Source organism: Rhizobium sp. CB3090 (assembly GCF_029714285.1).
Classification (GTDB): domain Bacteria; phylum Pseudomonadota; class Alphaproteobacteria; order Rhizobiales; family Rhizobiaceae; genus Rhizobium.
Map to the genome: position 1 here is coordinate 3,477,730 of NZ_CP121662.1, position 54,771 is coordinate 3,532,500.

Annotated in this window: 49 protein-coding genes and 1 pseudogene (2 of these 50 cut by a window edge); 25 read left to right on the forward strand and 25 right to left on the reverse strand. The window is 61.0% G+C overall.

The annotated features are described in order from the left end of the window. A protein-coding gene (gene gyrB, locus QA646_RS16690) for a DNA topoisomerase (ATP-hydrolyzing) subunit B (protein ID WP_283056518.1) crosses the window boundary here: on the forward strand, nt 1-68 show its final stretch. It extends 2,368 nt beyond the left edge of the window; 68 of the gene's 2,436 nt are visible here — the last part of the coding sequence; the start codon falls outside the window, past its left edge; the stop codon is at nt 66-68. Between the two features lie 68 nt (nt 69-136). On the opposite strand, the gene QA646_RS16695 is transcribed toward gyrB, so the two are convergent. Next, a complete protein-coding gene (locus QA646_RS16695) occupies nt 137-736 on the reverse strand; it encodes a nitroreductase family protein (RefSeq protein WP_283056519.1) in 600 nt (199 codons plus the stop codon). 84 nt (nt 737-820) lie between these two features. After that, entirely contained in the window at nt 821-1,120 is a 300-nt protein-coding gene (locus tag QA646_RS16700) for a DUF2218 domain-containing protein (RefSeq protein WP_283056520.1), read from the reverse strand. Between the two features lie 155 nt (nt 1,121-1,275). Here QA646_RS16700 and QA646_RS16705 point away from each other — a divergent pair, with 155 nt between their 5' ends. The 11 genes and pseudogenes from QA646_RS16705 to QA646_RS16755 all read left to right on the forward strand — a co-directional run bounded on the left by QA646_RS16705 (nt 1,276) and on the right by QA646_RS16755 (nt 11,802). Beyond that, on the forward strand, nt 1,276-2,229 hold the full coding sequence (locus QA646_RS16705; protein ID WP_283058895.1) for a glutathione S-transferase family protein: 954 nt from the start codon (nt 1,276-1,278) through the stop codon (nt 2,227-2,229). Nucleotides 2,230-2,289: 60 nt separating this feature from the next. Continuing rightward, a pseudogene (locus tag QA646_RS16710) lies at nt 2,290-2,475 on the forward strand (aspartate aminotransferase family protein); the annotation flags it as partial. Between the two features lie 109 nt (nt 2,476-2,584). Beyond that, nucleotides 2,585-3,427: a fumarylacetoacetate hydrolase family protein gene (locus QA646_RS16715; protein ID WP_283056521.1), complete on the forward strand. Its 843-nt coding sequence runs from the start codon at nt 2,585-2,587 to the stop codon at nt 3,425-3,427. Between the two features lie 210 nt (nt 3,428-3,637). Next, nucleotides 3,638-4,912 carry a polyhydroxyalkanoate depolymerase gene (phaZ, locus tag QA646_RS16720; RefSeq protein ID WP_283056522.1) on the forward strand — a complete coding sequence of 425 codons (1,275 nt, stop codon included), beginning with the start codon at nt 3,638-3,640 and terminating at the stop codon, nt 4,910-4,912. Between the two features lie 158 nt (nt 4,913-5,070). After that, entirely contained in the window at nt 5,071-5,511 is a 441-nt protein-coding gene (locus QA646_RS16725) for a DUF2852 domain-containing protein (protein ID WP_283056523.1), read from the forward strand. Between the two features lie 90 nt (nt 5,512-5,601). Beyond that, entirely contained in the window at nt 5,602-6,363 is a 762-nt protein-coding gene (locus QA646_RS16730; RefSeq protein WP_283056524.1) for a SprT family zinc-dependent metalloprotease, read from the forward strand. 90 nt (nt 6,364-6,453) lie between these two features. Then, the gene (locus QA646_RS16735; RefSeq protein ID WP_283056525.1) at nt 6,454-7,128 is read left to right on the forward strand and encodes a phosphoribosylanthranilate isomerase; all 675 of its coding nucleotides are present in this window, start codon (nt 6,454-6,456) and stop codon (nt 7,126-7,128) included. Then, nucleotides 7,125-8,339 (forward strand): tryptophan synthase subunit beta, encoded by a 1,215-nt coding sequence (trpB, locus tag QA646_RS16740; RefSeq protein ID WP_283056526.1) that lies wholly within the window; start codon nt 7,125-7,127, stop codon nt 8,337-8,339. Before QA646_RS16735 ends, trpB begins: the two co-directional genes overlap by 4 nt. A 10-nt stretch (nt 8,340-8,349) precedes the next feature. Then, a complete protein-coding gene (gene trpA, locus QA646_RS16745) occupies nt 8,350-9,189 on the forward strand; it encodes a tryptophan synthase subunit alpha (protein WP_283056527.1) in 840 nt (279 codons plus the stop codon). Nucleotides 9,190-9,400: 211 nt separating this feature from the next. Next, entirely contained in the window at nt 9,401-10,312 is a 912-nt protein-coding gene (gene accD / locus QA646_RS16750; RefSeq protein WP_283056528.1) for an acetyl-CoA carboxylase, carboxyltransferase subunit beta, read from the forward strand. A gap of 161 nt (nt 10,313-10,473) precedes the next feature. After that, the gene (locus tag QA646_RS16755; RefSeq protein ID WP_283058896.1) at nt 10,474-11,802 is read left to right on the forward strand and encodes a folylpolyglutamate synthase/dihydrofolate synthase family protein; all 1,329 of its coding nucleotides are present in this window, start codon (nt 10,474-10,476) and stop codon (nt 11,800-11,802) included. Nucleotides 11,803-12,052: 250 nt separating this feature from the next. On the opposite strand, the gene trxA is transcribed toward QA646_RS16755, so the two are convergent. From trxA to ahcY, 7 genes are all read right to left on the reverse strand, one after another. Next, a complete protein-coding gene (gene trxA / locus QA646_RS16760; protein ID WP_028753820.1) occupies nt 12,053-12,373 on the reverse strand; it encodes a thioredoxin in 321 nt (106 codons plus the stop codon). 75 nt (nt 12,374-12,448) lie between these two features. Continuing rightward, nucleotides 12,449-16,015 (reverse strand): double-strand break repair helicase AddA, encoded by a 3,567-nt coding sequence (gene addA / locus QA646_RS16765; RefSeq protein ID WP_283056529.1) that lies wholly within the window; start codon nt 16,013-16,015, stop codon nt 12,449-12,451. Beyond that, on the reverse strand, nt 16,008-19,196 hold the full coding sequence (addB, locus tag QA646_RS16770; RefSeq protein ID WP_283056530.1) for a double-strand break repair protein AddB: 3,189 nt from the start codon (nt 19,194-19,196) through the stop codon (nt 16,008-16,010). The genes addA and addB overlap by 8 nt, the downstream gene beginning before the upstream one ends. A gap of 3 nt (nt 19,197-19,199) precedes the next feature. Next, on the reverse strand, nt 19,200-19,931 hold the full coding sequence (locus tag QA646_RS16775) for a nucleotidyltransferase family protein (protein WP_283056531.1): 732 nt from the start codon (nt 19,929-19,931) through the stop codon (nt 19,200-19,202). A gap of 76 nt (nt 19,932-20,007) precedes the next feature. After that, nucleotides 20,008-21,519, reverse strand: coding sequence for a tRNA (adenosine(37)-N6)-threonylcarbamoyltransferase complex ATPase subunit type 1 TsaE (gene tsaE / locus QA646_RS16780; protein WP_283056532.1), 1,512 nt, complete (start codon nt 21,517-21,519; stop codon nt 20,008-20,010). Next, nucleotides 21,516-24,104, reverse strand: a complete 2,589-nt coding sequence (locus QA646_RS16785) for a PAS domain-containing sensor histidine kinase (RefSeq protein ID WP_283056533.1) — start codon at nt 24,102-24,104, stop codon at nt 21,516-21,518. The genes tsaE and QA646_RS16785 overlap by 4 nt, the downstream gene beginning before the upstream one ends. Nucleotides 24,105-24,421: 317 nt before the next feature. Beyond that, a complete protein-coding gene (gene ahcY / locus QA646_RS16790; protein ID WP_283056534.1) occupies nt 24,422-25,822 on the reverse strand; it encodes an adenosylhomocysteinase in 1,401 nt (466 codons plus the stop codon). A 290-nt stretch (nt 25,823-26,112) separates the two neighbouring features. On the opposite strand from ahcY, the gene QA646_RS16795 reads away from it, so the two are divergent. Next, nucleotides 26,113-26,742: a glutathione S-transferase family protein gene (locus QA646_RS16795; RefSeq protein ID WP_283056535.1), complete on the forward strand. Its 630-nt coding sequence runs from the start codon at nt 26,113-26,115 to the stop codon at nt 26,740-26,742. A 26-nt stretch (nt 26,743-26,768) separates the two neighbouring features. Here QA646_RS16795 and QA646_RS16800 read toward each other — a convergent pair whose 3' ends face one another. The 5 genes from QA646_RS16800 to QA646_RS16820 all read right to left on the reverse strand — a co-directional run bounded on the left by QA646_RS16800 (nt 26,769) and on the right by QA646_RS16820 (nt 30,726). Continuing rightward, nucleotides 26,769-27,044: an HPr family phosphocarrier protein gene (locus tag QA646_RS16800; RefSeq protein ID WP_104821464.1), complete on the reverse strand. Its 276-nt coding sequence runs from the start codon at nt 27,042-27,044 to the stop codon at nt 26,769-26,771. Between the two features lie 19 nt (nt 27,045-27,063). After that, nucleotides 27,064-27,465, reverse strand: a complete 402-nt coding sequence (locus tag QA646_RS16805) for a PTS sugar transporter subunit IIA (RefSeq protein ID WP_104821465.1) — start codon at nt 27,463-27,465, stop codon at nt 27,064-27,066. A 152-nt stretch (nt 27,466-27,617) separates the two neighbouring features. Next, the gene (locus QA646_RS16810; protein ID WP_283056536.1) at nt 27,618-28,070 is read right to left on the reverse strand and encodes an HPr kinase/phosphorylase; all 453 of its coding nucleotides are present in this window, start codon (nt 28,068-28,070) and stop codon (nt 27,618-27,620) included. After that, the gene (locus QA646_RS16815; protein ID WP_283058897.1) at nt 28,067-29,860 is read right to left on the reverse strand and encodes a sensor histidine kinase; all 1,794 of its coding nucleotides are present in this window, start codon (nt 29,858-29,860) and stop codon (nt 28,067-28,069) included. The genes QA646_RS16810 and QA646_RS16815 overlap by 4 nt, the downstream gene beginning before the upstream one ends. A gap of 134 nt (nt 29,861-29,994) precedes the next feature. Beyond that, complete coding sequence (locus QA646_RS16820) at nt 29,995-30,726, reverse strand: response regulator transcription factor (RefSeq protein WP_283058898.1); 732 nt, start codon at nt 30,724-30,726, stop codon at nt 29,995-29,997. 353 nt (nt 30,727-31,079) lie between these two features. Here QA646_RS16820 and QA646_RS16825 point away from each other — a divergent pair, with 353 nt between their 5' ends. The 5 genes from QA646_RS16825 to QA646_RS16845 all read left to right on the forward strand — a co-directional run bounded on the left by QA646_RS16825 (nt 31,080) and on the right by QA646_RS16845 (nt 35,223). Continuing rightward, entirely contained in the window at nt 31,080-32,690 is a 1,611-nt protein-coding gene (locus QA646_RS16825; protein ID WP_283056537.1) for a phosphoenolpyruvate carboxykinase, read from the forward strand. Nucleotides 32,691-32,800: 110 nt separating this feature from the next. Continuing rightward, nucleotides 32,801-33,235, forward strand: coding sequence for an alternative ribosome rescue aminoacyl-tRNA hydrolase ArfB (gene arfB / locus QA646_RS16830; RefSeq protein ID WP_283056538.1), 435 nt, complete (start codon nt 32,801-32,803; stop codon nt 33,233-33,235). Nucleotides 33,236-33,314: 79 nt separating this feature from the next. Next, nucleotides 33,315-33,923 (forward strand): alpha-ketoglutarate-dependent dioxygenase AlkB, encoded by a 609-nt coding sequence (locus tag QA646_RS16835; RefSeq protein ID WP_283056539.1) that lies wholly within the window; start codon nt 33,315-33,317, stop codon nt 33,921-33,923. 35 nt (nt 33,924-33,958) lie between these two features. Next, on the forward strand, nt 33,959-34,408 hold the full coding sequence (locus QA646_RS16840; protein WP_283056540.1) for a hypothetical protein: 450 nt from the start codon (nt 33,959-33,961) through the stop codon (nt 34,406-34,408). Then, nucleotides 34,360-35,223, forward strand: coding sequence for a glycosyltransferase family 87 protein (locus tag QA646_RS16845; RefSeq protein ID WP_283056541.1), 864 nt, complete (start codon nt 34,360-34,362; stop codon nt 35,221-35,223). Before QA646_RS16840 ends, QA646_RS16845 begins: the two co-directional genes overlap by 49 nt. Here the strand turns inward: QA646_RS16845 and coaA are convergent. The 7 genes from coaA to hisB are packed head-to-tail and all read right to left on the reverse strand — an operon-like array spanning nt 35,165 to nt 39,821. Beyond that, the gene (gene coaA / locus QA646_RS16850; RefSeq protein ID WP_283056542.1) at nt 35,165-36,160 is read right to left on the reverse strand and encodes a type I pantothenate kinase; all 996 of its coding nucleotides are present in this window, start codon (nt 36,158-36,160) and stop codon (nt 35,165-35,167) included. The genes QA646_RS16845 and coaA overlap by 59 nt on opposite strands. A 6-nt stretch (nt 36,161-36,166) precedes the next feature. Beyond that, nucleotides 36,167-36,481 (reverse strand): phosphoribosyl-ATP diphosphatase, encoded by a 315-nt coding sequence (locus tag QA646_RS16855; RefSeq protein WP_283056543.1) that lies wholly within the window; start codon nt 36,479-36,481, stop codon nt 36,167-36,169. A gap of 15 nt (nt 36,482-36,496) precedes the next feature. Further along, complete coding sequence (hisF, locus tag QA646_RS16860; protein WP_028753837.1) at nt 36,497-37,285, reverse strand: imidazole glycerol phosphate synthase subunit HisF; 789 nt, start codon at nt 37,283-37,285, stop codon at nt 36,497-36,499. Continuing rightward, nucleotides 37,282-38,025 carry a 1-(5-phosphoribosyl)-5-[(5-phosphoribosylamino)methylideneamino]imidazole-4-carboxamide isomerase gene (gene hisA / locus QA646_RS16865; RefSeq protein WP_283056544.1) on the reverse strand — a complete coding sequence of 248 codons (744 nt, stop codon included), beginning with the start codon at nt 38,023-38,025 and terminating at the stop codon, nt 37,282-37,284. The genes hisF and hisA overlap by 4 nt, the downstream gene beginning before the upstream one ends. A 23-nt stretch (nt 38,026-38,048) precedes the next feature. After that, complete coding sequence (gene hisH, locus QA646_RS16870; RefSeq protein WP_107106414.1) at nt 38,049-38,699, reverse strand: imidazole glycerol phosphate synthase subunit HisH; 651 nt, start codon at nt 38,697-38,699, stop codon at nt 38,049-38,051. 2 nt (nt 38,700-38,701) lie between these two features. Continuing rightward, entirely contained in the window at nt 38,702-39,187 is a 486-nt protein-coding gene (locus QA646_RS16875) for a DUF2628 domain-containing protein (protein ID WP_283056545.1), read from the reverse strand. A 25-nt stretch (nt 39,188-39,212) separates the two neighbouring features. After that, the gene (gene hisB, locus QA646_RS16880; RefSeq protein WP_283056546.1) at nt 39,213-39,821 is read right to left on the reverse strand and encodes an imidazoleglycerol-phosphate dehydratase HisB; all 609 of its coding nucleotides are present in this window, start codon (nt 39,819-39,821) and stop codon (nt 39,213-39,215) included. 215 nt (nt 39,822-40,036) lie between these two features. Here hisB and hslV point away from each other — a divergent pair, with 215 nt between their 5' ends. The 6 genes from hslV to QA646_RS16910 all read left to right on the forward strand — a co-directional run bounded on the left by hslV (nt 40,037) and on the right by QA646_RS16910 (nt 48,842). Beyond that, nucleotides 40,037-40,564 (forward strand): ATP-dependent protease subunit HslV, encoded by a 528-nt coding sequence (gene hslV / locus QA646_RS16885; protein ID WP_283056547.1) that lies wholly within the window; start codon nt 40,037-40,039, stop codon nt 40,562-40,564. Between the two features lie 43 nt (nt 40,565-40,607). Beyond that, complete coding sequence (gene hslU / locus QA646_RS16890; RefSeq protein WP_283056548.1) at nt 40,608-41,915, forward strand: ATP-dependent protease ATPase subunit HslU; 1,308 nt, start codon at nt 40,608-40,610, stop codon at nt 41,913-41,915. Between the two features lie 154 nt (nt 41,916-42,069). Next, nucleotides 42,070-43,023, forward strand: coding sequence for a DUF1402 family protein (locus QA646_RS16895; protein WP_283056549.1), 954 nt, complete (start codon nt 42,070-42,072; stop codon nt 43,021-43,023). Nucleotides 43,024-43,071: 48 nt separating this feature from the next. Further along, a complete protein-coding gene (locus QA646_RS16900) occupies nt 43,072-44,463 on the forward strand; it encodes a cytochrome P450 (RefSeq protein ID WP_283056550.1) in 1,392 nt (463 codons plus the stop codon). A gap of 88 nt (nt 44,464-44,551) precedes the next feature. Beyond that, nucleotides 44,552-46,555 (forward strand): hydantoinase/oxoprolinase family protein, encoded by a 2,004-nt coding sequence (locus QA646_RS16905; protein ID WP_283056551.1) that lies wholly within the window; start codon nt 44,552-44,554, stop codon nt 46,553-46,555. Nucleotides 46,556-46,673: 118 nt separating this feature from the next. Further along, the gene (locus QA646_RS16910) at nt 46,674-48,842 is read left to right on the forward strand and encodes a malate synthase G (RefSeq protein ID WP_283056552.1); all 2,169 of its coding nucleotides are present in this window, start codon (nt 46,674-46,676) and stop codon (nt 48,840-48,842) included. Between the two features lie 266 nt (nt 48,843-49,108). Here the strand turns inward: QA646_RS16910 and QA646_RS16915 are convergent, their stop codons facing one another. After that, nucleotides 49,109-49,783 (reverse strand): L,D-transpeptidase, encoded by a 675-nt coding sequence (locus QA646_RS16915; RefSeq protein ID WP_283056553.1) that lies wholly within the window; start codon nt 49,781-49,783, stop codon nt 49,109-49,111. 181 nt (nt 49,784-49,964) lie between these two features. On the opposite strand from QA646_RS16915, the gene QA646_RS16920 reads away from it, so the two are divergent. Beyond that, nucleotides 49,965-50,453 carry an MmcB family DNA repair protein gene (locus QA646_RS16920; RefSeq protein WP_283058899.1) on the forward strand — a complete coding sequence of 163 codons (489 nt, stop codon included), beginning with the start codon at nt 49,965-49,967 and terminating at the stop codon, nt 50,451-50,453. Nucleotides 50,454-50,456: 3 nt separating this feature from the next. Here the strand turns inward: QA646_RS16920 and QA646_RS16925 are convergent, their stop codons facing one another. The 3 genes from QA646_RS16925 to hrpB form a co-directional block, all read right to left on the reverse strand. Beyond that, entirely contained in the window at nt 50,457-51,044 is a 588-nt protein-coding gene (locus tag QA646_RS16925; RefSeq protein WP_283056554.1) for an ActR/PrrA/RegA family redox response regulator transcription factor, read from the reverse strand. A gap of 72 nt (nt 51,045-51,116) precedes the next feature. Continuing rightward, on the reverse strand, nt 51,117-52,454 hold the full coding sequence (locus QA646_RS16930) for an ActS/PrrB/RegB family redox-sensitive histidine kinase (RefSeq protein ID WP_283056555.1): 1,338 nt from the start codon (nt 52,452-52,454) through the stop codon (nt 51,117-51,119). A 2-nt stretch (nt 52,455-52,456) separates the two neighbouring features. Further along, nucleotides 52,457-54,771: the 3' portion of an ATP-dependent helicase HrpB gene (hrpB, locus tag QA646_RS16935; protein WP_283056556.1), read on the reverse strand. Its footprint extends 154 nt past the window's final position; 2,315 of the gene's 2,469 nt are visible here — the last part of the coding sequence; the start codon falls outside the window, past its right edge; it ends in the stop codon at nt 52,457-52,459.

Here is a 54,771-nt window from a genome sequence, read left to right on the forward strand (position 1 = left end):
ACGAGGTCGAGCCCCGGCGCGAGTTCATCCAGGACAACGCACTCAGCGTCGCCAATCTCGATATCTGATCGCCAATTTCCGAAACAAAAAAGGCCCGCCCGATGCCTCAGGCGGGCCTTTCCATTTTAAGGATCAATTACTTGGCGACAAAGGTGCCGTTAAAGGCGACCTCGGAAAGCGGCTTGCGATGGTTCGGCACTTCACGTTCCCTGAGCTTCTCCGGAAGCTGGTCCTTGTCGCCAATCTTACCGATCGCAACGGCGGCCTCGACGCGGAAGCCTTGGGGAATGCCGAGAACCTCGTAGGATTTCTCGACATGGAAGCCGCCCATGCCGTGAGCTGCATAGCCGGCTAGGTGCGCCTGCAGCGCCAGGAAGCCCCAGGCCGTACCAGCGTCGAAGGAGTGGCTGTAGCTGGGCTTCTGCTCAGCGGAGCCGAGTTCGCCATTGTGGGTGCGCGAAATGACGAAAAGCAGCGCGGCAGCGGACTTCGCCCAGCCCTGGTTGAACTCGATCAGCAGATCGAGAAATTTCTCCCAGTTCTCCGAGCCGCGCAGCGCATAGACGAAGCGCCAGGGCTGCATATTGGAGGCGGACGGCGCCCAGTGGGCGGCTTCCAATATGGTCAGGAGATCGGCCTCCGGCATGGTTTCGTTGGAATAGGCGCGCGGCGACCAACGGTCGAGAAAGAGCTTGTCGATCGGATATTGCGATTCGCGGGAATTGCTGGATGTCATAAGGTTCTTTCCATCTGAGGAGAGGCATTCGCCGGCCGTTGGGAGCGGACAAGGCGATTGACCTTGGAGGATACGAAGCGGACCCTATACGCGGCTTGTGTCAGCAGTCCAGACAACGTCGAGCTCTTCGCGGAAGGCAAATCGCCTGAGGTGATCGGCCACCACATTCTGCATGCGCTCAAGATCCTGCGGATTTTCGACATGTAGGGTCATCCGCAAAGCGGAGGCATCGGCCGCGAACTCCACGGAGGTTTCGGGGCTGAAAGGCACCTTGCCGGCGGTTTCGTTGAATTCGACGGTGAATCGGTGGCTCCAGTGCTTGCAGAGCTGCTGCAGGTAGCGGCTGGCATGCTCGGTTTTCACGGAAGAAACGGACGTAGGCATATGGCGCTCCGATAACTGGAATTTGCTAGGCAAGTTTATAGTCGCATCCGGCTCTGCCCGGTAGACAGTCTGTTTCAACATTGCGTTATTTCGGCGAAATCCGATTTCGCTATGATCGCCTCCGACAGAACGCGCGCGAATTGGAGACAGAACTCGTGCTGGTGAACGGAAAATGGATGGAGGACTGGCAGCCCGTCCAGGCCAAGGATGAAAAGGGCGGCTTCGTTCGCCAGACCTCAAGCTTCCGCAACTGGGTGACGCCGGATGGGCGGCCAGGCCCGACGGGTGAGGGTGGTTTTGCTGCCGAGGCCGGCCGATACCATCTGTATGTTGCTCTCATCTGCCCCTGGGCCTCGCGTACACTCATCGGCCGCAAGCTGAAGGGCCTGGAAGATGTCATTTCCGTATCGGTGGTCGAGCCAGGCTTGAGCAAACAGGGCTGGCGCTTCGGCAATTCTCCTGGCGCGACCGACGATCCGGTCAACGGTGCCAGCTATATGCACGAAATCTATACAAAGGCCGATCCGCTCTTCTCCGGCCGCGCCACCGTGCCGGTGCTTTGGGACAAACGGAAGGGCATGATCGTCAACAACGAATCCGCCGATATCCTGCGCATGTTGAACGACGGCTTCGGCGATCTCGCCAGCCATACGATCGATCTTTATCCGGCCGGCCTGCGCGAGGATATCGATGCTTTCAACGCCCGCATCTATCCGGTTCTCAACAATGGCGTCTACCGCGCCGGTTTCGCAACGACGCAGATCGCCTATGAAGAGGCTTTTAACGAGGTATTCGATTGCCTCGATTGGGTCGAGAAGGAGCTGGAGGGCAGGGACTTTCTCTTTGCCGATCATCCGACCGAAAGCGATATCAGGCTGTTCGTCACGCTCGTTCGCTTCGACGTCGCCTATCATGGCTTGTTCAAATGCAATCTCCGCCGCCTGTCGGACTATGCCAATCTCCAAGCCTTCTGCCGTCGCATGCTCGATTGGCCGGGCGTCGCCGAAACCGTCAATTTCGACCATATCAAGCGCGGCTACTACTCGATTGCGTCGCTCAATCCGACTGGAATTGTCCCTGCAGGTCCGGCGCTCGACGAGCTTTTCTGATACTCGACCGTCTCTGAAAACCGGTCTAAGGTCTGCCTTTGTTTGAGTGAGGCGGCGGCCGTGGATTGGGAGGAGTTTCGGCGCTGGTCGGAAAAAGCGGCGAACTGGGGCGCGGACTATCGCGCATCGGTGCGGGCGCAGACGAGGCCGGGCGAAATCGCGCCGATTCTCCGCCGGAATCCGGCGAAGCGACGGAGGATATCTTCAAAAATTTTGAGGATATCCTTTGTTCCCGGCATGACGCATGAGGAGCGCGCTGCCAGGCTCTCCGAAATCGATGGGTGACACTAGTGAATAATTCGTTCATATACGGTGAGACCAATCTCATCTTTGAAAATGCAGGGAAGGAAGACCTATGAAATTGTTGCGTGTTGGCGAAGCCGGCAAGGAAAAGCCGGCGCTTCTGGATAGCGACGGCAAGATCCGCGATCTCTCCGCCCACGTCGCGGATATCGGCGGCGAGGCGATTTCACCCGCCGGTCTGGCGAAGATTGCCGCGCTCGATCCGAAGAGCCTGCCCGAACTGGCGGAAGGTCGTATCGGCGCATGTGTGGCCGGCACCGGCAAGTTCATCTGCATCGGCCTGAACTTCTCCGACCACGCCGCGGAAACCGGCGCCACCGTGCCGCCGGAGCCGATCATCTTCATGAAGGCCAGCTCAGCCATCGTCGGCCCGAACGACAACGTGCTGATCCCGCGCGGCTCAGAAAAGACCGATTGGGAAGTCGAACTCGGCGTCGTCATCGGGAAGACCGCGAAATATGTCAGCGAGGCCGATGCGCTGGACTATGTCGCCGGTTACTGCGTCTCGCACGATGTCTCCGAACGCGCCTTCCAGACGGAACGCTCGGGACAGTGGACCAAGGGCAAGTCCTGCGACACTTTCGGCCCGATCGGCCCTTGGCTCGTCACCAAGGATGAGATCGCCAATCCGCAGAATCTCGGCATGTGGCTGAAGGTCAACGGCAAGACGATGCAGAACGGCTCGACCAAGACCATGATCTACGGCGTCGCTTACCTCGTCTCCTATCTCAGCCAGTTCATGTCTCTGCATCCGGGCGACGTCATCTCCACCGGCACGCCTCCGGGCGTCGGAATGGGCATGAAGCCGCCGCAATATCTGAAGCCGGGCGACGTCGTCGAACTCGGCATAGAAGGCCTCGGCACACAGCGTCAAACCTTCCTGGCCGACGCTTGATGAACGTGCACGATCAGGAACTTTAACGTTTTGAGACCATTATTGATGCCGGAGACGCCATTCTCCGGCATTTTTTATACGGGCAAGACTCCGAAAGGGCTATGTTGCCCTGCAATAAAAACTGCTAGTCTCTATAAAAGAGTTTTTCATAGATGAGGGTCGCGCTGGGGGAGTGTTCCTCGTCTGATCACCTCGAAAGGTAATGATTTTATGTTTTATCAACTCTATGAACTTAATCATGCCGCTCTCGCACCTTTCCGCGCCGCTGCCGACATGATGCGCCTGGCCTATGCCAATCCGCTTAATCCCCTATCCCACACGATGCTCGGCCGCACGGTGACGGCAAGTCTCGAAGTCTTCGAGCGCACCACACGACGCTACGGCAAGCCGGAATTCGGGCTACACGAAACCTCGATCGGGGGAAAGGTGGTCTCGGTCCATGAAAAGATCGTCTGGAACAAGCCTTTCTGCAATCTGATCCATTTCGAACGCAGCCTGCCCGCCGGCCATGGCAGCGATCCCCGCATCCTGATCGTCGCGCCGATGTCGGGTCACTATGCGACGCTGCTGCGTGGCACCGTGGAAGCCCTGCTGCCGAGCGCCGATATCTACATCACCGACTGGATCGATGCCCGCATGGTGCCGATGGCCGATGGCACCTTCGATCTGGAAGATTATATCGATTACGTCATCGAGATGCTGCATCAGCTCGGGCCGGATACCCATGTCATTGCCGTCTGTCAGCCCTCCGTGCCGGTTCTGGCCGCAGCCGCGGTGATGGAAGCGGCCGGTGATCCGCTGTCGCCATCGTCGATGACGCTGATGGGCGGCCCGATCGACACGCGCATCAATCCGACGGCGGTGAACCAGCTCGCCAAGGACAGGCCGCTTGAATGGTTCGCCGACAATGTCATCATGAACGTGCCCTGGCCGCAGCCGGGCTTCCTGCGCCCGGTCTATCCGGGCTTCCTGCAGCTCTCGGGCTTCATGTCAATGAACCTCGATCGGCACATGACCGCGCATAAGGATTTCTTCATGCATCTCGTCAAGAACGACGGCGAGCCGGAGAAGCACCGCGATTTCTACGACGAATATCTGGCGGTCATGGATTTGACGGCGGAATTCTATCTGCAGACCGTCGATCAGGTGTTCATCAAGCATGCGCTGCCCAAGGGCGAGCTGACGCATCGCGGTCAGCGAGTCGATCCGACGGCGATCCGCAATGTCGCACTGCTGACGGTCGAAGGCGAAAACGACGATATTTCCGGTGTCGGTCAGACCAAAGCGGCGCAGACCATCTGCACCAACATCCCTGAGGATATGCGAATGCACTATCTGCAGCCGGATGTCGGCCACTACGGCGTCTTCAACGGCTCGCGTTTCCGCCGCGAAATCGCACCGCGCATCGTCGCTTTCACGCGTGAACATAGCCGCACCGGAAGGCCGGTCGTCAAGCGTGTGATCAAGGGCGGTAAATCCGCCTGAAATTGCAAAAAATTAGCTTTTGTTGAATTATTGGGCCGGATTCAAAGGCTTGTCCGATTTTCCGATCAAAAGGCATTGAAGGCTCACGAAGAGGTTACCATCTCGATTCCAGCGGTTCGGCATGTGGCCGGGCCGCCTTACTGCGAGGATACCTCACGATGAACCACCAGTCAGCATTGCTTCGCCCGGATTGGACTCCGGCTACCATTGCCCTGATGATACTTGGCTTCGTGGTCTTCTGGCCTCTGGGTCTCGCCATGCTTGCCTATATTCTCTTCGGTGAACGCCTGAGAGATTTCAAACGGGATGTGAACCAGAGGGCCGACGGCATGTTTGCCGGCTGCGGCCGCCACCGCGGCCGTTATCGCCAGCATTTCTCCACCGGCAATGTCGCCTTCGACGATTGGCGCCGGGCAGAGCTGGAGCGCCTCGAAGAGGAGCGCCGCAAACTTGATGAAATGCGCGCCGAGTTCGACACCTATGTCCGCGAACTCCGCCGCGCCAAGGATCAGGAAGAGTTCGATCGTTTCATGCGCGACCGCAACAACGTCAAGCGCAATGGTGACGGCGGCCCACCTTCCGAATTCAAAACGCCGTAATTGCAACAGCTTTTCCAGTCAGAACCGGCATCCGGCGATGCCGGTTTTTCTTTGCCAGAAACCCCAGCGAATCGTATAAAACTGCTTTTCATGTTTCCGCTTTCGTCCAGATCCCGCCGACCTGTTCCCAAGCCGCCCGCGCCGGAAACGCGCACGTTGGATGTGGCCGGCCGGCTGATGCCTCTAACGATCCGCCAGCACGAGCGGGCGACACGGATCACGCTCAGGATCGAGCCCGGCGGTCGGGCGCTGAAGATGACCATTCCGCGCGGCCTGGCCGCCCGCGAGATCAATGCCTTTCTAGACCGGCATCAGGGCTGGCTGCTGACCAAGCTTGCGAAATTCTCCACTGAGGCAAATCTCCAGAGCGGCAGTGAAATTCTGTTGCGCGGCATCCGTCATCGCATCGAGCACACCGGCGGCCTGCGCGGCCTGACCGAGGCTGTCATCGCCGATGGCCTGCCAATTCTACGCGTCAGCGGCCTGCCGGAACATGCCGGCCGCCGCATCGCGACCTTCCTCAAGAAGGAGGCGCGCGCCGATCTGGAAAGACTGGTGGCGGTGCATGCAAAAGCGATCCGCGCGACGGTCTCCTCCATCAGCATGAAGGATACCCGCAGCCGCTGGGGTTCCTGCTCCTCAGGGGGGAACCTGAGCTTTTCCTGGCGCATCGTCATGGCGCCGCCGCTGGTGATCGACTATCTCGCCGCCCACGAGGTCGCGCACTTACGCGAAATGAACCACGGCCCGCGCTTCTGGGCACTCTGCCGTAAGCTCTGCCCCGACATGGACGAGGCCAAGGCCTGGCTGAAGCGCCACGGCAGCCAGCTTCATGCGATCGATTTCGATTGAGCCCAGTTTGGCGCTTACAAGGCTCGCAAAATTCCCCCGATCGTCGCCTTTAGGCTCGACTCTTTTGAAATTTCATGTCACTCCGCTGCCATGAACCCGGATATCAAAATTTGTGGCCTGAAGACGCCGGAAGCCGTAGATCGCGCTCTTGAGCGCGGCGCCACCCATATCGGCTTCATCTTCTTTGAAAAGAGCCCGCGCTATGTCGAACCGGACGTTGCCGGCCGGTTGGCGGAACGCGCGCGCGGCAAGGCAAAGATCGTCGCCGTGACGGTCAATCCCAGCAATGACGATTTGGATGAGATCGTCTCGCTGGTGCGCCCGGATCTGCTGCAGCTTCATGGCAATGAAAGCCCGGAACGTGTGCTGACCATCAAAGCGGTCTATAATGTGTCCGTCATGAAGGCCATGGCGGTGCGCACCGCCGACGATCTGAAGCGGGTGGAATCCTATATCGGCATTGCCGATCGTTTCCTGTTCGATGCCAAGCCGCCCGCCGGTTCCGAACTGCCGGGCGGAAACGGCGTGTCCTTCGATTGGAGCCTGATGAGCTGGCTCGACGATCGGGTGGATTACATGCTGTCGGGCGGCGTCAACAAGGACAACGTCGCGGAGGCGCTTGCCTCCACCAAGGCCACAGGCATCGATCTTTCCTCCGCCCTCGAAAGTGCGCCGGGCGTGAAGGATCTGAACAAGATCGACCAGTTTTTCGACGCTTTTGCAGAAGCATGTCTGCCGGAACCGGCAGCAGGGAGTAGAGAGTGAACCAGACGCCAAAACTGAATTCCTTCCGCGCCGGTCCCGATGAGGACGGCCGTTTCGGCATTTACGGCGGCCGTTTCGTGGCCGAAACGTTGATGCCGCTGATCCTGGACCTGCAGGAGGAATGGAACAAGGCGAAGAATGATCCGACCTTCCAGGCGGAGTTGAAATCGCTTGGCACTCATTACATCGGTCGCCCGAGCCCGCTCTATTTCGCCGAGCGCCTGACGGCTGAGCTTGGCGGTGCCAAGATCTATTTCAAGCGCGAAGAGCTGAACCATACCGGTTCGCACAAGATCAACAATTGCATCGGCCAGATCCTGCTTGCCAAGCGCATGGGCAAGACCCGCATCATCGCCGAAACCGGCGCCGGCCAGCATGGCGTTGCCTCCGCGACGGTCGCCGCTCGCTTCGGTTTCCCTTGCGTGGTCTACATGGGCGCGACCGACGTCGAGCGCCAGGCGCCGAACGTTTTCCGCATGAAGCTGCTCGGTGCCGAGGTGGTTCCGGTCACCGCCGGCAGCGGCACGCTGAAGGATGCTATGAACGAGGCCCTTCGTGACTGGGTCACCAATGTCGACGACACCTATTACCTGATCGGCACGGCCGCCGGCCCGCATCCCTATCCGGAAATGGTCCGCGACTTCCAGTCGGTGATCGGTACGGAAGCCAAGCAACAGATGCTTGAGGCCGAAGGCCGCCTGCCGGATCTCGTCGTCGCTGCCGTTGGCGGCGGTTCCAACGCCATCGGCATCTTCCACCCCTTCCTCGATGATGAGGACGTCAAGATCGTCGGCGTCGAAGCCGGCGGTAAGGGTCTGCAGGGCGATGAGCATTGCGCCTCCATCACCGCCGGTTCGCCCGGCGTGCTGCATGGCAACCGCACTTATCTGCTGCAGGATGGCGACGGCCAGATCAAGGAAGGCCATTCGATTTCGGCCGGCCTCGACTATCCCGGCATCGGCCCGGAACATTCCTGGCTGAACGATATCGGCCGCGTCGAATATGTGCCGATCATGGACCATGAGGCGCTGGAAGCCTTCCAGACACTGACGCGCCTCGAAGGCATCATCCCGGCGCTGGAGCCGAGCCATGCGCTTGCCGAAGTCATCAAGCGCGCGCCGAAGATGGGCAAGGACGAGATCATCCTGATGAATCTGTCCGGCCGCGGCGACAAGGACATCTTCACCGTCGGCAAGATTCTGGGAATGTGAGTTAGACACCATGACCGCACGTATGGACAAACGCTTTGCCGCCCTGAAGGCTGAAGGCCGCCCGGCACTCGTCACCTATTTCATGGGTGGCGATCCCGATTACGAGACCTCGCTCGGCATCATGAAGGCGCTGCCGGAAGCCGGCGCCGACGTCATCGAACTCGGCATGCCCTTCTCCGATCCCATGGCCGATGGCCCGGCGATCCAGCTTGCCGGCCAGCGCGCTCTGAAGGCCGGTCAGACGCTGAAGAAGACGCTGCAGCTCGCCGCCGATTTCCGTGAAGTCGACGCCGATACGCCGATCGTGATGATGGGCTACTACAACCCGATCTATATCTACGGCGTCGACAAGTTCCTCGATGACGCGCTGGCCGCGGGCATCGATGGCCTGATCGTCGTCGATCTGCCACCGGAAATGGATGACGAGCTCTGCATCCCGGCGATCCGCAAGGGCATCAATTTCATTCGTCTCGCAACGCCGACCACCGACGACAAGCGCCTACCGACCGTGTTGAACAACACCTCCGGCTTTGTCTACTACGTCTCGATGAACGGCATCACCGGTTCGGCGCTGCCGGACCCGTCACTGGTCTCCGGCGCCGTCAAGCGCATCAAGCAGCATACGGACCTGCCGGTCTGCGTCGGTTTCGGCGTCAAGACGGCCGAGCACGCCAAGCTGATCGGTGCCTCCGCCGACGGTGTTGTCGTCGGCACGGCCATCGTCAACCAGATCGCCACCAGCCTGACCAAGGACGGCAAGGCGAGTGCCGATACCATCCAGGCGGTCGCGACGCTGGTGCGCGGTCTCTCGACGGGAACGCGTTCGGCGCGCCTTGTTGCTGCCGAATAGTTTCCCCACATAGGCGGAAGCTTCAATCGGAGTCGGTTGAAGAAGCGGCCTATGCGCATCAGAGCAATTCCAGGAAAAGTGCGTAGCGGTTTTCCGTCCGGGATTGCGTAAAAACAACAAACTAGAGCGGTTCAGCGATTCCGTGAAGCGTTGAACCGCTCTAGGTGTCGACCACGATAACGGTACATTCAGTCGATCAGGAGTTTTCGAATTGAACTGGATCACGAATTACGTCCGCCCGCGGATCAATTCCATGCTGGGCCGCCGCGAAGTGCCGGAAAATCTCTGGATCAAGTGCCCGGAGACCGGCGAGATGGTCTTCCACAAGGATCTGGAAGACAACAAGTGGGTCATTCCCGCTTCCGGTTTCCATATGAAGATGCCGGCCAAGGCTCGCCTTGCCGATCTCTTCGACAATGGCGAATATGAAGCGCTGGCGCAGCCGAAGGTCGCACAGGACCCGCTGAAGTTCCGCGATTCCAAGAAATATACCGACCGCCTGAAGGACAGCCGCGTCAAGACTGAGCAGGAAGATACGATCCTCGCCGGTGTCGGCAAGGTTCAGGGTCTGAAGCTCGTTGCCGTCGTGCATGAGTTCAATTTCATGGGCGGCTCGCTCGGCATCGCCGCCGGCGAAGCGATCGTCAAGGCGTTCGAACGCGCCATTGCCGAAAAGTGCCCGCTGGTGATGTTCCCGGCCTCGGGCGGTGCGCGCATGCAGGAAGGCATTCTGTCCCTGATGCAGCTGCCGCGCACCACGGTTGCCGTCGACATGCTGAAGGAAGCCGGCCAGCCCTATATCGTCGTGCTGACCAATCCGACGACCGGCGGCGTCACGGCGTCCTACGCCATGCTCGGCGATGTCCATCTTGCGGAACCGGGCGCGGAAATCTGCTTTGCCGGCAAGCGCGTCATCGAACAGACGATCCGCGAAAAGCTGCCGGAAGGTTTCCAGACCTCGGAATATCTGCTCGAACACGGCATGGTCGACATGGTCGTCAAGCGCCACGATATCCCCGATACCCTGGCGACGCTTCTGAAGATACTGACCAAGAAGCCGGCAAATGACGTGGCTGCGAAGGACCTGAACGGCGCGGCGCTGCCGATGGCGGCGAGAGCCTGACCTAGAACAGTTCAGCGCCTCACGGAATCGCTGAACTGTTCTATCTCTTTGTTTTCACGCAATTCCGGACGGAAAACCGCTTCGCACTTTTCCTGGAATTGCTCTAAAACGAAATGGCCGAAAGGCGGAGGTGCGGGATGACGGCTATGGATCAATCCGCAATGAGCGAAGCGGCACGGGAAATCGACAAGCTGATGGGGCTGCATCCCAAAGGCTTCGATCTGTCGCTGGACAGAATCACCAGGCTGCTCGACATTCTCGGCAATCCGCAGAAAAAATTGCCGCCGGTGATCCATGTCGCCGGCACCAACGGAAAGGGCTCGGTGACGGCCTTCTGCCGCGCGCTTCTTGAGGCCGGCGGCCTCAGCGTGCATGTTCATACCTCGCCGCATCTGGTCAATTGGCATGAGCGTTATCGCCTCGGCGTCAAGGGCGGCCGCGGCAAGCTGGTCGACGATGCGGTTTTTGCCGATATGCTTCGGCGGATTGCCGACGCCAATGACGGCGAGAAGATCACGGTATTCGAAATCCTCACCGCGGCGACTTTCATGCTGTTTGCCGAGCATCCGGCCGATGTCGCAATCATCGAAGTCGGCCTCGGTGGCCGTTTCGACGCCACCAACGTCATTTCCGATCCGGCCGCTTCGGTGATCATGCCGATTTCGCTCGATCACCAGCCCTATCTTGGCGACCGCGTCGAACTGATCGCGGCCGAGAAGGCGGGGATCATGAAACCCGGCCGTCCGGTTGTCATTGGCCATCAGGATTACGATGCCGCCTTGGACGTGCTGATATCGACTGCCGAGCGGCTGCGCTGCCCGACTGCGATTTTCGGCCAGGATTTTTCCGCCCACGAGGAATATGGCCGGCTGGTCTATCAGGACGAGTTCGGGCTCGCCGACCTGCCGCTGCCGCGTCTGCCGGGCCGGCATCAATATGCCAATGCCGCCGCCGCCATCCGCGCCGTCAAGGCCGCTGGCTTCGTCGTCACGGAGGCGATGATGGAAAAGGCGATGACGTCGGTCGAATGGGCCGGTCGGCTGCAGCGGTTGACGGAGGGCGATTTGCTGCAGCACGCGCCGGAAGGCGCGGAAATCTGGGTCGACGGCGGCCACAATCCCGGTGCCGGCGAGGTCATTGCCGAGGCCATGGCCAATTTCGAAGAGCGTCAGCCGCGGCCGCTGTTCCTGATCACCGGCATGATCAATACCAAGGATCCCGTCGGCTATTTCAAGGCGTTCGCCGGCCTCGCGGAGAAGGTCTATTGCGTCCCGATCCGAGGCAGCGATTCTATGATTGACCCAGTGGTTCTGGCGGGTGCGGCCTATGACGCCGGCTTGGTGGCCGAGCCGATGTCGAGCGTCGGCCAGGCGCTGGATGCGATCAGGGAACTGGCGGTGCCCGATTTGCCGGCGCCGCGCATTCTGATCGGCGGCTCGCTTTATCTCGTCGGCGATGTTCTTGCCGATAACGGCACACCGCCGACGTGATTCCGGTGGGGTGGTCAACCACCCGCCCTCGTGCTTGAGACGGCCCTGCGGGCCTCCTCAGCATGAGGGCTGACCTTTGCGTCCGGCCGCGCTATGGGCTCATCATTCATCTCTGCGTCGCCGTGGCGACGAACCTGCTCCATCCTCGCCCTGAGGTGCGAAGCCTCGAAGAGCGAGGATGGCCCGTGTTCTCCGACCAACAAAAAAGCCCGCACGAAGCGGGCTTTTTCATTCTCTTTGTCGATACCTATTAAGCGGCGCTGGAAATCCAGCTCTGCAGCGCGGTCTTGGGGGCGGCGCCAACCTTGATGTCGGCAACTTCGCCGGCCTTGAACATGGCAAGCGTCGGGATCGAGCGAACGCCGAACTGGGCAGCCAGTTCCGGATTTTCGTCGATATTGAGCTTGGCGACCTTCACCTTGCCTTCGAACTGTACGGCGAGCTCTTCGAGAGCCGGCGCGATCATCTTGCACGGACCGCACCATTCGGCCCAGAAATCAACGACGACAGGCTCTGCGGACTGCAGGACTTCGGCAGCAAAGTTGGAGGTATCGACTTTCACGGTAGCCATAGGCTGCTCCTTACCAGGATTTGCGGTTGCTAGATAATGTGATGGTGCGGTGCCCGAATTTCAATATTTGGTATTTCACTTTGTTTTGAGCTCCGCAAGCGCCAATGCGAGCGCTTCTTGGGAGAGCGTGTGGATCGAGGCATTCTCGGTATAGACGAGCACGCAATCGATACGTTTGCCGGGGTAAAGAGGCGAAAGGATCTCGCGATAGATGGCAAGCTGCGCCCGGTGGGCGAAGGGAATCTCCCCGGCGGTACGCGGCGGTACGCGATTCGTCTTGTAGTCGAGGATGACCACGCGGTCGTCGAGCGCGGTCAGCCGGTCGATGCGGCCGGAGACGGCATAATTCTGATCGCCGAGCGTCAGCGTGCCCATGATCGAGACTTCGGCCTGGGCATGGGCGCTGAAAACCCCCTGCAAGTCCGGGTGCGACAGCAGCGCCATCACCGAGCCGATCAGCGTTTCGCGCTCGGCCTGCGGCCAGAAGCGTGCTGCTCGTTCCGCATAACGCCGCGCGGCATCGGTGCGATCCGCCGGTGCGATTTCCGGCAAGGTCTGCAGCATGCGGTGAATGAAGCGGCCCTTTTCCAAGGAGCGATCCGATTTGGCTTTCTCGGTGAACAAAGGCGAGGCGACGAGCAGATTGTCGGCCTCGTCGTCGATGATGGTGCCGGCACCGGAAGGGCTGAGCGGCCGGGGCAGGTTTCGTTGCGCCGGCAACGGCCGACTCAATCCGACCGGCAGCGCTCCTCGGTCCACGGCAGTTTCCACCTGTTCCATATGCTCGAAACTGCGCTCGACCTGGGTGACACGCCAGCTCAATCCGTGCCATTCGCCGTCCGGTCCGGAGAAAGTGACCGGGGTGCAGCGCTCGCTATCCTGGCGCAGCGTTCTGGAAATCATAGCATGCCATGTATCGGCGTTTTCGCGGATGCCGCGATAGCCGCAGACGATCAGCCGGTCGGCGGCGCGTGTCATGCCGACATAGAGCAGGCGGCGATATTCCTCCTCCGCCAAGGATTGCAGCCTCGTCGCATCGGCTTGTGTCAGCGAATTGGCAAGGGCGCTAACCGGCACCCAGACGGGCAGCGGGATTTCGCCCTTGCCGGTCTCGATCAGCCGCAGCTTGGGCAGGTGCGTATGGGTAAAGGCTTTGCTGCCGCCATCGACGAGGAAAACGATCGGCGCTTCCAGGCCCTTGGAGGCGTGCACCGTCATGATCCGTACCTCGTTGCGGCCCTTGTCCTGCTCGCGCTTCACGGTCGGCGCCTCCAGCTCCAGCGTCGAGATGAAGGATTGCAGGCCCGGCAGGCCGGAGGTTTCGTGGTCCAGCGTGAAGGTCAGGAACTCATCGAGAATATCGCTGACTTCGGTGCCGAGCCGCGCCAGGAACTGCCGCCGGCCGCCGAAGCTGCCGAGAACGCGCGCGTAGAAGTCATGCACGGACAGGCTTTTGGAGAGCGCCAGGAAGGTTTTCAGCCGGTCGACCGCATGGCGGAAGCGCTCATTGCCGTCATCAGCGAATCGCTGCAGATGGCTCCAGACGCTTTCATCATCGCCGCGATAAGCCGCGACCGCGAAAACATCGTCTTCGCTAAGATCGAACAGAGGACTTTTCAACAAAGATGCCAGCGAAAGATCATCTTCCGGCAGCAGCAGGAAACGGCCGAGCGCCAAAAGGTCCTGGATGGCGATGTGGCTGGTCAGCACCAGGCGGTCGGCGCCGGCGACGGGGATATTGTTGCGCCGCTTCAATGCCCGGGTCAGCGCGTTGACGAAGCTGTCGCGCTTGCGCACCAGCACCAGGATATCGCCCGCCTCGATGAAGCGTGCCTTTCCCTTCTCGATGATCGTCTCGCGGCCAATAATGTTGCCGATCGTCTGTGCCATGCGCCGCGCCAGGATCGCCGCCGGCGCACTTTCCGGCGTCGAATCGAAGGGCGCGGTCCAGTCCTCTTCCTTCGCCAGCGGCTCCGGCGCAATCATGTCCCAGAGATCGACGGCGCCGGGATGGCCGATGCGGCTGGAGCGGTGCACGACCGGCTCGGCGGCGGCGCTGAGGCCACGAGCGTTTTCGGGCGCCGTGAAGACATGATCGACTGCGGCCAGCACATCGGCGGTCGAACGGAAGGAGAGCGGTAGGCGGATCGATGAAAACTGCTGGCCGCTATTATCCACGCGCCGCCGCGTGCGGTCACTCTCCTCGGAGAAGCGCTCGGGCCGCGCACCCTGGAAGGAATAGATCGACTGCTTTTCGTCGCCGACCGCGAAGATGGTCCTGAGGGTCGGGCGCGCGCTTTCGCCGGAGAAGAAGTCCTCCGCCAGCGATTGGATGACGCTCCATTGGATAGGGCTGGTGTCCTGCGCCTCGTCGACAAGGATATGGTCTATGCCCTGGTCCAGCTTGTAGTGGATCCAGGGGCCGACATCCTTCTTGGTCAGGAGATCTGCGGTGCGGGTGATCAGGTCTTCGAAATCGAGTTGGCTGCGCCGCTTCTTCAATTCTTCGTAGTCGCTGTTCAGCCGGTCGGCGAGTGTGAGCGCCGCCCGTGTGGCGCGATACATCCGCATCAGCTTCAGCCGGTCGCGACAGGCGACGACATGCGTGCGGGCGGCGGCAACGGCGTCGGCCAGAGCGGGAGCATCGGCCAGCATCGCCTTGACGAAAAACTGGCTGTCCGACTTCGGCTCGCCCTTGGTAGTCAGCATCACCTTTTCGAGGATCTCTGTGCGGGCGATCGGGTTCGCTTCGCGTTTGGCAAGGCGCAGCCCGTAGGCGATATCCTGCGCCTTCGCCCCGCCCTTCAGATCGGCAAGGGTCAGATAAAGCTCCAGCGTCGAGCCGGAAAGACCGGGCAGAGGCCAATATCGCTCCGCAATCCCGGCTTCCGTGTCATCGGGAGAAAGACCGAGGCGGGCAAGCAGTGCAGTCTCGACGCCGCCCGTTCGTTCCGCTTCCGCCGTGAAGCGGCGGATGGCGTTGCGGTTGGCGACGATCTCGCCAAGCAATGTCTCCAAGCCTGATTCATCGCCGAGATCGAGCACATAGGCAAAGGCCTCGGCGAGTTCGGCATTCGGATGTTGCGGCGTTGCCGTTAGTAGCGACCGGCGGGCATCATCCAGCAGGGTCGCGGCGGCGCGGTCATCCAGCACCGAGAAATGGCCGGCAACATTGGCTTCCAGCGGGAATTGATGCAGCAGCGCTTCGCAGAAGGCGTGGATCGTCTGGATCTTCAGCCCCCCCGGCGTCTCCAGCGCCTTGGCAAAGAGGCGGCGTGCCTCGGCAAGCTTCAAGACACCCGGCTCCGCGCCTTCGATCTCGGCGATCCGCGCCTTCAACTCCTCGTCCGGCAGGGTTGCCCAGGCGGCCAGCCGATCGAAGACGCGGTTCGACATTTCGGAAGCGGCGGCCTTGGTGTAGGTGAGGCAAAGAATGGCTGACGGCCGTGCACCGGCAAGCAGCAGGCGGATGACGCGCTGCGTCAACACATGCGTCTTGCCGGAACCGGCATTGGCCGAGACCCAGGCGGATCGTTCCGGATCGGAGGCAATGGATTGCTGTACCGTCGTCCAGCCGATCCAGACGCCGGGATCGTCGCTTTCGGGCAGGTCAGCCAGCTCGCCGTTGGAGAGCTCACTCATCACCGCTTCCCTCCTGCTCGGTTTCCGCCGTCGACCATTCGGAGACGCGGGCTAGGTGGTCATAGTCGCCGCCATATTCGAATTGCTGGGCAGGGATCAGCCGTGACGAGAAGCCCTTTTCGCCGGATTGGAGCAGCGCGACGAATTTAACGAGCTGGTCCATCGACTCCTGGGCCAGATCCATAGCCGACTTTGTTTCCGTCTTGCCGCTGCCGCCGGACAGTTCGTTGTTGACCTGGTCGACCTTGAAGCGATCGCCGGGCCTCAGCCGGACATAGAGCAGGTTTTCCGGAACGAGCGGGCCGACATTACGGAAAGCGCCGGCCTTGAGGGCATGGGCTTCCAGTGCCAATTGCGGATCGAGCAGCGCGCGGGCCTGCGCCGGGGACGGATTATAGCCGGTCTTGTAGTCGATGATATCGGCGGCTCTGCTGCCTTTGAGATCGATGCGGTCGGCAACGCCGGTCAACCAGATTCCGATCGGCTCGATCTGGACGCCGGCCGGCACTTCCGTTGCCGTCGTGCGGATCTCCGGCCGCCGTTCCGCTTCCCAGGCGAGGAAAGCCCGCGCCACTTCGCGGAAACGTGGCCGCCAGACGCTGTCGATATGGGCGGGCAGTTGTTCGGCGTCGAAAAGCTCGGCGATAATGCCATCCATAGCCAGCGATGCATCGGGCGTGCCGGCGATATGACCCTCGCGGATGAAGCGATCGATGATCTTGTGATAGAGCGTGCCGCGCTCGGCCGGACCCGGGTCGCGATTGAACGGGGCGATCGGATCGAGCCGTAGGACGCGTCGGGCATAGATCGCATAGGGATCGCGGCGAAGACGGCCGACCTCGCTGAAGGAATAGCTTTTCGGCTGCAGCTCAGCCGGCGGTTTCGGCGAGGGCCTCACTGCCGGAGCCTGGCTTTCGCCCTCGTCAATCATTCCGGCCCAATGGCGGTATTGATCGCCGCGCGACTTTAATTCCGCCGCAAATGCCTTGCCGCCCAGTGCCATCAGCCGCTGCAGCCAGCGCGACGCCACCGTCGGGGTCGAACCCTGCCGCAGGGCGCGCGAATAGATCAGGTCGCGCGTCCCGTTCGCCATTTCGAAATCGTGGGCGAGCTGGCCGATGCGGCGCTCCGGCGGTTCCAGGCCGATCTCGGTCTTCATCGTACGGGAGATGAAGGGATTGTTGGCGGTCTGGCCCGGCCAGGAGCCTTCGTTGAGCCCGCCGAGGATCAGCGTATCGACGCTTTGCAGGCGCGCTTCCAGCGTGCCGAAGATAAACAGGCGGGGGTGGCTTAGCGCCCGAGGCTTGACCGCCTGCCCGGCGGAGAGCGCAGCTATGATATCGATCCACTGCGTCCCATCCGCTTCGAGCTGGCCGTCGGTGTCCATGACCTCCTTCAGGAGGCTTGCCAGCGTATCGCCCGCCTCGCCCGACCAGAGTCCGGCCAGATTACCGCGCTCATCGGCGGCAACGGCCTCAAGTGCACGGCCTGTCCGGTCGGCCCATTCGGAAAGGGTGGGAAGTTCCGCGGATGAGGACAACAGAGCGGAGGCCAGCGGCTCGCATGCACGGGTAATCTTTCGGGCCAGTGCGTGTGCGCGCTCTACGGCTTCAGGGGAGAGGGATTTACGCCAGTGCGGCGGATGGCGGTCCATTGCCTGTCCGGTGAGCTGCCGGTCGAGCAGGGATTCCAGCGTGCCGATATCGACATCGGCGATGCCGCCCCTCAAGGCGAGGATTTCCAGCGCATCGACGCCAAGCTGCAACGCATCTGGGGGGAGGCCGAAACGGGCGAGGGGGTGCTTGATGAGCGAAACGATGGCAACAGGGTCGCCGGGGCGAAGCGTCGCTTCCAGGAGCAATTGCAAGAGCGTTCCTTGCATCGTGGCGGAAAGCGGCGTGCCGGCCGAATCGTCGGCGGTGATGCCGAAGCGGGCGAGCTCCGCCGTCACCCGACGCGCGAGGTTGCGGTCCGGTGTGATCAGCGCTGCCTGGCTGTCGCCGCCGTTGCGTCCCGGCTTCTCCAGCGCGAGCCGCAAGGCAATGGCGATCGCCGTCGCCTCCTCGCGCTCGTTCGCAGCCTCGATCAGTGCGACCTCGGCGAAGGCTCGTTCGATCGCGTCCGGCGCGAGCGTCTTTTGCCACTCACCCCAGCCACTGGTCGCTTTCGCCGGCGCCAGGGCGCGCGATAGGACCTCGGCGCGCATCTGCATGTTCTCCGGCGCTTCGGCAACGGCTTCCACATCGCTTCGTTCCACGCGCAGCCGTTTCAACAACAGCGACAAACCATATTGCGAATGGCTGCGCGTTGTCGGATCGACCCTACCGCCAGCGCCGGTCTCCGGGGCCACAAGCCGCCAGTCCTCTTCCGGCATTGTGAGATCGAGGCCCGGCAGCACGATGACGCCCTGCGGCAAGGAGGCGACGGCGGCAATCAATTCGGCCGTCGCAGGCACGGAGCCGGTCGAGCCGGCGATGATGATCGGCCCGGCGTGCTGCATCGTGGCAAGCCGCTTCGCCTCGGCGCGCAGGATGGCGTTGCGGTGTCGGGCGGGCGAGGATTTGCCGAGTTCCTCCAGTCGCGCCGGCCAGAAGGCGCTGGCGATCTGCAGGAATTCGGCTGTCAATTGCCACCAGAGCGCATGGTCGTCGGCACTGAGATTGGCAAGCTCAGCCCAGTCGCGGTCCTCGGTTTCGATGGAATCGATGAGTTCGGCAAGATTGCGCGCCAGCCAGATGGCGTCTGCAGGACTTGCCGGAGCGACGAGCGGCGAGTCCGAATGAATGTCGCGGACAATCTGCGGCAGCCTGTTGCGCCAGGCAAGGATCAGCCGGGCGAGTTCCAGCAGCCGCGCGGTATTGGCAAGCGGCTGCGCCAGATCCGCAGTCGCGGGCAGGGCCTCCTCGAAATAGCCGCTATCATCGTCCGTCTCGCCGAGCGGTCGGATCACCGGCAGGATGGCGGAGCGACCGCCCAGCAGATCGACGAATTCCGAACGCAAAACGCGCGCCGCGCGCCTTGTCGGCAGGAAGATGGTGACCTTGGCAAGCGATAGCGGATCGCCGGGATCGTGGCGAAAGTGCTCGGTCAATCGGCCGTCGCAAAGCGCGCTGGCAAGGGTTTTCAGAAAGGGCAGGCCTGCCGGGATCGTCAGAATGCGTTGCCGGTGCCCGCCGGTCATCCGTCACGCAAACGCCCGGAAAGTCCGGATCGTTTCCTCTGCCTCGCCGATCGCCTCCGGCGTGCCGACGGTCAGCCAATGCCCGTCGAGCATGGTGCCGTAGAGTCGACCCTTGGCGATCGCCTTGTCGTAGTAGATGTTGATGTTGAAGGCCTCTTTTGGCGCGTCATCGAGAACCGATGGGTTCATGATGATCGCACCCGCGTAGACGACGCCATTCCCAGCAGTGTTGCTATAGCGCGAGAGCCGGCCGTCTTCCGCCAGGCTGAAATCGTTCTTGCCGTTATGGCCCGTCGTCTTGTCAAGCGCTACGCAGAGCATGGCGAAGTCCATGCGCGCAGCATCGAAGAATCCGGCTAAGCGTTGCAGATTGGTCGGCCTACCCTCCGTCTCGCCGATCCAGAAGAGATCGGAATTCATGACGAAGACCGGATCGCGGCCGAGAAGTTTCAATCCCTTGGCCAGCCCGCCGCCATTGTTCATCAGCGCATCCCGCTCATCCGAGATCAGGACCTCGAGCTTTCGATAATTGCATAGATGCGCTTCCATCTGGTCGGCAAAGTGATGAACATTGACCACCGCCTGCTCGACGCCGGCATCGGCCAGCGCATCCAGCGCATAATCGATCATCGGCTTGCCCGCGATCTTTACCAGCGGCTTCGGAATGGTGTCGGTGATCGGCCGCATGCGGGTCCCGAGGCCCGCGGCCATTACCATGGCTTGTCTGATGGTCATCTCGTCTCGAATTTGTGATTCGCTCAGCTTTCTTCCTTTAGCATATCGGAGGAAAACCGTCGCCGCTCTCAGGCAGCTAGACGTCGCCTATTCCGGTTCTTGCACACCATTCGCGCAACGGGGCGAGCGTTTCGTGTTCGAAAGCGATGGCGAGATAGGCGAGCGTGCGCGGCATATGCTTCATATAACCGGGCTTGCTGTCGCGCTGCAACAGCCGCACCCAGAGGCCTGCAAGTTTGCAATTGCGCTGCGCCGACATGATCGCCCAGCTCTTCAGAAACTTGGCTTCATCGAAACCGCCCTGGGCATGCCGGAGCGCCAGATAATCCGCTATCAATTGATCGTGCAGATCGCGTTCGATGGTGACGCGCGCGTCCTGGACGATGGAGGCGAGGTCATAGGCCGTCGGCCCGATCATCGCGTCCTGGAAATCGATGAGGCCGATTCGCTGGATGCCTTTTTCCTTGGCCCGCCAAATGATGTTCGGCGAATGGAAATCGCGCAGCAGCAGGTTCTTTTCCGTATCGTCCAGCTCATCGATTAGGCCGTTCCAGATCGCTAGATAGTCCGCCCGTTCCTCGTCGCTCGCCGGGGCGCCGCGTTTCCAGGGCAGATGCCAGTCGATAAGCAACCGCGCTTCCATCGTCATGGCTGTGCGGTCGAAGTCCGGAATATGATGGACGTGATCCGACGTGACCGGAATATCCTGCGGGATATCACGGCTATGCAGATGCGCCAGACAGGCGACGCTTGCCCGGTAGCGTTCGGCAATCGGCTTGCCTTCTGCGTCAAGCACGCCATCGGTGCCGAGATCCTCGATCAGAAGAATGCCCTGGTCGTAGTCGGCCGCGAATATCTCCGGCGCTGCAAAGCCGTTTTCGCGCAGCACATTGGCGATCGCCACGAAAGGATAGGCGTCCCAGGCGAGATGCGCGACCTTCGGATAGGGCTTTCCGTCGAGCACGGGCGGTCCTTCGGGCAGGCGCGGCCAATCCATCAGGATCACGCGTTTGCCGCCGCCATGCGGATGGATGGACTCATAGGCGCGCAGCGAAGCATCGCCCGTCAGGAAACGGCGCTTGGCGCCGGCATAGTCATGAGCATCGAGGAAAGCGCGGATCGCCAGAACGCGCTGGATGCGGGCGAATTGCTTGGCGGGCGCCGTAATGGTCGCGCGACGGCCTTCGCCTTCGTGTTCGAGCCTCAGATCGATGCGCTCTTTCGGCAGTTCGCCTTCGGCCATCTCCGGCCATTCCACCAGGCAGATGCCGGTCAGCAGCGCCTCGTCGAAACCGAGTTCGTCGAGCTCGCTAGGGTCGCCCAAGCGATAAAGATCGAAATGCGAAACCGGGATGCGCAGCTCGTAGAATTGCACGAGCGTGAAAGTCGGGCTTGGTACGTCCAGCTCGGCATCGTCAGCCACAGCGCGTAGGAGGGCACGGGCCAGCGACGATTTGCCGGCACCGAGGTCGCCCGACAGCGCCAGGCAATCGCCGGCCTTGAGCGCCAGCGCCAGATCCTCGCCCAGGCGAGTGGTTGCCGCGTCGTCTGCCAGGAAAAGGGAAATGCTGTTGTTCGCTGCTGTCATTCTGCTGCGACGGAGTGCGGCAATTCGGCGGAGGGAATCCGGCAGGTGACCGTGGTTCCCTTGCCCGGTTGGCTTTCGATCGAGACCTGGCCGTCATGCAGGCTGACGAAGCTTTCGACGATGGAGAGACCGAGGCCGGCCCCGCTACGCTTGCCGCCCTTGCCGCTGGAGGCAAAGCGGTTGAACACCGTGCGCATGATCTCTTCGGGGATGCCCGGACCCTTATCGGCGACCGAGAAGACGAAATCCGTGCCTTCGCGCGCGCATCTGAGCTCGATCGTCGAGCCTTCGGGCGCGAAATTGGCGGCATTGGTCAGAAGCTTGAGCAATATCTGCTTCAGCCGCTGCTGATCCGCTACGACGGAGCCGAGATGTGCGGGCACGGTGATTTCCAGCGTCACGCCGCTTTCCTGCAGCCGATCGGCGATCTGCATCGACACTTCATCGAGTAGGTCGTCCAGTCCGATCTCGGAATAATTCAACCGCATGATGCCGGCATCGACGGTCGCAAGATCGAGGATGTCGTTGACCAGCGTCAGCAGTACCGAGGAAGAGGTGGAGATATGATCGATATACTCCGCCTGACGGTCGTTGAGCGGCCCAATGCCCGGCGTCTTCAAAAGATCGGTAAAGCCGATGATGTTGGTCAGCGGCGAGCGCAGCTCGTAGGAGACATGCTGGACAAAATCGTTCTTCAGCTCGTCGGCCTTCAGCAGAGCCTCGTTCTTTTCGGTAAGCGCCCGTTCGGCCCGCACGCTGTCGGTCTTGTTGACGAAGGTCAGCATGGTCTGCGCGTTCGGCAGCGGAATGACCGCATAGTCGAGCACGAGGTTGGAATAGAGCTCCAGCGTGCCTTGCGACGACGGGCGTTCGTCGTCGAAGCTGGTGATCTGCTCCGCAAACCGCTTCCAGCCATCTGGCCGGTCGTAGGAAGGCGCGCAAGCCTCGGCGAGCGCCTGGATATGCGTGCCCGGCTTGGCTTGGGCCTCGGTGATGTTCCACAAGATGCGGAATGCCGGATTGGAGAGGCGGATGCGGCCATCCGGCCCAAAGACGGCAACGCCTTCGGAGAGATGGTCGATGGTCTCGCCCTGCACCTTGACCAGCGTGTTGTAGCGTGTTTCGAGATCGACTTGCTCGGTGAGGTTCTCGAATACCCAGGTGGCGCCGCCCTGGGGATGGGCGGTGGCAAAAACCCTTAAGGTCTGTCCGTTCGGCAGGTGCCAAAGATCCGTCTGCGTATCGAGCGCGCGATAGACCGAAAGGACGCCGTCTTTCCAGGTCTTCCAGTTCAGTTGCTCCGGCAGCTTCTTGGCGCCGCGCAGCCGATCCAACAGCTCGCTATTATCAGGCTTCTTCTCGAGGAAAGCGATGTCGAGCTCCCAGAGCTGGACGAAGGCCTGATTGTAGAATTGCAGCCGCCGGTCGCCATCGAAAATCGCGACCGGTGTCGCCAGATGATCGAGCGTCTCGGCATGGCTCTTCAACGTGCGGGCCAGCTCGGCCCGGACCGCTTCCGCTTCGGAAACGTCGATAGCGATGCCGGCCGAACCGTCTGAGGATTTGACGTCGATGACATCGAAGAACGTGCGATTGCCGTGTACGACGGTGGAAATCTTGTCGTGGAAGGGCGATTCCGGCGTGGTGGAGGCGCGGATGCGCTCGCGCGCGACGGTGGTCAGGAATTCGCGGCCTTCGCGGATGGCCTCATCCGGCGATACGGCCTCGACTGCCTCGCCATAGGCTTGGTTGACCCAGGTCAGCTTGCCCTCGGTATCGCGCCGCCAGACCGGCAGGTCGATAGCATCGAGCAGATTCTGGAAAGCGGAGATCGAGGTCATCAGCCGGTCGCGCTCGATCTTCAGCTCGGCCAGTTCGGCGCGCAGATTGTTGAGTGCGATGAAGCGGACGAAGGCGCGGCCGCCGGAGATGCGGCCTTGCGCCTCCAAGATCTCGTCGCGGTTCGTCTCGACGACCATATCGAAGCTTTGGCCATTGCTGCGCAGCTTGTCGATCGCCTTGTCCAGCTCGCCGGCCGACCAGGATTTCAGCCAGCGGCCGAAAGCGAGGAATTCGTTGTCCTGCGGCGCACCGGTCTCGACGGGAAGCTGACCAAGCAGCTCCGGCCGTGCATTTTGGCCATCCCAGATGACGATCCGGCGGTTCTTGTCGGCGATCAGTGCCTGATACTGCGAAATGCGCTGGTTGGCGTCCGACAGCGCTGTGCGGATTTCGCGGCTCTCGCTTTCCATGTTGCCGCGCTGACGGATCATCCATACGGTCGACAGAAGCGCCGCTGAAATCACGCCGAAGATGACGGAAAAGATGACCATTTCGGAGGAGGTAAAGAGACGGACCGCAGCCGGCGTGCCAGCGCTCGTCTGCGCCAGCACGGGACCCGCCAGGCCGCTGACGATGCCACCGAAAACGCTGAAACGCAGCAGGCGGGCCAATGAGGCCAACCGGCCTGCATCCGTCCGCCGCTTTGCCCGCGGTAAAAGCATATATGCGCCGCCCTGCCGCCGCCGTGCGATCGCCGCTAGGGGTATCGCCGGCTGAGGCAGGTTGTCTTTCCCTTCAGACATAAGCGGTCTGTCTCCGTCCTTCAGAGCATGATGCCGAAAAGTGTAAGCGGTTTTTGGACGACATCATGCTCTACTTATTTGATTGTAGAGCGGATTCAGATTTTAGGTCGTGTCGACCTAAAATCATCCGACTCTATTGTGCCGCATCTCGACAAGACATCCCATTTTCATGGCTCCGGGCATGCCCGGTTCGTCACGAATCAAGTCTTAAAACAATACTGCCTAAGGGAATCGCCGGGAAGGGAGCCGGCCAAAAAATAAGCCCCGGCATTTGTCAATGCCGGGGCCACAAGATATTGTGGATATCGATCGTAAGATCAGTATCTGTAGTGGTCGGACTTGAACGGACCCTGCGGAGTGACGCCGATATACGAAGCCTGCTCTTCGGAAAGCTCCGTCAGCTTCACGCCGAGCTTGGCAAGGTGCAGGCGCGCAACCTTCTCGTCGAGGTGCTTCGGCAGCACGTAGACCTGGTTCTGGTACTGGCCGGGCTTGGTGAAGAGCTCGATCTGCGCCAGCGTCTGGTTGGTGAAGGAAGCCGACATGACGAAGGACGGATGGCCGGTGGCGTTGCCGAGGTTCAGCAGGCGGCCTTCCGACAGCAGGATGATGCGGTTGCCCTTGGCGAACTCGATCATGTCGACCTGCGGCTTGATGTTCGTCCACTTGAGGTTACGCAGAGCGGCAACCTGGATTTCGTTGTCGAAGTGACCGATGTTGCCGACGATCGCCATGTCCTTCATCGCGCGCATATGGTCGATGCGGATGACGTCCTTGTTGCCGGTGGTGGTGATGAAGATGTCGGCGCTCGAAACGACGTCTTCGAGCTGAACGACTTCATAGCCGTCCATGGCGGCCTGCAGGGCGCAGATCGGATCGACTTCCGTGACCTTGACGCGTGCGCCGGCGCCGGAAAGCGAAGCAGCCGAACCCTTGCCCACGTCGCCGTAGCCGCAGACGACGGCGACCTTGCCGGCCATCATTACGTCGGTTGCGCGGCGGATGCCGTCGACCAGCGATTCCTTGCAGCCGTACTTGTTGTCGAACTTCGACTTGGTGACGCTGTCGTTGACGTTGATCGCCGGGAAGGGCAGCAGGCCCTTCTGGCTGAGCTGATAGAGGCGGTTGACGCCGGTGGTGGTCTCTTCGGTCACGCCCTTGATGGCGTCGCGCTGCTTTGTGAACCAGCCAGGCGTTGCCTGCAGGCGCTTCTTGATCTGCGCGAAGAGGATTTCCTCTTCTTCGGAATGCGGGTTGGAGAGCACGTCCTCACCGGCTTCGGCGCGAGCGCCGAGCAGGATGTACATCGTGGCGTCGCCGCCATCGTCGAGAATCATGTTGGAGAGGCCGCCGTCGGTCCACTGGAAGATCTTGTCGGTGTAGGTCCAGTAGTCTTCGAGGCTTTCGCCCTTGACGGCGAAGACCGGAACGCCGGAGGCGGCGATTGCGGCAGCGGCATGGTCCTGGGTCGAGAAGATGTTGCAGGATGCCCAACGGACTTCTGCGCCGAGTGCCACCAGCGTCTCGATGAGGACGGCGGTCTGGATCGTCATGTGCAGCGAGCCGGTGATGCGCGCGCCTTTCAGCGGCTGTGCTTCGCCGAACTCGGCGCGGCAGGCCATCAGGCCCGGCATTTCGGTTTCGGCGATCGTGATTTCCTTGCGGCCGAAGTCGGCAAGGCCGATATCCGCGACGATGTAGTCCTTTTCAGTGCTCATGAAGGTCTCCAGCCTGAACGATGCGAACGGACCACAGGCGAACGCCTCGGCCGAATGCAACTAGAATTGCACGCTGACAGCGTGTGGGATGATGCCCTGTAGCAGGCTTCAGGCTCGAAATCAATGTTGATATAAAGAAGTCTTTATATCTTTATATCAATCGATTTTAGAGCCGCCTCTCGATGAGAGAACGCCGACGCTCCGCCAATCTATCCGATTGGAGCGCAAGATTCGGATTGCGCGGTTCACGGTGGCTGGCAAACTCGGCTTTTCACAGCGAGGGAAGCGCCATGCTCACACTTCATGACTATTTGCCATCGCAGAACGGCTGGAAAGCGAGGGTTCTGCTTGGCCTGCTCGAAATCCCCTATACCAGCCGTCTCGTCTCGATTTTCGAAGGTGAAAGCCGCGCCGACGCTTTCCTGGATCTCAATCCGGTGGGCGCCATCCCCGTCCTCGAGCTGGACGACGGACGTGCCATTGCGGAATCGAACGCGATCCTCACCTATCTCGCCGAAGGTACGCCCTTTCTGCCGGCAGACCGCTATCAGCGTGCCAAGGTCATGCAATGGCTGTTCTTCGAGCAATACCATATCGAGCCGGTCATCGGTTCGCTGCGCTTCTGGACGCTGACCGGGCGGATCGAACGCAATCAGAATTTGGTCTCGGGAAAGCGCGAAGCTGCAGTCCGCGCCCTCACGGCAATGGAACGCAGCCTAACCGGTCTTTCGTTTCTTGTCGGAAATGGTTTGTCGATCGCCGATATAGCCGTCTACGCCTATAGCCACCGAGCCGCTGATTGCGGCTTTCCTCTGGCCGACTATCCGGCGGTCGCCGCCTGGTCCGACCGTGTCCGAGATGCCATTGGGCCCGGCTATCCCGTGCACCCCTATAGCATCGATCCGCATTCCGGCGCTTGAAGCACGATGGGCGCAGGGGATGAGGCTTACATTTCCTCGCCGAACTTGTCGGCGACCAGGCGATCCAGCGCATCGAGTGCCTCGGCGGCCTGGGTACCGCTCGCGGTGACGAGCACGCTGCAGCCGGGGCTTGCGGCAAGCATCATCAGGCCCATGATCGAGTTGCCGCCGACGGTGGTTCCGTCCCTCGAGACGGTGATGGTGGCGTCGTAGGCTTCGACGGTCTGTACGAATTTGGCGGAAGCGCGGGCATGCAAGCCGCGTTTGTTGATGATCAGAAGTTCCCGGGAAAGTTCCGTCATAGGCGGGATGCTTGTCTCGTCATTTGCCGCTGAGTACACGGCTGGCCACATTTATATATTTGCGTCCGGCCTCGGAAGCTTCAACCAGAGCCTTCTCCATGTTGTTGTCGCCCCGTACGCCCGCAAGCTTAATTAGCATCGGCAGATTGACACCGGCAATAACTTCCGTATGGCCGCTATTCATGACCGAGATCGCGAGATTGGAAGGAGTGCCGCCGAACATATCGGTAAGAATGATGACCCCATGCCCGTCGTCGGCGCCGGAAACGGCCTGCAGGATGTCCTGCCGACGCTTGTCCATGTCGTCTTCGGGACCAATGCATACCGTCTCTATGAACTTCTGCGGACCAACGACATGCTCGACGGCATGCCGAAACTCTTCAGCCAGCTTGCCATGAGTGACAAGCACAAGTCCGATCATGATATTACTGCTCCCATCGCACACGCAAACAGGTGGCCCATATCGCAATGCAGCAATGTCGTCCACCGGTGGGGGGACATCTTGGCGATGAAAAGCCGAAGTGCAAGCTTAAAATATGATATTTGGGCGCCTGCGGCGACCTAAATGGCCGATTAACCCAAACTGATGATGGTTTTTGCCATAATCACCGCGAGCGGATTTGCCGATGTTGCGGACAGGCGGATCAGCGGCAGGCGAATGGATTGAGCGATATCCGTCGTTTCGTTTTCCGGAGGGAGCCGCTCCGCCGTCGCTGGATCGACCGGGCGGATGGCGTAGTGCATTTCGGCCTCGGAAACATGGGGAAGTCGAACGATGCCGGTGTAGCGGATCTCCATCAGGCCGGCGATAGAAGGCGGGCATTCGGCGATGATGGCACCATCACGTTGCATGATGAAAACCTGATCGTCAGCGACCAATGCTGCGGAAAGGCCAAGCGGCTTGGCGGCGGCCAGGCAGGCAAAAGCAAGCGAGGACTTGCCGCTGCCCGATGGCCCCAAAAACAACAGGCCGGTCCTGCCGACGACGATCGCTGTCCCGTGGACATTGGTCGCTTTGCCGCTCATGCCGGTGTTTCGGCTGGTAATGAGAGGATGAAGCGGGCGCCGAGCAGCGTCGCGCCATCACCGTCGACGATGTTTTCAGCACGCAGAGATCCGCCATGCGCCTCAGCGATCTGCCGGCTGATCGAAAGGCCCAAACCGGAATTCTGACCGAAACCTTCCGCTTCCGGCCGGTCGGTATAGAAACGCTCGAAAATGCGATCGATATTTTCCGCCTGAATGCCCGGCCCGTTGTCTTCGACATAGATGACGCAGCGCGTTCGCGTTCGCGTCAGTCTGACTGTGATTTTTCCGGTGTCTTTCGCAACGAAAGAGCGGGCGTTCTCAATGAGGTTGGTGACGATCTGGCCGATGCGCAGATCGTGGCCGTCGATGGTGAACTTGGTTTTCGCACCCGGCTTGCGGTCGACGACATAATCTATCTCGACCGCCTTCTTAGAATGCCCGACCTGCCGGGAAATATCGATCATGTCGCGCAACAGGACTTCGAGATCGAGCGATTTCGCGTCCGAGCGCGCAAGTTCGGCATCGAGGCGGGATGCGTCGGAAATATCGCTGATCAGCCGGTCAAGGCGGCGTACGTCATGCTGGATGACATCCATCAGCCGTTTCTTGGAATCGTCGCTTTTGGCGAGCGGCAACGTTTCGACGGCGCTGCGCAGCGATGTCAGCGGGTTCTTCAGTTCGTGACTGACGTCGGCGGCGAAACTTTCGATCGCATCGATACGGTCGTAGAGCGCTGACGTCATGTCGCGCAGCGCGATCGACAGGTTGCCGATTTCATCCTGGCGGGCGGAGAAATCAGGAATTTCCTCACGCTCCTTCGCTCCGCCGCGGCGCACGCGGATGGCGGCGGCCGAAAGCCGGCGCAGCGGATTGGCGATGGTCGAGGACAAAAGCAGCGACAGAACGACGTTAACCAGGGTCGCGACACCGAAGACGCGCATGATCGCCAAGCGTTCGGCATGGACGATCTTGTCGATATCGCCGGCCTGCGTCGACAACAGCAATACGCCGAGCACGGCGCGGAAACGTTGGATGGGGACGGCAACGGAGACGATCAGCTCGCCCTTTTCCGTGGTTCGCACCACGGCGCCGCGCACGCCGGTCAGCGCATTCATTACTTCCGGGTAGATCGAACCGTCACCGCCGGGCGCTTCCTTATAAACCGGCAGGTTGCCCGGCTGCAGCATCTTGTTGAGCAGGCCGCTGAACCAGTCCGACCAGCTTTGTGCCGCATCTTCCACCGGTGGCAGATCGTAGCGCAGCACCTGACCGCGCGAATAGAGATGGCGGCTGTCGAGCAGCAGATTGGCGTCGGCATCGAAGATGCGGGCGCGGGTGCGCGTCGGCGAAATCAACCGCGTCAACACCGGCGCCACCTTCTCCGGATCGATCGGAAACTCCAGGTCCTCATCGTTCGGAACCGGCGTGATGCTCTGCCCCGCCTGGAGTTCCAATAGCTTCTGCGGGTCGATGGTAATGGAATTGGTGTCGACCGAAGCGGATGCCGAGACGGCACCGGCGATGATTTCGCCCTGCGTTAGCAGGCTCTCGACGCGGGCGTCGATCAAGCCCTCGCGGAACTGATTGAGATAGAGGATACCGCCGACGAGAACGACGAGGGCGGCGAGGTTGAAGAACAGAATACGCCGCGTCAGGCTCGAGAAGACGGCATTGCCGAAGATGCGGCGGATCAGCGTGAAAGGGTGAGTCCACCGACGGCGGGCGATTCTGACGTCGCTCGGGCTTTCCGTATCGTCGATGTCTCTATCTTGCACCAGTTGCGCCAAGCCAACGGCCCTTTCGAAGGACAGGATCGGCGATCCTGTCCGCATGCTCTTATTCCATTGCCTGCAGCATGGTCCAGTTAACTATCCGAGCATGATGCCGGAAAGTGTAAGCGGTTTTCGCATGATATCCCGCTCTAGGCCGCTTCGCGGAAGCGGTAGCCGACTCCATACAGCGTTTCGATCATATCAAAATCGAGATCGACCATCTTGAATTTCTTGCGAAGCCGCTTGATGTGGCTGTCGATGGTGCGATCGTCGACATAGACCTGCTCGTCGTAAGCAGCGTCCATCAAGGCATCGCGGCTTTTTACGACGCCGGGGCGTTGCGCCAGGGAATGCAGGATCAGGAACTCCGTGACGGTCAGCGTCACCGGTTCTCCCTTCCAGGTGCAGGTATGGCGTTCCTGGTCCATGACAAGCTGCCCGCGCTCCAGCGAGCGGGCTTGTTGCACGGCGCCGGGCTTCGCGGCTGTGCCGCTATTGGCCGCATTCGCAACTTCACGGGCGGAAGCACGGCGAAGCACGGCCTTGACGCGCTCGACCAGTAGGCGCTGCGAGAAGGGTTTGGTGATGAAGTCGTCGGCACCCATCTTCAGGCCGAAGAGCTCGTCGATCTCTTCATCTTTCGAGGTCAGGAAGATCACCGGCAGATCGGACTTCTGCCGCAGGCGGCGCAAAAGCTCCATGCCGTCCATGCGCGGCATCTTGATATCGAAGATCGCCAGTTGCGGCGGCCGGGCAAGCAATCCGTCGAGCGCCGAAGCGCCGTCGGTATAGGTTTCCACCTTGTATCCCTCGGCTTCCAAGGCAATCGACACGGAAGTCAGGATATTGCGGTCGTCGTCAACAAGCGCGATTGTCAACATGGTGTTCGTCTCCGTCATCAGTGCGCGTCTCTCCCGGATTTGGAATCCAGCCCAGGTGGCTTGCCAGCTCGTTGGCGGTAACCTGGCGCGCGCTTATGGGGATAAAGGTGGAACAAATTGTGGCAAAGATAAAGAGGCGGATTGCCGGATGCGCAAATAGTCTACCATTAGTTGTGTGGCGAAACGTCTCGATGACATGCATTCAAACGATTTAAAATCATGTAAATTTATTTAAATCGATTAAATATATGATATTATTCAATTTTTCTCGCCATCCTCTCTTGTGCTTTTAAAAAGACGCCTCTACGCTTTATTTAGTTTTAACGGCTGAGGCCACGTTGAGGAATAAAGCAATGGAGCAATTTGGCGTCCGCAATCCCGCAATCGAAATCGAATCGATCGGCCTGGGGGCCGCCGCCAGTGTGCGTTATAACCTTCTTGAGTCTCACCTTTACGAGGAAGCGATTCGTCGGCGCGAAGCCGATCTGACCGCTCATGGTGCGCTGAGAGCATTGACAGGGCAACATACCGGCCGCTCGCCGAAGGACAAGTTCGTCGTCCGCAACGCGGTGACCGAAGACCAGATCTGGTGGGACAACAACAAGCCGATGTCGCCGGAACATTTCGCGCTGCTGCACAAGGACATGCTGGCGCATGTGCACGGCAAGGACCTGTTCGTCCAGGATCTTATCGGCGGCGCCGATCAGGATTACGCTCTGCCGACACGCGTCGTCACCGAATTCGCCTGGCACTCGCTGTTCATCCGGAACCTGCTCATTCGTCCCGAACGCTCGGCGCTGGAAAGCTTCGTGCCGAAACTGACGATCATCGATCTGCCGAGCTTCCGCGCCGATCCGGAGCGCCATGGCTGCCGCACGGAAACGGTGATCGCCTGCGATCTCGTCAACGGCATCGTTCTGATCGGCGGTACCTCCTATGCCGGCGAAATGAAGAAATCGGTCTTCACCGTGCTGAATTACCTGTTGCCCGAGCGTGGCGTCATGCCGATGCACTGCTCGGCCAATGTCGGCCCGGACGGCGACGCGGCGATTTTCTTCGGCCTGTCGGGCACCGGCAAGACGACGCTGTCGGCCGACCCGACGCGCACGCTGATCGGCGATGACGAGCATGGTTGGGGCGAAAACGGCATCTTCAATTTCGAAGGCGGCTGCTACGCCAAGACCATCCGCCTGTCGGCCGAAGCCGAGCCGGAAATCTACGCCACGACCCGCCGCTTCGGCACCGTGCTTGAAAATGTCGTGCTGGACGAACATGGCGTGCCCGATCTCGACGACGGCTCGCTGACGGAGAACACCCGCAGCGCCTATCCGCTGCATTTCATCCCGAATGCTTCGGAATCCGGCATGACCGGCCATCCGGAAACGATCATCATGCTGACGGCCGATGCCTTCGGCGTCATGCCGCCGATCGCCAAGCTGACACCGGAACAGGCGATGTATCACTTCCTCTCCGGCTACACCGCCAAGGTCGCGGGCACGGAAAAGGGCGTCGTCGAGCCGGAAGCCACGTTCTCGACCTGTTTCGGCGCTCCCTTCATGCCGCGCCATCCGGCCGAATACGGCAATCTGCTCAAGGATCAGATCGCCCGCCACGGCGCGCGCTGCTGGCTCGTCAACACCGGCTGGACCGGCGGCGCCTATGGCACGGGCCGGCGCATGCCAATCAAGGCGACGCGCGCCCTGCTGGCCGCAGCCTTGAAGGGTGATCTCGACAATGTCGAGTTCCGCATCGATCCGAATTTCGGCTTTGCGGTGCCGGTCGCCGTCGAAGACGTAGACAGCGCCATCCTCGACCCGCGCTCCACCTGGGCCGATGCTCAGGCCTATGATGCGCAGGCGGCCAAGCTGGTGGAGATGTTCGTCTCCAACTTCGCCAAGTTTGAAAGCCATGTCGACGGCAATGTCCGCGATGCGGCCCCGGGCCTGCGCGCTGCGGCCGAGTGATCCGCCGCCTGGACGCAATGACTCACGTGAAACCCCGGCGGTCTATCGGCCGGGGTTTCATTTTGCCATCGGCCTGTTTTCAACTGCGCGCCAATATGGGATAGACGCGCATGGCCAGCGACGCGCTTTATATCAACGACCGGATCATCATTGCCGGATGGGAACTGACGGAACAATTCGTTCTGGCGGGCGGCCCCGGCGGGCAGAACGTCAACAAGGTCGCGACATCAGTCCAGTTGTTCTTCAATATTGCGAATTCGCCGTCGCTGAATGACCGCGTCAAGGCCAACGCCATCCGGCTCGCCGGCCGGCGCGTCTCCAAGGACGGCGTCCTGATGATCGAGGCCAGCCGCTTCCGCAGCCAGGATCGCAATCGCGAGGATGCGCGCGAGCGGCTAAAGGAACTGATCCTCGAAGCCGCCGCCCCGCCACCACCGCCCCGCAAGAAGACCAAGCCGACCAAAGGCTCGATCGAACGGCGCCTGAAGGAAAAATCGGGCCGCTCGGAGGTCAAGAAGATGCGCGGCAAGCCCGGCGGCGACTAGGTTTTCGGGCTGCGGTTTTTGTTTGGTTGGGTAAAATTAGGCTTGTCGGGTGAATGTTCCTTCACCGCAGGAAACAAAAATGCTCCTACCCAACGGAATTCGTCATCTCCCCGGCTATCTCGACCGCTCCACCCAGGAAGCGCTGGTCGAAGTGATTCGCGCCGTCACTGCCGAAGCGCCGCTTTACACCCCCGCCATGCCCGGCACCGGCAAGGAGATGTCTGTGCGCATGACCAATTGCGGGCCGCTCGGCTGGGTCACGGACAAGCAGCGCGGCTATCGTTACCAGTCGATGCATCCGGTAACTGGCAGGCCCTGGCCAGCCATGCCGACACAACTACTCGATCTCTGGAATGAGATAGCTGGCTATGAAAAGCCGCCTGAGGCTTGTCTCATCAATTTCTATGGGGACGATGCCCGTATGGGCCTGCATCAGGATCGCGACGAACAGGATCTCGACGCGCCTGTGCTATCGATCTCGCTCGGCAACACCTGCCTCTTTCGAGTGGGTGGTCTCAATCGCAAGGATCGCACACTATCTTTCAAGCTTTTCAGCGGCGATATCGTCGTTCTCGGCGGAGAAGGCAGACTTTGCTTCCACGGCGTCGACCGCATCTATCCGGCAACGTCGACATTGCTGAAGAATGGCGGACGGATAAACCTCACTTTAAGACGCGTGACTCCATAGTGATTCGCGAAAAACGCGATTTTGGAGTGACTGAAATGCAATCGAAGGTGAGGCTGGATTTTATTCTGGCAGGCATGGTTGCCATGCTGGGAATGGTCCGCGGCTTGTACCTGACAACTGTATGGGTATTGACGCCGGATGGAATTTCCGTCGTTGCGGACCGGCTGCCCTATTGGGATTTCACCAATCTGTGGGCTGGTTCACTGATGGCTCTGAAAGGCCATGTTGCCTATCTCTTCGATATGGCCGCCTATCGACAAGAGCTTCGTGTGTTTTTCTCGCCGCTCCTGCCGGATCATGAATGGAGCTATCCGCCCTCCATTCTTCTGATTGGGGTGCCGTTTGCCGCGCTCCCGATTTTCCCCGCCTACATTTTGTGGACGCTGCTGACCCTTCTGTTGCTCTTTCTGGCGACAAAGCCGCTCGGGTTGAACCTGTGGGCGCGCATGCTCATCGTTATTTGCCCGCCGCCTTGGTCAACATGATCCTGGGGCAGAACGGTGCATTAACCACGGCCCTCTTGCTCTTCGGGTTGTCTCTCGCGCCCGGCCGGCCAATTATTGCCGGCATTTTCTTCGGCGTGCTGACGATCAAGCCGCAACTAGGTGTACTCGTCCCTTTTTGTCTACTGGCGAGCGGCAATTATCGGGCGATTTTTTCCGCCTGCACGACAACGCTCGTCCTGATAGGCGCCACCGGTTTGCTGTTCGGTTTCGACGTTTGGTCGCTGTTCCTGACCGAGACTCGTCCGCTGATGACGGAGATTCTGGAGGCACCTTTTCCGCAAGGGTATCAGGTCAATGCCACGGCGTTCTTCATGCTGGCGCGTTCGCTGGGATTCGGGCTCACCGGATCTTACGTGTTTCAGGCGGTCTTCTCCATCCTGGCGATCGTCGCGGTTCTATGGCTCTGGCAGCACGGAAAGGTCGTAGTCGATCATGCCGCCAGGGTTTGCCTGACGGCCGTATTGACACTTGTCGCCATGCCCTATGGATATTCCTACGATACGATACCGATGAGCGTTGCTGTTGTGTATCTGTTCTTCACGCAGCGAAGCGCACTGCTTCTTCTCGTCGCCGTCTGGCTCTATCCGTTGTTCAATCAACAGATCGTTAGGCAGACGGCAATGTCTCTGGGCGTCTTGGTGCCGACAGTCCTCGCCGCATGGATGCTCTTTCTGGCGTGGAGAGACCAGTTGCGGTCAAGTGCGAAGGCAGCGGAAGGAAGTGAAACGGCGCAGCCTAAAGCTTCCTCAACGCCACCTGTTCGATCAGATGATTCCTGCCCTTCTGCAGGATGAGGTCGGCGCGGGGGCGGGTCGGCAGGATGTTTTGGCGCAGGTTCTTCAGGTTGATGTTCTTCCACAGCCCCTCGGCAGTCGCGATCGCCTCCTCCTCGGTGATCGAGGCGTAGCGATGGAAGAAGGAGTGAGGGTCACGGAAGGCGGTCTCGCGCAGCTTCATGAAGCGCGCCACATACCAGTTGTGGATCAGATGCTCGTCGGCATCGATATAGATGGAGAAATCGAAGAAGTCCGACACCATCGGCACGATCTTGCCGTCCGCCGGCAGGTGCCGCGATTGCAGCACGTTGATGCCTTCGAAGATCAGGATATCCGGCCGGTCGACGGTCTTGTATTCGTCCGGCAGCACGTCATAGACGAGATGCGAATAGCAGGGTGCCTTGACATCTGGCTGCCCGGCCTTGATCGCCGAGAGGAAGCGCAGGAGCGCTGCGGTATCGTAACTTTCGGGAAAGCCCTTGCGCTGCATCAGGTTGCGGCGCTGCAATTCGGCGTTCGGATAGAGAAAGCCATCGGTCGTGACTAGATCGACCTTCGGGCTTGACGGCCAGCGGCCGAGCAATTCCTTCAGGATACGGGCCGTGGTGGACTTGCCGACGGCGACGGAGCCGGCGATACCGATGACGAAGGGCGTCTTGGCCACATCGGAGAGGCTGAGAAACCGATTGCGCTGCTCGAACAGGATCTGGGAAGACTCCACATGCGAGGACAGCAGGCGCGATAGCGAAAGGTAGATGCGCCGGACTTCGTCGAGATCGATTGGGTCGCCCATGGAGCGCAGCCGCTTCACTTCGTCGGCGGTCAATGTCAGCGGCGTGTCGGCTCTGAATTTCGACCACTCGTCCGACGAAAAGAAATAATAGGGCGAATAGGCTTTCGCCTCAAATATATCGAGCGTCTCGTGCGCAGGCAGGGTCTGGGTCGCTATCGTCATCGCATTCTACCGGCTGGCCTTCTCCTGAAGGCCGGATTGAGCGGTGCGCTTTTCGAGCTCACCCATGACATTCTGCAACGGAATGCCTGCTATCTTCAATACGACCATAAGGTGATAAAGCAAATCGGCTGCCTCATAGGTGAGATTGTCGCGATCGTTGGTCACAGCCGCCATGACCGCCTCGATCGCTTCCTCGCCCAGCTTCTTTGCCGCCTTCGGCTGGCCGGCGGCAAAAAGCTTCGCTGTCCAGGAGTCCTCCGGCGATGCCTTGGACCTCACATCGACGATTTTTTCGAGGTCGAAAAGGGTAAATCCGCTCATCCGTCCTATCCCTTCCTAATCGAGCCGCATGGCGATGCCATGCTCGGACATATAATGTTTTGCTTCGCCGACCGAATAGGTGCCGAAGTGGAAAATCGAGGCGGCGAGCACGGCCGTCGCATGGCCTTCCTTGATGCCGGCAACCAGATCGTCGAGATCGCCGACGCCGCCGGACGCGATGACCGGAACGCGCACGGCATCCGCGATTGCCCGCGTCAGCTCCAAGTCATAACCGACCTTGGTGCCGTCGCGATCCATGGAGGTGACCAGAAGTTCGCCGGCGCCGCGCTCGACCATCTTGCGGGCAAAATCGACGGCGTCGATGCCGGTCGCGTTGCGGCCGCCATGGGTATAGATCTCCCAGGCGCTCAAATTATCGCCGCCGAGCGCCTCTGTGCGTCGCCGCTTGGCGTCGATCGAGACGACGATGCATTGATTGCCGAATTTGTCGGCGGCTTCGGCAACGAAATCCGGATTGTTCACCGCTGCCGAATTGATCGAAACCTTGTCGGCGCCGCAGAGCAGCAGCTTGCGGATATCGGCGATGGTCCGAACGCCGCCGCCGACCGTCACCGGCATGAAGCATTGTTCGGCAGTGCGGGCCACGACATCGAAAATCGTCTCTCTGTTGTCGGAAGAGGCGGTGATGTCGAGGAAGCAGAGCTCGTCGGCGCCGGCGGCATCGTAAGCCTTGGCGGCCTCGACGGGGTCGCCGGCATCAACGAGATTGAGGAAATTGACGCCCTTGACGACGCGGCCGTCCTTGACGTCGAGGCAGGGGATGACGCGGGCTTTCAGGGTCATTGCGCTGCCTCCTTAGCCCGCTTGATCAGGGCTAGTGCTTCCTTCGGATCGATACGGCCATCATAAAGCGCACGGCCGGAAATCGCACCTTCCAGTTTGCGGGCGTCCGGCTGAATCATGCGGCGGATATCGTCGAGCGAGGCGAGCCCGCCGGAGGCGATGACCGGAATGGAAACCGCATCGGCCAGTTCCAGCGTCGAGGTCCAGTTGATGCCGGTCAGAATGCCGTCGCGGTCGATATCGGTATAGATGATCGCGGCGACGCCGGCGCCCTCGAATTTTTTCGCCAGTTCGATAACGCCGAGCTCGGAGGCTTCCGCCCAGCCCTCGACCGCTACCTTGCCGCCCTTGGCGTCGATGCCGACGGCGATGTGTCCCGGAAACCTCCGGCAGGCTTCAACGACGAGTGCCGGATCGCGCACAGCAACCGTGCCGAGGATGACGCGCGCAAGCCCGCGCGACAGCCAGTTTTCGATATGGTCGAGCGTGCGGATGCCGCCGCCGAGCTGCACCGGGTTCTTCGTCGCCTTGAGAATGGCATCGACGGCAGCGCCATTGACGGTCTCGCCGGCAAAGGCGCCGTTGAGATCGACCACATGCAGCCACTCGAAACCCTGGTCCTCGAATGCCTTGGCTTGCGCGGCCGGATCAGGATTGTAGACGGTTGCCTGTTGCATGTCGCCGAGCTTGAGGCGTACGCACTGGCCGTCTTTTAGGTCGATGGCAGGAAACAGAATCATGTCTTTGTCCTCAGTGCGCGAGCTTAGGGCTTCCAGCGCAGGAAATTGGCAATCAGGGCGAGGCCGAGCTTCTGGCTCTTTTCCGGATGGAACTGCGAGCCGGCCATGTTGTCGCGGCCGACGAAGGCGGTCATCGCGCCACCATAGCTGGTCGTGGCGATGACGTCGTCGGCATGATCGGCGGCCAGATGATAGGAATGAACGAAATAGGCGTGCAGCCCGTCCGGCCCGGTCGGAATGCCGTCGAAGAGGGGATGCGGGTGCCGGAGATCCAGCGTGTTCCAGCCGATCTGCGGGATTTTCAGCGTCGGATCATCCGGCGTCATCTCCTTGACGTCGCCCTTGATCCAACCGAACCCCTGCGTGATCGTCTTTTCTAGCCCGCGCGACGACATGAGCTGCATGCCGACGCAGATGCCGAGGAAAGGGCGGCCCTTGTGTTCCACGACATCGATCACCGCATCGGCCATGCCGGAAACGGCATCGAGCCCGCGGCGGCAATCGGCATAGGCGCCGACGCCGGGAAGCACGATGCGGTCGGCGGTGGCGACACGCTCGGCATCGTCAGTCAGATCGATTTCGGTGTCGATTCCGGCTTCGCGGGCCGCGCGTTCGAAGGCCTTGGTGGCCGAGCGCAGGTTGCCCGAGCCGTAGTCGATAATCGCGACGCGCATGGTCAGCGTCCTCCATCATAGCCGGGAAGACCGAAACCCGGCCCGCCGCGACTTGAATTGTTGTTTGGAGAGGAAGGGATATCCCAATTATTCGAACGGATATTCTCCTCCTCGGCTTTCGGCTCGATGTCGGAGAAATGGATCTCCTCAGCCGTTGCCAGATTGGGAGCCGAAACCAGACCCTCCGTCCTCCAGCCGCCCGCGACGAGGTTCCGGTATGCGGCATGACTTCCTTCGAGCGCGGCAAGGATATGCACGCCGAGCAGGATTGCGAGGCCGGCGGCGAAGAATCCCGGCCGATGGATCAATTCCCAACCGATGCTCTGTAGCAGAAACGCGGCGATGGCCTGCAGCCAGAGCCGGTGAAAAAGCATCCACAGCGTCGGAAACAAAAACGCCATCCAGGAAAAACCGTCGCGGATGAAGCGCGTTCTCGCCTGGTTTTTGTCCGGTCCTCCGGGCGGCGTCAAAATCAAATAGCTTGCCATCTCTTCACTTTCCCCATGACGGGGCTCAGGCGAGTGTACCCTTCGTCGAGGGTACGCGGCCTGCCTGCCGCGGATCGATCTCGGTTGCCGTGCGCAGAGCGCGGGCAACGGCCTTGAAGCATGTCTCGGCAATATGGTGATTGTTGGCGCCATAATGGTTGAGGATATGCAGCGTGATGCCGGCATTCTGCGCGAGCGCCTGGAAGAATTCGCGCACCAGTTCGGTATCGAAAGTGCCGATCTTCGAGGCGCTGAAGGCGACGTTCCAGACGAGGAAGGGCCGGCCGGACAGATCGACGGCCGCCTTCGTCATCGTTTCGTCCATGGCGAGATCGATCGAGGCATAGCGCGTGATTCCGCGCCGGTCGCCGAGCGCCTTGGCAATGGCCTGACCGATGGCGATGCCGGTATCTTCGACCGCGTGGTGATCGTCGACATGCAGGTCGCCCTTGGTGTCGATCTCCATGTCGATCAGCGAATGTCGCGAAAGCTGCTCCAGCATATGGTCGAAGAAGCCGACGCCCGTCGAAATGGTCGACTTGCCGCTGCCGTCGATATTGACGGACACCGAGACCGAGGTCTCGTTGGTCTTGCGGGAAACGCTCGCCGTGCGGCTCGCTACGGTCTCTGCCATGGGCTGCTCCATCGGGATTGACGGCCGTTCCTTATCAGGCACATCCGCAAATATCCAGAAGTTAAGTCACTATAGACTTATCTAGCCGGCTTACATGCATCATTCGAAAATAACGGCCATTTGCAATCGTAAAAAGCCCTCTTACATAGGTGCTGACGGGGCCGAAACGCGGCCCGGCAGAAAGCCCGCCAAAATTGGGGGCAATAGGTGTTTAGATGACGACAATTGTGACTATTCGCAAAGGCGGCAAGGTGGTGATGGCAGGCGATGGCCAGGTCAGCCTCGGCCAGACCGTGATGAAGGGCAATGCCCGCAAGGTTCGCCGCATCGGAAAGGGTGACGTGATTGCCGGTTTCGCCGGTGCGACCGCCGATGCCTTTACGCTGCTCGAGCGGCTTGAAAAGAAGCTCGAACAATATCCCGGCCAGTTGATGCGCGCCGCCGTCGAGCTCGCCAAGGATTGGCGCACGGACAAATATCTGCGCAACCTCGAAGCGATGATGCTGGTTGCCGACAAACAAGTGACGCTCGCCGTCACCGGCAATGGCGATGTGCTCGAGCCGGAACATGGCGCCATGGCGATCGGTTCCGGCGGTAATTTCGCGCTCGCCGCCGCCCGCGCTCTGATCGATACGGACAAATCGGCCGAGGACGTCGCCCGCCGCGCGCTCGACATCGCCGCCGACATCTGCGTCTATACCAATCATAACGTGGTGGTCGAAACGCTCGACTCCGAGTCCTAATTCCTCTCTTGATTGTTTCTAGCCCTGACGGGAAGCACACGAAATGACCACTTTTTCCCCCCGCGAGATCGTTTCCGAACTCGATCGCTATATTGTCGGCCAGCATGAGGCCAAACGCGCCGTGGCGATTGCGCTGCGCAACCGCTGGCGTCGCCAGCAGCTCGAACCCGACCTGCGCGACGAAGTCATGCCCAAGAACATCCTGATGATCGGCCCGACCGGCGTCGGGAAGACGGAAATCTCCCGCCGCCTCGCCAAGCTCGCCGGCGCTCCTTTCATCAAGGTGGAAGCGACGAAATTTACCGAGGTCGGCTATGTCGGCCGCGACGTCGAGCAGATCGTCCGCGATCTCGTCGAGGTCGGCATCGGCCTGGCGCGCGAAAAGAAGCGCGCCGAAGTTCAGGCGAAGGCGCATATGAGCGCGGAAGAGCGGGTGCTCGACGCCTTGGTCGGCGCAACCGCCTCGCCGGCGACGCGCGACAGCTTCCGCAAGAAGCTGCGCGAGGGCCAGCTGGACGACAAGGAAATCGATATCGAGATCGCCGACACAGGTTCCGGCATGCCCGGCTTTGAAATTCCCGGCATGCCCGGCGCCAATATCGGCGTGCTCAACCTCTCCGAAATGTTCGGAAAGGCCATGGGCGGCCGCACCAAGAAGGTGCGCACCACGGTCAAGGATTCCTACAAGGAGCTGATCCGCGATGAATCCGACAAGCTGATCGACAATGAGGCGATCCAGCGCGAAGCTGTGCAATCCGCCGAGAATGACGGCATCGTCTTTCTGGACGAGATCGACAAGATCGCCGCCCGTGACGGCGGCATGGGCGCCGGCGTCTCGCGCGAAGGCGTGCAACGCGACCTGCTGCCGCTGGTCGAAGGCACCACGGTTGCGACCAAGTATGGTCCGGTTAAGACCGACCATATCCTCTTCATCGCCTCCGGCGCCTTCCATGTATCGAAGCCTTCGGATCTCCTGCCGGAATTGCAGGGCCGCTTGCCGATCCGCGTCGAGCTGAAGCCGCTGAGCAAGGAGGATTTCCGCCGTATCCTGACCGAGCCGGAAGCGAGCCTCATCCGCCAGTACAAGGCGCTGATGGAGACGGAAAATCTGAAGCTCGACTTCACGGATGATGCGATCGACGCTTTGGCCGATGTCGCCGTGCACCTCAACTCCACCGTCGAGAACATCGGCGCCCGCCGCCTGCAGACGGTAATGGAGCGGGTGTTGGACGATATCTCCTACAACGCTTCGGATCGCGCCGGCGTGTCGGTGACCATCGATGCCGACTATGTGCGCGAACATGTCGGCGATCTCGCCACCAATACCGACCTGTCGCGCTTCATTCTCTAGTGACGGCGATTTGACGTATTAATCACTCGACAGCGGGCCGTTAACTTTTTAGTTAGGGGCCCGTTTCTTTGCGTGGCATGGCTTTATTCGGCCAAGATTGTCCGTCAGTGAGCCCCATTGAAACATCGGATGAAACTTCGATAGGGCAGCCATCGTGCGACGCATTCTGATCACCCTTCTTCTGGCGGTTGTCAGCCTCTCCTGGATCCCGGCCTATGCGGATGCGGCGGCGATGGTGCCGCCAGGCAACCGCAACGCCGAGCAACCCCCGATCCCCGGTGCATCCGTGCGCCGCACCAAGGGCACGAATTCCACTTTCGAGCGCAAATACCAGAAGGTTCATGAACTGCTGGCGACCGATACCCGGCTGATGTCGAAGATCAAGTCGACGGCGCGCGCCTATGGCATCGATCCGATCCACATCATCGGCGCGCTGGTCGGTGAGCATACCTATAATGTCGACGCCTATGACGGCCTGCAGTCCTATTACGTCAAGGCTGCCTCCTATGCCGGCGAGAGCTTCCGTTTCGCCTATAACGGCGAAAGCGTCGACGATTTCGTTGCCCGGCCGCAATTCGATGCTTGCAAGGGCAAAAGGGATTCCTACAGCCTCTGGACCTGCCGCGAAGATGTCTGGGAAAGCGATTTCCGGGGCAAGAAGGTCGGCGGCAAATCTTTCCCGGACAACCGTTTCAGCGCCGTGTTCTTCCAGCCCTTCTATGCCGGCCAGACCTTCGGCCTCGGCCAGGTCAATCCGCTGACGGCGCTGGAACTTTCCGATCTCGTCAGCAGCACGTCCGGCATTCCGAAGCTGGATGAAAAGGATGCCGGCAGCGTCTACAAGGCCATCATGGACCCCGACCTGTCGCTCGCCTTCGTTGCTGCCTCGATCCGCAAGTCGATCGACGATTACCGCTCGATCGCCGGCATGGATATTTCCGGCAATCCGGGCATTACGGCGACGCTCTACAATGTCGGCAATTCCCGCCAGCGGGCCGCAGCACTCGCCGCCAAGAACCGGGGGGCAGCGCAGCCGGTCTGGCCGGAGGAAAATTACTATGGCTGGCTTATCAATGATAAGCTGGACGATCTGAAGTCGCTGCTCTAAACTTCGGGAGCCGTCGGGAAAATAAGGTTTTCGAGGAGATTGGATCTCATGGACATGATCCCGGAAGCCTTCTCTCCGCCGGCCCCGACCCCGCGCACCGTCCCGCCGTCGCGCCTGACGATCATCCGCACCATCCTGCGCAATCCACTGGAATTATGGGGCGAGCCTTCCTACACGCTGCCGTGGATCATGACGCGCTTCTTTCGTGAGCGCACGCTGATCGTCAATGATCCCGGACTGATCAAGCATGTGCTGGTCGACAATGCCTCCAATTACCGCATGTCGGAGATTCGCCAGCTCGTGCTCAGGCCGATCCTGCGCGACGGCCTGCTGACCGCCGAAGGCCAGGTTTGGAAGCGCTCGCGCAAGGCCGTGGCGCCAGTCTTCACGCCGCGCCATGCCCAGGGCTTTGCCGGCCAGATGCTGAGCCAGAGCGAAACCTATGTTCGCAAATACGAGGAGGCCGGCGGCGGCAAGGTTTTCGATATCGCCATCGATATGACCGAGCTCACCTTCGCCATCCTCGCGGACACTTTGTTTTCCGGTGAGATCGTCACCGAAAGCGGCCATTTCGCCGATGACGTCAATCAGCTTCTGCATCGCATGGGCCGCGTCGATCCGATGGACCTTCTGCGCGCCCCTTCCTGGGTGCCACGCCTTACCCGCATCGGCGGTCAGAAGGTGCTCGACAAGTTTCGCGGCATCGTCCGAAAGACCATGGAACTTCGTCTCGACAAAATGCGCAGAGATCGCGCCAGCGCCCCCGACGATTTCCTGACGCTGCTCTTGGAAAAGGCCGGCCCGGACGGCCTGACCATGGAGGAGATCGAGGACAATATCCTGACCTTCATCGGCGCCGGTCATGAGACGACGGCGAGGGCGCTGGCCTGGACGATCTACTGTGTCGCCAACACGCCGCATATCCGCGACGCCATGGAGGCGGAAATCGATCGGGTGCTCGCGACCGGCGCCGAGCCCGTCGCCTGGCTCGACCTGATGCCGAATGTCCGTGCCGCCTTCGAGGAGGCGATGCGCCTCTATCCGCCGGCACCATCGATCAATCGCGCCGCGATTGCCGACGACGAATGGACAAGCCCAAGCGGCGAGCGTGTCGAGATCCCGGCTGATATCACCGTGCTGATCATGCCATGGACGCTGCATCGCCACGCGCTCTATTGGGACAAGCCGCGCGCCTTCATGCCCGAACGCTTCCTCCCGGAAAATCGCGGTAAGATCAACCGGTTCCAGTACCTGCCCTTCGGCGCCGGCCCGCGCGTCTGTATCGGCGCCACTTTCGCCCTGCAGGAAGCCGTTATCGCCCTTGCCGTCATGATGCACCGCTTCCGGTTCGATGCGACCGACGAGACGAATCCCTGGCCGGTGCAGAAGCTCACGACACAGCCGCAAGGCGGGCTGCCGATGCGGGTCACCAGGCGATAGGATTGTTTTTGCCGCTTCGCAGCTAGCGGATCAGGCGGGAAGGATGCAATAACAGCATCACCTTCCGTTCAAAAGGCTAGATATCAGCGTGACATCTCATTTCCTGCTCGGCATCGACACCGGTGGAACCTATACCGATGCCGTCCTCTTCCACGAAGCCGATGGCGTTGTCGCCAAGGCGAAATCGCTGACCACGCGGCATGATTTGGCTGTCGGTATCGCCGGCGCTGTCGATGCGGTCATCGCCAAGGCCGCCATCCCGGTTTCGGCTATCGGCCTCGTATCACTGTCGACGACGCTCGCCACCAACGCGCTGGTCGAAGGACAGGGCGGCCGCGCAGGGCTGGTAATGATCGGCTTCGGCCCTGACGATCTGAAGCGCGATGGCCTGGCCGGGGCGCTGGGGTCCGATCCGGTGCTGTTCCTGCCCGGCGGCCACAACGTCCATGGCAGCGAGAATCCGCTCGATCTAACCGCCCTGGAAGAGGCGCTGCCGGAGCTTTCGAAGAGTGTTTCGTCCTTCGCGATCGCCGGTTATTTCGCCGTGCGGAATCCGGCTCATGAAATTCGCGTGCGGGATCGCATCCGCGAGATTTCCCATCTGCCGGTCACCTGCAGCCATGAACTCTCCTCCAAGCTCGGCGGTCCGCGCCGGGCGCTGACGACGCTTCTGAATGCCCGGTTGGTATCGATGATCGACCGCTTGGTCGGCGCCTGCGAAGGTTTTCTCGCTACGCGCGGCATCACGGCGCCGATGATGGTCGTGCGCGGCGACGGCGCGCTGATCTCGGCTGCGGAAGCCAAGCTCCGCCCAATCGAGACCATCCTCTCCGGGCCTGCGGCAAGCCTTGTCGGCGCGCGCTATCTTACCGGCCTTGACGATGCCGTGGTGTCCGATATCGGCGGCACCACCACAGATGTCGCTGTCATGGAGGCCGGTCGGCCGCGGCTCGATGCTGACGGCGCCGTGGTCGGCGGTTATCGCACCATGGTCGAAGCGGTTGCGATGCGCACCTATGGTCTCGGCGGTGATTCCGAGGTGAAGATAAACGACCGCGGCCTTGTCGCCGCTTTCGAACTTGGGCCGCGCCGCCTGCTGCCGCTCAGCCTTGTCGCGCATATGCATGGCCAAGCGGTCATCAGCGTGCTGGAGCAGCAGTTGCGTGCGCCGCATCATGGCCGCCACGTCGGCCGCTTTGCCGTGCGCACCGGCGTGCCGGACCATCTCGCAAGCGGTTTGTTGCCGTTGGAACGGGCGCTGTTCGACAAAATCGGCTTGGTTCCCCTGCCGCTCGATCAGCTTCTGACCTCGACATCGCTGAAAGCGACCCTGGATCGCCTGGTCGCCCGCGGTCTCGTCCATCTCTGCGGTCTGACGCCGTCAGATGCCATGCATGTGCTCGGCCGGCAAAGTCAGTGGAATGCAGAAGCTTCGCGACTTGGTCTGGCGCTGGCAATGCGGATGAAGGATGGTTCCGGCCATGCGCTCGCTGCATCCGTGGAGGAGCTGGCGCAAAGGATCGTCGATCGCCTGACCCGGCAGTCCGCCGATGTCATCCTCGCCGCCTGCCTTGCCGAAGACGGCGTTACCCATCTCGATCCAACCAAATCGATCTCGATCGACCACGCTCTTCGCCGCACACCGGGCATCGTCCGTTTTGCCGTTTCGCTCGATCGCCCTCTGGTCGGTCTCGGTGCTTCCGCCCCCGTTTATTACCCTGCCATCGCCGCAACGCTGGCAAGTGAAAGTGCCATTCCCGCCGATTCGGATGTGGCCAACGCGATTGGCGCCGTCGTCGGCCAGGTTCGCGCCAGCGCTACGGTGTTCGTCACCATGCCCGAGGATGGCATTTATCTGCTGAACGGAGCGGGCGAGACCCTGCGCCTTACCGATGAGCAAAAGACCTTTTCTCTGGCGCGGGAGCGGGCAATCGAGGTGGCGATGGCGCAGGCGCGGTTGAATGGTGCCGCGGATCCGGTCATCACCATGAATGAACAGATCGACGCGCCGGAAATCGAGGGCAATCGCAAGCTGGTCGAAGCCCGTTTCATCGCCACCGCCAGCGGCCGTCCGCGCATCGCTGCAGATTGATTATTTCTAAAAGTGCACAAATATTTTGAACTATTGCCAAATTGACGGAGAGCCCAACCGCCCGCAAACTGGCAGCATGTAAAAATTGAGCCGTAGGACGGCCTTAGGAGTGATTGGCATGAGCCGCATTGACAAGAACGGACTTCAGATCGAACCGGTGCTTTATGATTTCCTGGTCAAGGAGGCTCTGCCGGGGTCCGGTGTCGATCCGGATACCTTCTTTGCCGGCTTCTCTGCGATCGTGCACGACTTCGCTCCAAAGAACCGCGATCTGCTCGCCAAGCGCGACCGCATTCAGGCTGCGCTGGACGATTGGTATCGCAAGAACGGTGCGCCCGTGGATATGGCCGCCTACGAAGCCTTCCTGCGCGAGATCGGCTACCTCATTCCCGAAGGTCCGGCCTTCTCGGTCTCGACCGCCAATGTCGACCCCGAGATCGCCTCCATCGCCGGCCCGCAGCTCGTCGTTCCCGTCATGAACGCCCGCTATGCGCTGAACGCCGCCAATGCGCGCTGGGGTTCGCTCTATGATGCGCTCTACGGCACCGACGCGATTCCCGAGACGGACGGCGCCGAGAAGGGCAGGGGCTACAATCCGAAGCGCGGCGAAAAGGTCATCGCCTGGGTGAGGGATTTCCTCGATACCGCCGCACCGCTTGCCGGTGCAAGCTGGAAGGATGTCATCGGCTTCGCCGTCAAGGGCGGTGCACTGGCAATTGCAACGAAGACAGGCGCCGTCGCCCTTGCCGACGGTAAGCATTTTGCCGGCTATCTCGGCGATGCGGGTGCGCCCTCGCATATTCTGCTGAAAAACAACGGCATTCACATCGAGATCGTCATCGATGCCGGCACCGATATCGGCAAGGCCGATGCGGCTGCCATTTCCGATGTGCGACTGGAATCGGCGATCACCGCCATTATGGACTGCGAAGATTCGATCGCTGCCGTCGATGCCGAGGACAAGACCGAAGTCTATCGCAATTGGCTCGGCCTGATGAAGGGCGACCTGACGGAAGAAGTTTCCAAGGGCGGCAAGACCTTCATTCGAAGCCTCAATCCGGATGTGACCTACACGGCGCCTGACGGCTCAAGCTTCGAGCTGCACTGCCGCTCGCTGATGCTGGTGCGCAATGTCGGCCACCTCATGACCAATCCGGCCATCCTCGACCGCGACGGCCATGAAGTGCCGGAGGGCATTATGGACGCCGTGATCACCGGTCTGATTGCGCTCTACGATATCGGCCCGAACGGCCGGCATAAGAATTCCCGCGCCGGCTCCATGTATGTCGTCAAGCCGAAGATGCATGGGCCGGAAGAAGTGGCTTTTGCCGTCGAAATCTTCTCGCGCGTCGAAGATGTGCTCGGCATGCCGCGCAACACCATCAAGATGGGCATCATGGACGAGGAGCGCCGGACCACGGTCAACCTCAAGGAGGCGATCCGCGCTGCCAGCGAACGTGTCGTCTTCATCAATACCGGATTCCTCGACCGCACCGGCGATGAAATCCATACCTCGATGGAAGCCGGCCCGATGATCCGCAAGGGCGACATGAAGCAGGCCGCCTGGATCACGGCTTACGAAAACTGGAATGTCGATATCGGCCTGGAATGCGGCCTTTCCGGCCATGCGCAGATCGGCAAGGGCATGTGGGCCATGCCGGACCTGATGGCGGCGATGCTGGAGCAGAAGATCGCCCATCCGAAGGCCGGCGCCAACACCGCCTGGGTGCCGTCGCCGACGGCTGCGACCCTGCATGCGACCCATTACCACCGCGTCAATGTCGCCAAGGTGCAGCAAGCCTTGAAAAACCGCGCGCGTGCCAAACTTTCCGATATTCTGTCCGTGCCGGTCGCCCCGCGTCCGAACTGGACGCCGGAAGAAATCCAGCGCGAGATCGACAACAATTCGCAAGGCATTCTCGGCTATGTCGTTCGCTGGGTCGATCAGGGCGTCGGCTGCTCCAAGGTGCCCGACATCAACGATATCGGCCTGATGGAGGATCGCGCCACGCTACGCATCTCCGCGCAGCACATGGCCAACTGGCTGCATCACAAGGTTATTACCGAAGCACAGATCGTCGAGACCATGAAGCGCATGGCCGCCATCGTCGACCAGCAGAACGCCGGCGATCCACTCTACAGACCGATGGCCGGCAATTTCGATGACTCCGTCGCCTTCCAGGCAGCACTTGATCTCGTGCTCAAGGGCCGCGAGCAGCCGAACGGCTACACCGAACCCGTCCTCCACCGCCGCCGTATTGAACTGAAGGCGAAGGCGGTGGGGTGATCCCGTCTCTCCATCAGAGGCCACCCCGATCCTTCAAGGCCTTGTCGCCTGCGCTAGCGCTTCGACGGCAAGGCACCTCAGGATGAGGTGGAGAGACTCTTGCGGCTATAGGGGACAAGATCAGCCCTCATCCTGAGGTGCGCAGCCGAAGGCGGAGCCTCCAAGGACGAGGGCGGGTGGGGCGGTATAGCATCGCCTCGTTTCCCCAAACAAAAAGCCGCCAGACATCAATCCAGCGGCTTTTGACTTCCATATAATACCAGCAATTACTGGATCACGACGACCTTGGTGCTGTGGCCTGGCAGAACGCGGTTGTAGAGGTCGATGACGTCCTGGTTCATCAGGCGGATGCAGCCCGAGGAAGCGGCAGTGCCGATCGAAGCCCATTCCGGCGTGCCATGCAGGCGGAACAGCGTGTCCTGGCCCTTCTCGTTGTAGAGATACATGGCGCGGGCGCCGAGCGGATTTTCAAGGCCCGGGTTCATGCCGTCGTCGACATACTTGGCGATTTCCGGACGACGGACCGCCATTTCCTTCGGCGGATGCCAGGTCGGCCATTCCTGCTTCCAGGCGACATATGCCGTACCCGACCAGGCAAAGCCCTGCTTGCCGACGCCGATGCCGTAGCGCATCGCTTCGCCGTTGCCGAGGATGTAATAAAGGTGGCGCTCGCGGGTGTTGACGATGATCGTGCCCGGAGCTTCATCAGACTTGTAAGAGACGATCTGGCGGCGGAACTGCGGCTTCACCTTCTGGATCGGGATCGCCGGCAATTGGAAGCCGTTGTCGCTCGTGACGCCGTAGTCGCTATCGAACGTCTTGATGGTGTCGGAGGCGGAGTTGGCGGTAGCGGTCGGCGTGGCTGCGGCAGTGGTGGCATAACCAGCCGTGGCAAGCGTTGCGACAAGGCCGAGTGCGGTCATAGCATTGCGGATGCGCATGGAAGTCTCTTGGTGAGTTGTGACAGGGAATGGGATGGTATCGACCATCTTTGACTATGGTTTATTTTCTATTAAATTTAGCTTTGCAAGCTGGTGCGGGGCGACAAAAATAGCTCCGCTGCGCAAATTAAAGGGACATGGTTTTTTTGCAACAACGCTTGTTCGGTCCCCGAGGCAATTCATGACGATTTTGAGCGTTTACAATAACAATCCGTTAATAGATGGCCGGCAGTCGGAACGGGCGATGCTTGTACGTAAAGGCGTGCAACTATTACTGCACGAGATGCGCCACGCCGTCTTGCCGGAATTGCCGCTCGCCAGCGGCCGCCGCGCCGACCTGATCACGCTTTCGGAAAAAGGCGAGATCTGGATCGTCGAGATCAAATCTTCGATCGAGGATTTCCGTGTCGACCGCAAATGGCCGGATTACCGCCTGCATTGCGATCGCCTGTTCTTCGCGACGCACAAGGACGTGCCGCTCGATATCTTTCCGGAAGAATGCGGGCTTTTCCTGTCCGATGGTTACGGCGCGCATATGATCCGCGAGGCGCCGGAACATCGCCTGCCGCCGGCCACGCGCAAGTCGGTGACGCTGAACTTCTCGCGCGCCGCCGCCCAGCGGCTAATGCTGGCCGAATGGGCGACAGGTAAGTCTTTTTCGCCTGAATGAAGTTTATTTCGGCGCGCGCTTGGCGAGGATGCGTTGCAGCGTGCGGCGATGCATGTTGAGACGGCGGGCGGTCTCGGAGACGTTGCGCTCGCACATTTCATAGACGCGTTGGATATGCTCCCAGCGGACCCGATCGGCCGACATCGGATTTTCCGGCACCTCGGCCTTTTCGCCGGGCCTCTGCGTGAGCGCCGAATAGACATCGTCGGCATCCGCGGGCTTGGCAAGATAATCGAGAGCACCAAGTTTTACGGCGGTGACGGCCGTTGCGATATTGCCGTAACCGGTCAGCACCACGATATGCGTATCATCGCGTCTTTGCCGGATCGCCTCGATGACATCCAGGCCGTTGCCGTCACCCAGGCGGAGATCGACCACGGCGTATTTCGGTGGATTGGTCTTGGATTTGGCGACACCTTCCGCCACCGATTCAGCGGTATCGACTGCAAAGCCGCGCGTCTCCATGGCGCGCGCCAGTCGGCGCAGAAAGGGCCCGTCGTCATCGACGATCAGCAATGTCGCGTCAGGGCCGATATGGTCCTCAATGTCCTTGGCCCCCGCATGAGGGTCGGTGAGCTCTTTATCCGTCATCATGTTCAATCCCGGCGACAAACGCCTGCATAGTCCTACTGACTTTAACGACCGAGTCTTAAGCCGTGAAATTCATTTTGTCGAATTACTGTCGATTAACATGCGCGGCCATTCGATGCGGATGCGCGCACCCGGCGTTTCCGGATCGCGATTGCCGAAATTAAGCACGGCACCCGAACGCTCCAGCAGGGTTTTGGCGATGAACAGGCCGAGCCCGAGGCCGCCGGCGGTATCGTCACGCTGCCGTGTAGTGACATAGGGCTCGCCGATCCGCGTCAAGATATCGGCAGAATAACCGTTGCCGTCGTCCTCGATTATGATCGTCAGCGTATCGGGATCGTATTCCACCGTGACCGTCACTTTCTTTCGCGCGTAGTCGACGGCGTTTTCGATGAGATTGCCGAGCCCGTACATGATGCCCGCATTGCGGTTCAGCACGGGTTCGCCCACCCGCGGGCTTTTTTCGATCAACTCCAGTTTGATGCCGAATTCCCGATGCGGGGCGATGATCTCCTCCATCATAGACGATAGCGTCAGCCGTCGCATATGCGCCTCGTCCTCGGAGGACAGTGTCGTCAACCGCCGCAGAATGTCGCGGCACCGCTCGCTCTGGCTGCGCAGCAGCGCCACATCCTCGCGGAAGCGGTCGTCCTGGCTGAGCTCGCGCTCCATCTCCTTGGCGACGACGCTGATGGTTGCGAGCGGCGTTCCGAGTTCGTGGGCCGCCGCGGCCGCCAGCCCGTCGAGTTGCGACAGATGCTTTTCCCGCTGCAGCACCAGTTCCGTTGCCGACAGCGCGTCGGCGAGCTGTGTCGCCTCCATGGAGACGCGGTAGGCATAGAAGGCGGCAAAGGCCATGGTCGAGGCGATCGAACACCAGACGCCGAGCTGCATCACGCTATGAACATTGATCTCGACGCCGTCGTACCAGGGCAGCGGAAAAGGCGAGAAGGCAAGGCCGGTGATGCAGATCATCGCCAGCACGATCAGCGTCATGCTGTAGCGGATCGGCTGCGAGGCGAAGGAAATGATGACCGGCACGCAGACCAGTGCCGAAAACGGATTGGCAAGTCCGCCGGTGATCAGAAGCAGCCCGCAGAGCTGCAGAAGATCGAGGCCGAGCAGCGCAAAGGCGGCGGGCGGCTCAAGCCGGTGCGTCGGCGGATAGCGCAGCGTCAGGAAGAAGTTGATCCAGGCAAGACAGGCGATCAAGACACCACAGGCCAAGAGCGGCATGGGAAACTTCAGCCAGAAGGCGACGATCATCACCGTCACTGTCTGGCCGCCGACCGCGAGCCAGCGCAGCCGCACCAGCGTCTGCAGCCTGAGCCGCCGGCTGGTATGGTGGTCGTCCTGCGGCTTGGCGTCCGCATCCGGCATCTTGTCCAATCCTCTGAAGAATCTGGCCATCCTCAGGTACCACGCGGCTTGGCTTTTGTCGTCGGCAAAGCGTCCGCCGGATCCTCCGGCCAAGGATGTCGGGGGTAGCGCCCGCGCATGTCGGCTCGCACGTCTTTCCATGATCCGGCCCAGAAGCCGGGTAGGTCGCGCGTCGTCTGGATCGGCCGGTGTGCCGGCGACGTCAGTTCCAACACCAGCGGCAGCCGACCGCCGCCGATGGCCGGATGCTGCTTCAGCCCGAAAAGCTCCTGAACGCGGATCGTCAGCAGCGGTTCTTCGCCCTCATATTGGATCGGATGGCGCTGACCGGTCGGCGCTTCGAAATGCGTCGGCGCCATCCGGCCGAGATCGCGCTGCAGCTCATGCGGCACCAGCGACAACAGCCCGTTGGAAAGCCCGCCAGCCGAGATGTCGGAAAGGCCGCGTGCCTCGGGCTGGAACGGCGTGAACCATTCGTCCAGCCGCGAGAGCAGGGCCTCATTGCTCATATCGGGCCACGGCTCCCCGATCGTCCGGTGCAGGAAGCCGATCCGTTCCCGCAATTGCGTCGCCTCTTTCGAAAAGGGCAGGACGCCGAGCCCCAGCTCGCGAATACCGTCGGCCAGCGCCTTTGCCGCCTGCTCGCCCGTCGGTCTCGGTAAAGGCGTTTCCTCGAAGATGATGGCGCCGAGCCGGGTGACACGGCGCGCCCGCACTTGTCGGCTGGCCTTATCGAAGACGCTCTGGTCTTCCGTGCGGATTTCGCTTGGCAGATGCTCCTCGACGTCAGCGCGCGCAATGTCCGCCGCCGCCAGGATACGGGCCTGAGCCGCCCGGCCGGTGAGATCGGCAATCACCAGCATCTGCGAACCGGCCAGGCGTTCCGTCTCCGGCAATTCGGCGCCGCGCCCATTCGCCATGACGAACCGCCCGCGCCCGCCGCGCTGCAGGGCGATGCGATCCGGAAAGGCATGCAGCAGCAATGAGCCGGCCAAGACCGGCACTCCCGCGGCCGCAGCCTTGCTCTCGCCCGCCGCTGTCGCCAGTCTCGCGGCCAGCCGGCGCGACGCCTCGGCCCTCTCGCCCTTCTCCGTCTTGAACCGCCGGAGGCGCTCTTCCACATCGATGCTCTGCCCGCCCAGTCCCTGTTCCGTCAGCAATATGGCGAGCATCGCCGCCTCACGCGCCTGGCCGAACTCCGCCGCCGAAATCACCATGGCCGATAGTCGCGGCGGCAAGGCCAGATCGCGCATCAGCCTGCCGCGGGCGGTCAGCCCGTTTTCGGTATCCAGAGCTCCCAGTTGCCGCAACAATGCCCGCGCCTCGGCAAGCGTCGTCATCGGCGGTTGATCGACAAAGGCAAGTGTCGAGGGGTCCTGCACGCCCCAATGGGCAAGATCGAGCGCCAGCCCGGAAAGATCGCTGGAGAGGATCTGTGGCGGCGTGAAGGCCGGCAGTGCTGCCGTCTGGCCGGGATGCCACAGCCGGATCGCAATCCCGGGCTCCGTTCGCCCGGCGCGGCCAGCGCGCTGATCGGCGGACGCCCGCGATACTCGCACCGTCTCAAGCCGGGTAATGCCGGTCGACGCTTCGAAGACAGGCAGCCGCTGCAGGCCGCTGTCGATGACGATGCGCACGCCGTCGATGGTGATGGACGTCTCGGCGATCGACGTCGCCAGCACGATCTTGCGCGTGCCTTTGGGCGCCGGCCGGATCGCCGCGTCTTGCTCCTTCTGGCCGAGATTGCCGTAAAGCGGCGCGATTACAGTCTCCGGCGCTATCAGGCCTTCCAGTCTCTCCACAGTACGGATGATTTCCGCCTGACCGGGCAGGAAGGCGAGGATCGACCCCTGTTCCGTCGCATGCGCGTCGAGAATCGCCCGTGTTACCGTGTCCTCGATCCGCTCGCCGGCCGGCCGGTCCTGATGGCGGATGTCGATCGGAAAGCTGCGGCCCATGCTTTCGATGACCGGCGGACGCCCGAGCAGGGCTGCGACTCGTTCGACATCGAGGGTTGCCGACATCACGAGGATGCGCAGATCCTCGCGGAGTGCCGATTGTACGTCGAGCGCCAGCGCCAGGCCGAAATCCGCATCCAGCGAGCGCTCATGAAATTCATCGAAGATGACCGTGGAGACGCCGGAGAGTTCGGGATCGTCGAGGATCATCCGTGCGAACACGCCTTCGGTCACCACCTCGATGCGCGTTTTTGCTGAAACCCGGTTGTCGAGCCGCATACGATAGCCGACGGTATCACCCACCTGCTCATCGAGCAGCGAAGCCATGCGCGCCGCCGCCGCCCTGGCAGCGAGCCGCCGCGGCTCCAGCAGGATGATCCTGCCGTCGC

Coding starts and splice junctions, on each gene's coding strand:
- QA646_RS16930 (WP_283056555.1), bottom strand. CDS start 52,454: ATGGCCAGATTCTTCAGAGGATTGGACAAGATGCCGGATGCGGACGCC.
- coaA (WP_283056542.1), bottom strand. CDS start 36,160: ATGACGATAGCGACCCAGACCCTGCCTGCGCACGAGACGCTCGATATA.
- QA646_RS16840 (WP_283056540.1), top strand. CDS start 33,959: ATGCAATCGAAGGTGAGGCTGGATTTTATTCTGGCAGGCATGGTTGCC.
- QA646_RS16695 (WP_283056519.1), bottom strand. CDS start 736: ATGACATCCAGCAATTCCCGCGAATCGCAATATCCGATCGACAAGCTC.
- QA646_RS16920 (WP_283058899.1), top strand. CDS start 49,965: ATGACGATTTTGAGCGTTTACAATAACAATCCGTTAATAGATGGCCGG.
- hisF (WP_028753837.1), bottom strand. CDS start 37,285: ATGACCCTGAAAGCCCGCGTCATCCCCTGCCTCGACGTCAAGGACGGC.
- QA646_RS16855 (WP_283056543.1), bottom strand. CDS start 36,481: ATGAGCGGATTTACCCTTTTCGACCTCGAAAAAATCGTCGATGTGAGG.
- QA646_RS16900 (WP_283056550.1), top strand. CDS start 43,072: ATGGACATGATCCCGGAAGCCTTCTCTCCGCCGGCCCCGACCCCGCGC.
- ahcY (WP_283056534.1), bottom strand. CDS start 25,822: ATGAGCACTGAAAAGGACTACATCGTCGCGGATATCGGCCTTGCCGAC.
- QA646_RS16915 (WP_283056553.1), bottom strand. CDS start 49,783: ATGCGCATCCGCAATGCTATGACCGCACTCGGCCTTGTCGCAACGCTT.
- arfB (WP_283056538.1), top strand. CDS start 32,801: ATGGCCAGCGACGCGCTTTATATCAACGACCGGATCATCATTGCCGGA.
- addB (WP_283056530.1), bottom strand. CDS start 19,196: ATGACCGGCGGGCACCGGCAACGCATTCTGACGATCCCGGCAGGCCTG.
- hslU (WP_283056548.1), top strand. CDS start 40,608: ATGACCACTTTTTCCCCCCGCGAGATCGTTTCCGAACTCGATCGCTAT.
- QA646_RS16875 (WP_283056545.1), bottom strand. CDS start 39,187: ATGGCAAGCTATTTGATTTTGACGCCGCCCGGAGGACCGGACAAAAAC.
- QA646_RS16910 (WP_283056552.1), top strand. CDS start 46,674: ATGAGCCGCATTGACAAGAACGGACTTCAGATCGAACCGGTGCTTTAT.
- QA646_RS16795 (WP_283056535.1), top strand. CDS start 26,113: ATGCTCACACTTCATGACTATTTGCCATCGCAGAACGGCTGGAAAGCG.
- QA646_RS16800 (WP_104821464.1), bottom strand. CDS start 27,044: ATGACGGAACTTTCCCGGGAACTTCTGATCATCAACAAACGCGGCTTG.
- phaZ (WP_283056522.1), top strand. CDS start 3,638: ATGTTTTATCAACTCTATGAACTTAATCATGCCGCTCTCGCACCTTTC.
- QA646_RS16725 (WP_283056523.1), top strand. CDS start 5,071: ATGAACCACCAGTCAGCATTGCTTCGCCCGGATTGGACTCCGGCTACC.
- QA646_RS16755 (WP_283058896.1), top strand. CDS start 10,474: ATGAGCGAAGCGGCACGGGAAATCGACAAGCTGATGGGGCTGCATCCC.
- QA646_RS16735 (WP_283056525.1), top strand. CDS start 6,454: ATGAACCCGGATATCAAAATTTGTGGCCTGAAGACGCCGGAAGCCGTA.
- QA646_RS16810 (WP_283056536.1), bottom strand. CDS start 28,070: ATGAGCGGCAAAGCGACCAATGTCCACGGGACAGCGATCGTCGTCGGC.
- hisB (WP_283056546.1), bottom strand. CDS start 39,821: ATGGCAGAGACCGTAGCGAGCCGCACGGCGAGCGTTTCCCGCAAGACC.
- hslV (WP_283056547.1), top strand. CDS start 40,037: ATGACGACAATTGTGACTATTCGCAAAGGCGGCAAGGTGGTGATGGCA.
- QA646_RS16785 (WP_283056533.1), bottom strand. CDS start 24,104: ATGTCTGAAGGGAAAGACAACCTGCCTCAGCCGGCGATACCCCTAGCG.
- QA646_RS16715 (WP_283056521.1), top strand. CDS start 2,585: ATGAAATTGTTGCGTGTTGGCGAAGCCGGCAAGGAAAAGCCGGCGCTT.
- hisH (WP_107106414.1), bottom strand. CDS start 38,699: ATGCGCGTCGCGATTATCGACTACGGCTCGGGCAACCTGCGCTCGGCC.
- trpA (WP_283056527.1), top strand. CDS start 8,350: ATGACCGCACGTATGGACAAACGCTTTGCCGCCCTGAAGGCTGAAGGC.
- tsaE (WP_283056532.1), bottom strand. CDS start 21,519: ATGACAGCAGCGAACAACAGCATTTCCCTTTTCCTGGCAGACGACGCG.
- QA646_RS16700 (WP_283056520.1), bottom strand. CDS start 1,120: ATGCCTACGTCCGTTTCTTCCGTGAAAACCGAGCATGCCAGCCGCTAC.
- hisA (WP_283056544.1), bottom strand. CDS start 38,025: ATGATTCTGTTTCCTGCCATCGACCTAAAAGACGGCCAGTGCGTACGC.
- QA646_RS16825 (WP_283056537.1), top strand. CDS start 31,080: ATGGAGCAATTTGGCGTCCGCAATCCCGCAATCGAAATCGAATCGATC.
- QA646_RS16730 (WP_283056524.1), top strand. CDS start 5,602: ATGTTTCCGCTTTCGTCCAGATCCCGCCGACCTGTTCCCAAGCCGCCC.
- trxA (WP_028753820.1), bottom strand. CDS start 12,373: ATGGCTACCGTGAAAGTCGATACCTCCAACTTTGCTGCCGAAGTCCTG.
- addA (WP_283056529.1), bottom strand. CDS start 16,015: ATGAGTGAGCTCTCCAACGGCGAGCTGGCTGACCTGCCCGAAAGCGAC.
- QA646_RS16775 (WP_283056531.1), bottom strand. CDS start 19,931: ATGACCATCAGACAAGCCATGGTAATGGCCGCGGGCCTCGGGACCCGC.
- QA646_RS16820 (WP_283058898.1), bottom strand. CDS start 30,726: ATGTTGACAATCGCGCTTGTTGACGACGACCGCAATATCCTGACTTCC.
- QA646_RS16805 (WP_104821465.1), bottom strand. CDS start 27,465: ATGATCGGACTTGTGCTTGTCACTCATGGCAAGCTGGCTGAAGAGTTT.
- QA646_RS16925 (WP_283056554.1), bottom strand. CDS start 51,044: ATGACGGATAAAGAGCTCACCGACCCTCATGCGGGGGCCAAGGACATT.
- QA646_RS16835 (WP_283056539.1), top strand. CDS start 33,315: ATGCTCCTACCCAACGGAATTCGTCATCTCCCCGGCTATCTCGACCGC.